The organism is Pseudomonas sp. A-RE-22 (assembly GCF_019956035.1).
GTDB lineage: Bacteria > Pseudomonadota > Gammaproteobacteria > Pseudomonadales > Pseudomonadaceae > Aquipseudomonas > Aquipseudomonas brassicacearum.
In genome coordinates this window covers 1-57671 of sequence record NZ_JAHBCZ010000028.1, presented here as the reverse complement: position 1 = coordinate 57671, position 57671 = coordinate 1, and the positions used below count along the sequence as shown (strand labels likewise).

Genomic DNA, 57671 nt, shown 5'->3' with positions numbered 1-57671 from the left:
TGATTCAACGCCTGGTCGAGCAACGTGTGCCAGGCGTGGTGATCGTCGCCGACGCTGGCCGAGGCACTGTGATCCAGGCACGCCCAACCCGGTTCGCCCTGGCTTTCAGCCTGGGCCAGGGCCTGGTCGCCGAGCTGCAGCACCGCTTGCGGCGAGTCGCCATGGACAAACGGCGCCAGCCCGATGGAGGCCACCGAAGCCACATCCGTCGCGCCGGTCGCATGCAGGCTCGCCAACGCAGCCTCAAGGTTCTGCGCCAGTTGCAGCGCTTCCTCGCGCACCAGCCCAGGTGCCAGAACCGCGAATTCCCCGCCGCGAATACGCGTGACCAGGTTGTGGGTTTCCGGATACCGCGCGCATTCACGCAGCAATTGCTCGCCCACGGCCTGGAGCAACTGGTCGGTGCGCTGCCCGCCCAACCGCTGGTTCAAACCGGCCAGGTCCTTGACCCGCAGCAACAGCAGATAACCGGAACTGGCTTGCTCCGGGTTGCTCACCCGGGCATTGAGCTGCATTTCGAAGTAGCGTCGGTTGGCCAGGCCCGTGAGGTTGTCCTGGTAGGATTCGACCCTCAGTTTCTCGCTGCGCTCGGCCTGCTCCTGGAACAGCGCCTTGAGCTTCTCGACCATCTGGTTCATCGCCTGCACCACGCGGCGCAGTTCAGGCGTGCGCGGCAGCTCCGGCAGGCTCAGGAACTCGCGACGAGCGATGGCATGGGACTGATGCACCATGTAGTCCAGCGGCTTGAGCTGGCGACGCAGCAGCAAGGCCCCCAGCACCGCGCTCACGGCGCCGCACAGCAAAAGCCAACCCAGGCTGCCCAACGCGCTCTGCCACAGCTTGGCGAGGGCGAACATCGGGTGGCTGACCACTTCGACCCGGGCCGCCTGTTCCCAGCCGCGGCTGACGATGGCATCGCCTCCAGCCGGTTCCAGGCCGATCAGCTTGACGAACCATTGCGGCACGCTGCCGGCGTCCGGCGTGCCGGTGCGCTCGACGAGGGTTTTGTCGGTGGCCACGTCGACCACGCGGATGCTGGCGTAGTAGCCGCTGTCGAAGATCGAGCTGACCATCAGCTCCACCATCGCCGGGTCGTCGATGTTCGGCGTCAGCGACAACGCCAGCGCCGTGGCCGCGTCCTGGGCGTGGGAGCGCAACTGATTGACGTACTGGGCCCGCGAACTCTCCAGGCTGACCATGAAGCTGCCGCTGAAGGCAACCACCAGGAACAGACAGATAGCGATCAACAGCTGTTTGAACAAGGACATCTGAGCGCGCGCTCCTAGTTAGTCGTCTCGACCGGAAAACCTTCGGCCTGCATTTTCTTCAACACATCCTGCCACCGGGACAGGCGCTTGGTGTCACCCACTTTCTTGTTGCCCTTGGCGCCCGGCAGCCACAGCCCTTCGGCATTGAAAGAGTAGACCGGGAGCAAGTCGGTTCGCTGGCTGGCCGGCAGGATGCCGTCGATCAGGCTGTCGAGTACCAGCGGCATCGCCTCGGGCGTGGCGTAATAGGTGAGCACCATGTGCGCACGGTTCTGCCGCAAGGCCTTGACGTAGGTGATGCGCAGCTTGTCACTGGACACCCCGAGATGGCGCAGGCTGAAATACTTGGCGATGGCGTAGTCTTCACAATCGCCGGCGCCCTTCCACAGGGCCTGGATCGGGGTCTCCCAGTAGTCGACCTCGCGCCACAGGTCGATGTCTTCCACGTAGCGCACCTGTTTGTTGAAAAACAGGTTCACCACCTTGAGCTGTTCCAGTTCCGGGATCTGTTTCTGGGTCGCCAACAGTTGCTGCCATGCGTCGATCCGTTGCTGACCTTCGCCCAAGGGACCATATAACGCTTGCGCCCGTCGGCTGATCTGCGCAAAGTCCCAGTCAGCCTGCAAGCCACCCAGCATCAGGCCGGCCAGCAACAATGCCGAACACAGCCAGCGCAAGGACCTGAGAACAGGGAAAGGTGCAGCCAAGGGAATACGTCCGAAAAGGGCCGTTGGAAATTCGTTGGATGGTGAAGCCTGGCCGGGTAAAAAACAATGGCAGGTTGCAATCACCGCAAGCAGACTAAACTTTAGTTCAGGAACTGGGGCCGCGAGATTTTGACGGCTTGGCAATCTGTAACTAACGTTGGCTTGGATCCAATTGTCGTTACTATCAGTCAGGTGTTGTCGTGACACAAAAGCCCAAACCACTCAGCACTATCCAGGTCAACGGACCCATCCCGGCTGACCAGGCTCGCTCGATCATCGAAGAGTCTCTGCGCGAGGCCATCCTCGATGGACGCCTGCCTTGCGGCACCGCCCTGCGCCAGCAGGAACTGGCCGACCTGTTCGGCGTGAGCCGCATGCCGGTGCGCGAAGCATTGCGCCAACTCGAAGCGCAGTCACTGCTCAATGTGGTTCAGCACAAGGGCGCCGTGGTGGCGCCGTTGATCACCAACAATGCGGTAGAAACCTACGCCCTGCGCTCGGTCCTGGAATCGTTCGCCTTGCGCCTGTCCATTCCGCTGCTCGATGACAACGACCTGGCACTGGCCGCCCAGTACATCGAACAGCTGGAAACGGAAACCGATCACGCCCAGATCGGCAAGCTCAACCGGCTGTTCCACATGTCGCTTTATCACAAGGCACCCAACAGCAAGCTGCTGGACCTGATCGAGCGCGAACTCAATGAAGAAGAGCGCTTCCTGCGCTTTCATCTGTCATCCATGGGGCTGGGCAAGTTGAGCCAGGACGATCATCGCGCGCTGCTCGACGCCGCTCGCGCCAAGGACATCGATAACGCCATCGTATTGCTGGAGCGACACCTGGAAAAAGCCTCTGTCACCATGCGCCGGTACCTGGAACAGTCGTCGAATCTTTGATCCCACCTCGACGGTCCAGCCGGCGTAAAAACTTCTTACATATCCTTCCGACTCACTTGTCGCCTGCGCGGCGCGGCCTGGCCGTGGCCGCGACTCGTCGTCCCATCAGTTCAATGGCACTGCCATCGATTTGGGCTCACTCTTGCGCTTGTCGATTCAAAACAGACCTGAAGAAGTCAACGCCTGGCTGAGGCCAGACGAATCGAAGCCAATACGCAAGGAGCGTCGTCCAACCGGCGGGATGATCGGATGTCCGACCGACGTCCTGCCCATAACATAAAACTTCTTAACTCCCCGATCCCTGAAGTGCTCCGAGTGAGGCATTCACTCGAACTATTCGATTCTGATATCCCTAAATCGGAAGGAGCTTCTTCGCCCAAATAAAACTTATATAAAAAGTTTTAACAGCCCTCTTCGCACCCAATAAAACACCAACTTTAAATAATTAAAAAAGTACTTGCCGCCTACTTGTTTCATGTATTAGTTTTTTATTCGTCGCGTTACTGCGCGGCCCTTTCGACTTGCGACAAGCCAAGCAAATACTGGCATCCAAAGCCGAAATTACGATTAAAAGAGAATAGTTAAGCCCCTTGGGCAATTCATGGATTCCGGTTCAGGCACCCGCTCGCCTTAATTAAATAACGAGCAACCTTCCGGACAAAATATCATTGATGAGGACGTTCCGATGCAGCCAACCAAAGAACAACTATCTCTAAAAAAACACGAACTTGGCCAACACCCGGTTTTTTCCGAGATTACATCAATCGATCTGTTACGCCGCTTTATGGAAAGCCATGTCTTTGCCGTCTGGGACTTCATGTCGCTGACCAAGCGGCTGCAACGCGAGCTCACCTGCGTCCACCTGCCCTGGCTGCCGCCGGCCGACCCGCACGCGGCACGCCTGATCAATGAAATCGTGCTGGGAGAAGAGTCGGATGACCGCCCCGGCGCAGGCTATTGCAGCCACTTCGAACTGTACCTGGACGCCATGCGGGAAATCGGTGCCGATACCCGCGCGATCGAGCAATTCATCACCCTGCAACAGGAAGGCGTCAGCCCCGAAACTGCGCTGGACAGCGTCGAGGTCGAACCGGCGGCGGCACGGTTTGTCCGCCAGACCTTGCACACCGCCCTGCACGCCCCGGCCCACAGCGTGGCAGCGGCCTTCGTGCATGGTCGCGAGAGTGTCATCCCGCAGATGTTCCAGCGCATGCTCGACGCTTGGGGCATTGGCCTGGATCAGGCGCCGACCTTTCGTTATTACCTGCAGCGGCACATCGAAGTCGATTCCGAAGACCATGGCCCGGCGGCAGAAAAGTTGTTGGCCCGGCTGATCGATGGCGACCCGCAACGCGAAACCGAGGTACTGGTCGCCGCGCTCGCCGCTGTCCACAGCCGCGCGGCCTTGTGGGATGGCTTGCGCCAGAGCATGGCCCAGCCGGTTGCACAGGTGACGCCATGAACGCTGTCGAATACCAATCTTTCGCCGACGCCTGGGAAAGCCGCGCGACGATCCGTACCCGGCCACGGCGCCGGGTCGAAGACGACGACAAACTGATCTTCCCCATGAGCCGCCAGCCGCTGGTGCACAGCCAGACCTTCCTCAGCCACTGTCCGCAATTACGCGACTTCGTGCTGGTGCAGAGCCTCTACAAGTTCATCAACGACGTGGTGATTTTCGAGACCGAACTGGTGGACCACACCGCCCGCCGCATCGCCAAGAACCGCTTCGGCATCGAATTCCCGTTCGCCTGCCGCTACGACGCGATGACCGTGGTGGTGGACGAGGATTACCACGCGCTGGTGGCGATGGACTTCATGCAGCAGACCATCGACATGACCGGCATCGCACCGATCCCGTTGCCGGGGCAGATCGAACTCAGCCGCGCGATACCGGCGACCCTGGCCCAGGCGCCGGAACATCTGCTCAGCGCCGTGGAACTGATCTGCATCGCCATCGCCGAGAACACCGTCACCAACGAAGTGGCGGCCTTCGCCCGGGACGACTCGGTCAAGGCCTCGATCAAGGGACTGATGGCCGATCACTTGCTCGACGAGGGCCGGCACTCCGGTTTCTGGACGCGACTGGTGCAGATTTACTGGCGCACCGCGCCCGAAGAGGACCGCGCGGCGATTGCGCGCTTGATGCCCGGTTTCATCGTCCAGTACCTGGCGAGCGACCTGCAGCAAGCGTTCGACTTCGAGCTGATCGCCCACCTGCCCGTCGACGAATCGGTACGCCAGTCGCTGCGTGAAGAGGCCAGTGCGCTGGCCTACCCCATCAATCGTTTTCACCCGTTGGTGGGCAACATCACGCGCTTTTTCCGCAGCAGCTCGATGCTCGCGTCCCCCTGCGTACGCGACGCCCTCGCTGATTATCTGACTCCATGAGGACCTTTCGATGAAACGCCTCGAAATTGCAGTGCCTGGCACCAGCCAGGCCATGGCCGAACTGGCCCGGGAACTGGAGCTGCACGGCCACGGCATCGTGGATCGGCAATCGCCGGCCAACCACGACGCGGTCGACCTGTTGATCGACGACGGTACGACACCGAGGATCATTGAGGCCCGCTCATGCCTCCAGGTCCGCGTGGCGCTGCGCACGCTACCCGGCGAGGTATTGCCGCAACCGGTGGTGATATTCCGCGACGGCGCGCAGCGGCTGTTATGCCAGGAAGTGATTGCGCCGCAACGCGATGGCAACGGTCAGTCCCTGCGGTTGCGTACCCTGGCGACAGTGGTCGAGACCGGCGCACGGCTGGTCAGCCAGTTATCCCGGGATGACACCTGCTTCGATCACTGGCCGACGGTGCACGCTGACGCTGTCGACCAACCTCTGCTCGGGCTCGATGCACTGGAGCCGCTGGCGTTCGAGCACGGCCTCAATCGGCCGCCAGTGCCCTGGCTGCTGGCCGCCGCCGATGTGCCGGTGATGCACAGCATCGAACAGCGCATGCTCGACGACGCGACGCAACCGGCCCTGTGGGTCGATGGACAACTCATCGACTACAAATCCTTGCGCCGCCTGGCGCTGAGGTTGCAAGAGCCGATGTTGCAGAGGCTAAGCGGCGCGGCCAAGTGCCCCTTGGTGATCGGTGTCTGCCTGCCCAAGTCCGCGCACCTGTATGCGGCGATCCTGGCAGTGCTGGGCTGTGGGGCGGTGTACCTGCCGCTGGACCCGCAGCACCCGGCGCAACGTCGGCGCTTCATCCTGGAAAATGCCCAGGCCGACCTGCTGCTGCACGACGGCGACAGCGATCTGGGCGACCTGTCGTTGCCAACGCTCAATGTCCAGCAACTGCCATCGCCCAAGCCCGGCATCCCGACCTCGTTGATCCGCCGCACAGTGGACAGCGACGAACCAGCCGTGGCGATCTACACCTCCGGCACCACCGGCCAGCCCAAGGGCGTGTTGCTCAGCCACCGCAACCTCAGTCACTTCTGTGCCTGGTACGGCGACTACGTCGCGTTGCAACGAGACAGCCGGGCGTTGCAGTTTTCCACCATCAACTTCGACGCGTCGCTGCTGGATATCCTCCCGACCTTCATCCACGGCGCCCTGCTGGTGGTGCCCAGCGAAGACCAGCGCCGCGATCCGCAGCAATTGGTCGCGTTGATTCACCAGCAGCACATCAGCCATGCCTTCCTGCCGCCTGCGCTGCTGAGCGTCATGCCCCTTGATACACCGTTGGGCCTGGCGCACCTGATCACCGGTGGCGATGTCTGCGAACCGTTCGTGATCGAACAGCTCGCGCCACAATGCCAGTTCCACAACATCTACGGCCCGACCGAAACCACGGTGCTGGCGACCACACGACAGTTCGGCGTCGGCGACAACAACCGCAACCTCGGCGTGCCCATCGCCAATGGCCGGGTGCTGATCCTGGACGAACAGTTGCAGCCGGTTCCCCAGGGTGTTCCCGGCGAGCTGTACATCGCCGGCCCGGGCGTCGGGCTGGGTTATCTGAACGACCCGACGCTGACCGCGACACGTTACCTCGAACTGACGCTGCCCACCGGGCAAACGCTACGGGTCTATCGCACGGGTGATATCGGCCAGTGGACCGACAACGGCATCGAACTGTGTGGTCGGCGCGATAACCAGGTGAAGATCCGCGGTTTTCGGGTCGAGCCCGAGGAAATCGAGCACTGCCTGCGCGATAGCCAGTTGTTTCGCCAAGTGGCGGTGGGGGTCGATGAACGGCGGCGGATCCTCGCGTTCCTGGTTCATCCCGAGCACTCCGGTGACGCCCTCCAGGCGTTACGCGAGCATGTGCAGAACAGCTTGCCCAGCTACATGCACCCGGCCGCCTACGTCGAATTGCCGAGCCTGCCGTACACCAGCAACGGCAAGGTCGATCGCCGGGCCTTGCTCGCCATGGCGGTGCAGGTGCAGGTCGACGGCCAACGCCGGCAGCCGCAGAACGCCCTCGAGACACAACTGCAGCAACTGTGGGCCGAACTGCTTGAACTGCCGGTCGAGGACATCGCCACCGACGAAAGTTTCTTCAACCTCGGTGGGCATTCGATCCTGCTGTCGCGACTGCTGTTGAGCATCCGCCAGACGTTCGGCCGCAGCCTGTCGATCAATCGCTTCATCGAAGCACCGACGCTGACGACCTTGGCCAAGTTGCTGGACGATCCTGATCAAAACAGTGCATCGATCCTCAGCCCCCAGGCCTTCATCGATGCCGAAGCCGAGCTCAACCTCGATCCATTGCCCATCAGCCAATGCGGCGATGTGCACAAGGTGGTGGTGACCGGCGCCAACAGCTTTCTCGGCGTGCACATCGTCGAGGCACTGCTGGCCTGGGGCGCCACCGAAGTCGCGTGCCTGGTGCGCGCGAGCGCTGAACAAAGCGCGGCCGAGCGCTTCTCCCAAGCCCTTCAGGACAATCACCTGGCCCACCTGGACCTGGACCGCGTCAGTGTGTACGCCGCCGACATTACTCAACCGCAACTGGGTTTGCCGGACGACGTCTACGCCCGCATCGACCGTACCTTCGGCGCGCTGGTGCACAACGCCGCCCACGTCAACCATGTGCTCGACTACGAGTCCCTGGCGCGGGACAACGTGGAGCCGATCTTCGAATGCCTGCGCCTGTGTGAAGGGCGCAGCAAGAAGATCTTCAACTTCGTCTCCACGCTTTCCGCCTCCAGTGCCCTGGACGCCGACGGCCAGGTGCTGGAACAGCCAGCCGCCAAGACGCCGCCGATCTACATCAAGAACGGCTACAACCTGTCCAAATGGGTCGGCGAACGGATCCTGCAACGGGCCCGGGATCGCGGGGTGTCGGTCAATCTGTTCCGCCCCGGCAACATCAGTTTCAACAGCCTGACCGGGGTCTGCCAGCCCCATAAAAATCGGTTGATGCTGATGCTCAAAGGCTCGATCCAGCTCGGCCAGGTGCCGGAGCTGTCCCTCAATTTCGACCTGATGCCGGTGGATTTCCTGGCCCGCTTCATCGCCTTCCACGCCAGCCGCTACCAGCCGACGCAAGCGGTGTTCAACCTGCACAACCCGCAGCCTTTGAGCTGGGACGCTTACGTCGCCTCGTTTCGCGACAGCGGCCGGGAATTTTCGTTGGTCAGCGTTGCCGAGTGGCAACGGCAATTGGCTCGGGTCGATGCCGACAACGCGTTGTTTGGCGTATTGGGTTTCTACCTCAACGGCTTCGAGGAAGACATCGGCGACATCTCGCTGATCAGCCACGACAACGCCCGCGCCGGCGTGCGGCAGATGGGCGCCAGCTACCCGGAAAAGTCCCCGGCCCTGCTGCGTCGCGGCGCCGATTACCTCAAGGCCATCGACTTCATCTGAAACACCCTCAACCCAAAGCAAGGAGCAAGACCATGAGTGCATTTCAACCCGACACCCTGATCAAAAACCCCCAAGCCTGCCAGGTCGAAACCTCGGTGGTGGTCGCGGCCGACGCGGCGCGCGTCTGGGACGTGGTGGGTGATTTTGGCGGATTCAACCATTTCATTCCGGCACTGGAGCACATCGAAATGACCGGCGAGGGTGTGAGGTCCCTGCGCAAGAAATTCTTCCGCGATGGGCAGAACCTGGTGGTGGAACAGCTCAACAGCCGCGACGACCAGGCCATGCACATGACCTGGACGCTGATCTACAACACCCTGGGTATCGACAACCTGTGGGCAGCCATGCGCGTCGAACCCCTGGCGGACAACCGCTGCCGTGCCACCTGGACCATCATCGCCGACCACACCGACGCCCACACGCCGGCGGGCTTCCGGGATTTCCTCCAGGGCTTCGCCGATGAGGCGATGGGGAATGTGCAGGGGATGTTCCCCGAGGCATAACCTGCTCCAGGGTGGCCTTGAGACTCAGGTCCACCACCAAACCTATGTGTGTGGGCTCGCTCCCACAGTTTTGGTTCCGGGGTTGAATGCAAAATACCGACCCACCGCCAGTCCCCTGTGGGAGCGAGCTTGCTCGCGATGGCGGTGGGTCGGCTTGCGACTGGGTCAGATCTTGAAGCTGTCCACCAGTTGCTTCAGTCGATTGGCCTGTTGCGACAAGGCATCGCAATCCTTCAGGGTTTCATTGAGGTTGGCCACGCTTTGCTGGTTCAGCAGGTTGATGTGGCTGACGTCCATGTTGAGGGTTTCAACCACAGCGGTCTGCTCTTCGGTCGCAGCAGCCACCGACTGGTTCATGCCGTCGATCTCACCGATACGCTGCGTCACGCTGACCAGTCGCAGGCCGGCCTGGTTGGCCACTTCCACGCTTTCTTCGCTGGACGTCTGGCTGGCGTTCATCGTAGTCACCGCTTCACGGGAGCCGATTTGAAGCGAGGTAATCATCTTGTGGATTTCTTCCGCCGACTCCTGGGTGCGATGCGCCAGGTTGCGCACTTCATCGGCCACCACCGCAAAACCACGCCCGGCTTCACCGGCACGGGCCGCTTCGATGGCCGCGTTCAGGGCCAGCAGGTTGGTTTGCTGGGAGATGCCCTTGATCACGTCCAGGATGTGGCCGATGTTGTCGGTGCTGGCGTTCAGGGTTTCGATCTGGGTGCACGAAAGGCTGATTTTCTGCGATAGCTCGGTCATGGCCTGGATGGTTTTTTCCACCACCTGGCGACCGTCATCGGCCTGCTCGCTGGCACCGCTGGCATGTTGCGAGGCATCGGCGGCATTGCGGGCGATTTCCTGGGTCGCGGCGCCCAACTCGTTGATGGCCGCAGCCACGCTGTTGGTGCGAGCGCTCTGCTCATCCGAGCCGACGAGCGAAGCGTTGGACGAGGTCATCACCCGCTGCGACAGGTCATGCACCTGGCGAGTGGCGGAAGACACTTCCGAGATCGACGCGTGAATCCGCTCCACGAACTGGTTGAACGAGCCACCCAGCACCGCGAACTCATCCTTGCCCTGCACCACCAGGCGCCGGGTCAGGTCGCCTTCGCCTTGGGCGATGTCCTGCATGGCACGGCCCATGGTGGTCAACGGACGCATCAGCACCTGGATCAACAGGCTCAGCAGCAACGCAATGGCCGCCACCGCGACAAACATCGCAATCAGCGCAGACGTACGGAACTGGCTCAACGGCGCGTAGGCCTTGGCCTTGTCGATCGACAGGCCGATGTACCACTCGGCGTTCGGCAGGCCGGTAACCGGGGTGAACGAAAGGATACGGTCCTGCCCGTTCAGCTCAACGTCCTGGATACCCTTGCCAATGCGCACCGGGGTACCGGGGTAGATGTCCTTGAGGTTCTTCATCACCTGGTCTTTATCCGGGCTGACGATCACCTGACCGTCGCCGCTGACCAGGAACGCATGGCCGATACCACCGAAGTCCACGGAGTTGATGATTTTCACCAGGGTTTCCAGGCTCAGGTCGCCGCCCACCACGCCGAGCAGTTCGCCGTTGTGCTTCACCGGCAGGGCAACGGTCACCACTAGGCCACCCACCGCCGCCAGGTAAGGCGGGGTCAGCATGGTTTTATCGGCGGTCACCGCCTGTTTGTACCAGGGGCGCTGACGCGGATCGTAGCCGTCAGGCATTTTGGCGTCCGGGCGCTGGGTGAAGACGCCGTTGGCCTGGCCCACATAAGTGAACTGGAAGTTCGAGGTCAGCGCCGGCTGATCGACCAGCCCCGGCAGATCGGCAGTAGCGCCCTGGTGCGCGATGTTTTGCGCCAGGTTTTCCAGTACCAGTATCCGGCCACTCATCCAGTTCTGGATGCTGCTGGCCGTCAGGTCGCCGGATTGCTCGATGGAAGACTCAAGGCTGCTGCCGATGGTGTTGCGCTGCAAATAATCGTTGTAGAGCGTGAACAGGGCAAAAGCCAGGACCACCACACCAGAGGCGGCAAGAAGGATTTTGTGGCTGAACTTTAGATTCATTGATGAGGCTTCTTATGCAAGGAGTGGGGGTGCATTCCAGGTTTGCAACGTTCGATGTAACAGTGCGAGCGGTTATCAATCCGCTCCACTTTGGTGCACACGTACAAGTCTGTCGGCAAACCTGTACAAATAATTAGGGATGCGAAGAAATAGCCGACGGGAGGACACGGCGAGCGAACGGTGGTTGCAAATTCGCCGACGGCTGATGACAATGCGACCTATTATCATTTGTAACATCCAGGCCGTTGCGTCCATGTCATCTCCCGAGTTTGCAGTACAGGCGCTCTACAGCCGTCATCACGGCTGGCTCAATACGTGGCTGCGCACCCGCCTGGGCAACGCCGCCGATGCGGCGGACCTGGCCCAAGACACCTTCATGCGCCTGTTGCAGCGTAGCGAACGTCTGGAACTTCGAGCCCCACGCGCCTTTTTGCGCACCATTGCCCAAGGCCTGGTGATAGACCATTGGCGTCGAGCGGAAATCGAGCGCGCCTACCTGGAAACCATAGCTCACCTGCCGGAAGCCGAAACCCCGGGTGCTGAAGCCCAGGCCCTGATTCTGGAACTGCTCGAAGCCATCGCAAGGATGCTCGAAGGCCTCAAGCCGAAAGTGCGCAGGGCCTTTCTGTTGGCCCAGTGCGAAGGCCTGACGTACAAGCAGATTGCCGAACAGATGGGCATTTCGTTGCGCTCGGTGGAACGCTACGTCGCCGATGCGCTGTACCACTGCTATGTGTTGCGCTATGAAAACTGAGCCGGCGGAGCACTTGCAGAGCCGACGCAACGGCCCGTCGCAACAGGTGGTCAGGCAGGCGATCAACTGGCTGCTGCGCCTGCGCAATCACACCTCTCACCCGACCCTGCGCCAACAGTGCGACACCTGGCGCGCCGCCCACCCGGAACACGAACTGGCCTGGCAACGGGTGCAATCGCTGCACAGTGAACTGACCTCCAACCTGCGGGCCGTGCCCGGTGCTCATGTCGCCCTGGATACCCTGGAAAACAGCGCCCAGCGCCTCAGTCGTCGCCAGGCCCTGAAGTTGTTGTCGGGCGTCGCACTTGTGGGCTGCGCGGCATGGCTGGGCAAGGACCTGGGCTGGCAGCCGTGGAATGCCGATTTCGCCACCGCCACCGGTGAGCGCCGAGGCTTCCAGCTGCCGGACGGCACGCGGCTAGAGCTCAATACCCACAGCGCCGCCAACCTGGATTTCAGCGCCCGGCAGCGCCTGATTACCCTGGCCCGCGGCGAAATCATGGTCACCTGTGGCCGCGACCCGGGGCGCCCGCTGCGGGTACAAAGCCGCCATGGCCTGTTCGAAGGCCTGGAAGGGCGCTTCGTCGTGCGCCAGGACAGCGACTGCACACGCTTGAGCGTCACCAGCGGCCGGGTGGTTATCCGTTCGCACCCAAACAGCGATGGCACACCCATTCAGGTCGAGGCCGGGCAAAGCTACCTGGTCACCACATCGACGGCGACCCTGGCGCCGCCGCTGGACATGGACGCAGGCGCCTGGGCCGACGGCTTGATCGTCACGCGCAACATGCGCCTGGCAGACTTTCTCAACGAAGTAGGACGCTACCGCCCAGGCTATTTGAACTGCGCGGCGTCGATTGCCGACCTGCGCTTGTCGGGGGTTTTTCGTTTGGAGGACACCGACAAATTGCTCGCCGTCCTGCCACGCACGCTCCCCGTGCAAGTCCGTTATCGAACCCGTTGGTGGATCACGGTGCAGCGCCTGGCTTGATTTTTTTTTGGCGGGTTTCAGGCCGGCGTCCGGCTAGGACAGTAAGCACCCCTTATCTGCCTTCAGCGACTCCAACGGAACCTACAATGACTGAGCGCTTGCTTCTCAAGAACCCCTTCGGCTTCTCTGCGCAACCGGGCCTGTTGCGCCAGGCGATCCATGCAGCGCTGTTCTCCACTGCGCTTGGGGTCAGCGTCGTGCCGATGCTCGCGCACGCCGCACAAAGCGGCGTGACCGCCAGCCGTCAGGGCTACAACATCGCCCCCGGCCCACTGAGCGACGTACTGAACCAGTTCGCCCGCCAGGCCGGGATCACCCTGGCAAGCACGCCGGCGCAAACCGGCGGCGTCCAGTCCCCGGGACTCAAGGGCGAGTACTCGCCCGACCAGGCCCTGAGCCAACTGCTCAGCGGCTCGGGGCTGGTTGCCGTCAGCCAGGATGGCAGCAGCTACGTGCTGCAAACCCAGACCGCTGGCAGCACGCTGGAACTGCCGACCACCGACATCAAGGGCTTCGCCCTGGGTAACGCCCTGGGCAGCATGGAAGGCTACAACGCCACCCACAGCCAGGTCGCCACCAAGACCAGTACCGCCCTGCGCGAAACCTCCCAGAGCGTGTCCGTGGTCACCCGCGAACAAATGGACGACCAGGGCGCGCAAACCGTGTCCCAGGCCATGCGCTACACCCCCGGCGTGCTGACCAACCCCTACGGTGCGACCCATCGCTACGACTACGTGGCGATGCGCGGCTTCAACGACGGCTCGGTGGATAACATCTACCTCGACGGCCTCAAGTCCATGGGCGACAGCGGCACCTACAGCTCGATGCAGGTCGATCCGTACTTCCTGGAGCGGGTCGACATTCTCAAGGGTCCGTCCTCGGTGCTCTACGGCCGCAGCTCGCCCGGCGGCCTGGTAGCGCTCACCAGCAAGAAGCCACAGTACGAGGCCTATCACCAGATCCAGGCCACGGTCGGTACCCAGGGCCAACGCGGCATGGGCTTCGACTTCACTGGCCCCGTGGATGACGACAAACGCATCACCTATCGCCTGATCGGCCTGGCGGACACCTCCGACACCCAGTTCGACCACAACAAGGAAAAACGCTTCGCCCTCGCGCCCACGGTGAACATCGACTTCAGCGAGAACACCTCGCTGACCCTGCAAGCCTACCTGCAGCATGACCCCGACGGCGGCTACCACGGTGGCATGCCAGCCGACGGCACCTTGCATCAGCGCAACGACCGGCGGATCTCCGAAAACTTCTTCGAAGGCGAGCCTGGCGTCGACGGTTACGAACGCGACCAGCAGTCGTTCGGCTACCAGTTCGAGCACCGTTTCAACGATGTCTTCACCGCCCGGCAGAACTTCCGCTACCTGGACTCCCAAGTCACCAACGATCAGGTCTACGCCTATGGCTGGACCACGCCCACCAGCAACGAGCTGAACCGCTACTACACCGGCGCCGAAGAAAAGCTCCACTCCTTCATCGTCGACAACATGCTGCAAGCCGAATTTTTTACCGGCGCGACCAAGCACACCGTGCTGATGGGGGCCGACTATCAGCGGCGCAAAACCGTGGTCGACTGGACCAGCGGCAGCCTCGCGCCGATCAATGCCTTCGACCCGACCTACGGCAACTCGACCATCACCTACTTCAGCCCCACCAGTTACCTGCGGCGCCTGGAGCAGACCGGCGTGTATCTGCAAGACCTGGTGGAAATGGACAAATGGCGCTTCTCCCTCGGCCTGCGCCAGGACTGGGTCCGAACCTCGGATGAAAACCGCATCGCCGAATCTGGCCGCCCGGAAGGCACCGAGATCAACGACAAACGCACCAAGCTCACGGGCCGCGCCGGGGCGCTGTACCTGTTCGACAACGGCCTGGCGCCGTACATCAGCTACTCCGAGTCGTTCAATCCGAACTCCTACGCCGACAGCGCCGGCAACCCACTGCCGCCGACCGATGGCAAGCAATGGGAACTGGGCCTGAAATACCAACCGCCGGGCACCGATGACCTGTACACCGCCTCGCTGTTTCGCATCGACCAGGAAAACCTGGCGACCAAACTGCCCCAGGAAAACTTCTACCGCGCCGTCGGGGCCGTGCGCTCCCAGGGCCTGGAACTGGAAGCGCACCTGCAGTTGACGGAACAATTCAAAGTGCTGGGCAGCTACACCTTCACCGACATCGAATACTCGAAATCGATGATCAGCACCTTGAGCACCACCACCGACATCATCGATAACAAGGGCAACTCACCGACCCAGGCCCCGCGCCACATGGCTTCGGTCTGGGCTGACTACAAGTTCGACAGCGGCGCCCTCGACGGCCTGCGCCTGGGTGGCGGCGTGCGCTATGTCGGCTACAGCTGGGCCGATGCGGAGAACACCATGAAGGTGCCGGCCTACACGCTGTTCGATGCGTCGGTGGGGTATGACCTGGGCAAGGTCGGCTTGAAGGGCGTGGATGTGCGCCTGAACGCGAACAACCTGACCAACGAAACCTACGTCGCTTCGTGCGCCAGCCTGAGCTATTGCTACATGGGTGAAGAGCGCAATGTGGCGGCGACGGTGAGTTATCAGTTCTAACCTGTTCCTCAGATCGATCGTTCCCACGCTCCCGCGTGGGAACGTCGCCAGGGACGCTCCGCGTTCCGCTTCTGGAGTGTGACGCGGAGCGTCACGGGATGCGTTCCCACGCAGAGCATGGGAACGATCAGACCCGAACCGTATCCCCTTCCTCCCGCACCACACCCTCTTCCCGCACAAACCGGTTCGCCCGTTCAAACGTGCCAAAATCATTGAACCGCACACCCATCTCGCGCATCACCTTATGCGCCACCGGCACCGTCAGTTGACGAATGTAGAACGGCTCCTTCACCACGAAATGATGAATGCCGTGACTGCTGCCGAAGTTGAAGCAGAACGCCTGCAACGGCCACAGCCACCAGGGGTTGAGCACCTGGGTCTGCTGGATGACATTGCCCGGCTCGATGTCGCCGTAGTAGTGCATGTTCGAGCTGACGAAATGCAGGCAAAAGGTGCGCAACACGTTCGGGCCGATGATCACCACCGCGGCGATGTCGATCACGTGCATAACCGCCAGCGTTGTGGACGACCAATCAATTGAAGTCCCCAGCAGACTGGCGATGCCGTTGGCCCCATGAAAACCGAGAAACACATACCAGGCGCCCCAGTGCAGCAACGCCAGCGGGAAATACACCTTCAGCGTACGCTTGAGAATGCTGCGCTTGTGCGCCCAGGTCTTGGCCCGCAGCAGGCGGATGAAGGCCGACATCACGTTGTCCCCGACCATCAGCAACCGCCCCAGTCCCCAGGGCTCGCCGTTGGTGATGGCCCGCTCTTCCATGTCGGCCTCGCTGCCGGACACCTTGTGATGGTTGAGGTGCAGGTGGCGACGGATCCACGGATTGATCGTGCTCGGCCGCGCCAGCCACACCAGGCCCATCATCAAGTTGTGGGGCAGGCGCTGCTTGCGAAAATACATGCTGTGGATCAGGTCGTGTTCCAGCTCGTGGGTCAGGGACGCGAAAAACGCGTTGAGCAACAGGCACGCCCACCCGGCCAGGTGACCGTTGATGTAGAGCAGCGCCGAACCGATCATCCCGGCCAGGGCGAACGCCAGGATGCCCGCGCCCAACGCATCCTGGTGGCGCAGGATCGGATAGCGCTGGCGCAATTCTTCGCCCCGGGCCAGGACCACCTGGCGAATATGGGCCGATCGTTGTTGTGCATTCAATCGCTCGGGGCTTGCGCAAGTGCCGTGCATGGCTTACATCCTCTGTTAGAGATGTGCTCATCCTGCCGGGCGTAGTCCCACGGGGTGGTAGCCGTAAACGCCAACCTGTTGACCGCAAGCGCCAATCGTCATGACTGAACCCACCTCCCTTGCCAGCTGGACCCGCGCCCTGCGCAAACAGCTCGATGCGTTGGGCCTGGACAGCCACGCCTTGTGCGTCGAGGCCGGCCTCGACCCGCAATGGATGGACGACCCGAACGCCCGTTACCCGCTCTCGGCCACTACCCGCCTGTGGGCATTGGCCGTGCAGGCCAGCGGCGACCCGGCCATCGGCCTGCGGGTGTCGCGCTTCGTCAGCCCCACCACGTTTCACGCACTGGGTTATGCCTTGGTGGCGAGCGGCAGCCTGCGGGAAGTGTTCGAACGGATCGTGCGCTACCACCCGGTGGTCAGCGATGCACTGACCCTCCAACTGATCCGCGCAGAGGACCGCTATCGCTTTAGCCTCGAGGTGCCGCCGGGCCGACCGGTGCCAGCCTTTGAAGCCATCGACGCGTTCACGGCGATTTACGTGCGCACCTGTCGCAACCGCCTCGGCCGTGATTACGCACCGCTGGCGGTGTACCTGCGGCGCCCGGAACCGGCGGACCCCAGCCCCTGGCACAAAGTGTTCCGCTCGCCGGTGCATTTCGGCGCCGCGCAGGATTGCCTGGAGTTCAACCTCGCTGATTTCGACAGCCATCTGGACGACGCCAACCCGGAACTGGCCGAACACAACGAAACCGTGCTCGAACGCACCCTCGCCCAGCTCAAGCCGCTGACCTGGGAGCGCAAGGTACGTTCGGCCATCGAGGCCCAATTGCCCGAAGGCGAGCCCAGCGCCGAACGCATCGCCCAGGCCATGCACCTGAGCCTGCGCAGCCTGCAACGGCACCTGGCCGACGAAGGCTGCCGTTTCGACGCCCTGCTCAACGAGTGCCGGGAGAATCTGGCGCTGCTGCACCTGCGGGATCCGAATTGTTCGCTGAGCGAAGTCAGCTACCTGTTGGGTTTTGCCGATGCCAGCAGCTTCAGCCGCGCATTCAAGCGCTGGACCGGGATGACGCCAGGGCAGTTTCGGGAAGGGTTGCGCTAGGGATTTGCAGTGCCTGGATTGCCCCCAATCGCGAGCAAGCTCGCTCCCACAAGGTTCAGATCGGGTTCAGGGCGTGGTCAGGGCCCGCAACCGCTCGATGTCGAGGATTTCGATCTCGCCGTAACCCAGGTGCAGGATGCCCTGGGCCTGCAGGTCCTTGAGGATCTGGTTGGTGGTCTGGCGTGACAGCGCGAGCATCAGCGCCAGTTGTTCCTGGGGCAGTTGCAGGACCCGGCGGGCCGGTTCGATTTCACCGTAGCCTTCGGCGATCAGCAGCAGGCGGTGGGCCACGCGGGCCGGGGCGGGCATCAGGCTCAGGTGTTCGAGGTTGATGAAGGTCAGGCGCAGTTTGTGGCTCATCAATAATGCAAGATGCCGCCAGTGGATCGGCTGCTCTTGCAGGAATGCCAGCAACGGCGCCTGGGGCACGTGCAGAAGCGTACATTGACCGACAACCACCGCATCATGAGTGCGCGGCTGGCCATCGAACAGGCAGATTTCACCGAACCAGTGGGGCGCCTCTACCACGCTCAGCAACGCCTCCTTGCCCTGTTCGTTCACCGCACCGACGCGCACCGCGCCCTCCAGCACGGCATACAGCCCGCACGGTGGGTCGCCACGCTGGAACAACCGATGCCCCGGCGGCAGGCGGCGCACCCGTGCCATGCCCAGCAGACTATTGTGTAACTCAACAGGCAGATGGCTGTACCAGTGGCCGGCCATCAGGTGTGAGTGCCAGGGATGCGAATTCATGGAAACTCCGGGACAAGTGTCGGCTAACTGACAGAACGCCTTGTGGTACCTGGGCATCATGCAGGCATCACCTCAGGAGGAACAACAATGAAAAGCCTCGTCGATCATCTCAGTCAATACGCCGCCTATCATCGCGACCCGCGCAACATCGCCAGCCATTTCATCGGTATCCCGCTGATCTTCGTCGCCGTCGCCGTGCTGCTGTCACGGCCCGGCTGGCCAGTGGGCGCAGTCCTCGTGTCGCCGGCGCTGCTGGTGGCCGTGGCCAGTGCCTGGTTCTACCTGCGCCTGGAGTTGCGCCTGGGGGTGTTGATGACGGTGCTGCTGGGCCTGGCGCTATGGCTGGGCCAGGTGCTCGCCGCGCAAAGCACCCTGGTGTGGCTGGGCAGTGGCCTGGGGATGTTCGTGGTGGGTTGGGTGATCCAGTTCGTCGGTCACTATTACGAAGGCCGCAAGCCGGCGTTCGTCGACGACCTCACCGGGCTGATTGTCGGGCCGCTGTTTGTGGTAGTGGAAGCGGGTTTTCTGCTGGGGCTTCGCGGCGAACTGAAGCAGGCCATCGAAGAGCGCGTCGGGCCGGTGGCGTTGCGCAACCAGCGCTCGGCCGCCTGAAAACACCGCAATACCCCGCCTCCCCCCTTGTGGGAACGAACCTGTGGGAGCAAGGCTTGCCCGCGATGCAAACACCTCGGTGTAACTGATAGACCGAGGCGATGCCATCGCGGGCAAGCCTTGCTCCCACAAGCTCGCTCCCACAGGAGTTGGACCGTTACCGCTCAAGCCTTACAGCGCACCAAACTCGACCCGAATCGTCAGCGCGCCGGTGTTATCTTTCAAGCCAGACCCGTGCTGCCCGGTCAGGTCATCGTTGATGCACAGTTGCAGTTCCCCTTGCTGGTCGCCCGGAACCTGCCCCAGGTCACCCACCAGGAACGGCTTGCCATCATTGCCCACGCGACCGATCAAGGCGCCTTCGGCGGCACCGGGCAAGGCATAGCTGCTGTAGTCGATGTGCCTCGAACCGCCATTTCCATCGACATTGCCACCCTGCGGACTGGCACACCATCGCCCACTGACATAGCGCACCAGTCGCGGTACCAACCCGTTGACCTGCACGCCAGTGCCCTGCCAGGCGACGTTGGATTGGACCTGCATCGTCACCGCCCGCAGGTCATTGGCCAGCGTATCCCCAGCCTGGAACGACAGCGCCGCAATCGTCAGGCTCGGGTTCGAGGTGCCGGTGCTGGGGAACACGCCATCGCCCACCAGGAACAGGTTCTTGTGGTCCCAACTGCGCTGGTACTTGTCCACCACAGACTTGGTGGGGTCATCGCCCATGCGATAAGTCCCCATCAGGTGGCCGGCGCCCTGGAAGCTGTAGGGCACCTTGTCGTACGTAAAACATCCAGGTCCGATGATGCCCGTCAACTCCTGGGCACCGAGCAGCTCCTCGATGATGCGTGTCGCCAGTACTTTCGCCTGCTGGAAACCCTTCATGGTGTACTCGGACAGGTTGTAGTGGATTTCCGGCCGAGGGATGCCGAGCCGGTCCGTGTATTGGGTCGAGGGCACGATGTAGCATTGCGCGTGGTCGGGATCGTCCTCGACCTGCTCGACCAGGAAACCGATCCGGAACTGGCGGGTGAAGACGTCGTTGAGCTTTTGTACCAACGCCGTTCCGGATAGCAATTTATTGCTCGGGTTGGCGCCGCCATTGTTCTTCCCATCGATAAAGTCAGCGACCGTGGTGTAGGGATCACCGGCCGGCCAGTTCCAACCTTCGTTGCCAATCTCGATACGCCACGCCGCACGATCGCTGCGAAAGGCACCGTCGCGCAGGCTTTCGATGCCGGCCGTCGATAGCGGTCCCCGGTAGGGGAAAATCGCCTTGCCCTCGGGCATCAACCCCCACGCCAGATAAATGGGATGGTCAGCCAGGCCGCGCCCCACTTGCCCGCTGCTGTTGGCCACGCCGGAGTGCAGTAGCAGTTTCGGTGTTTCGATCGCATGGGCGGCGATCACATAACGTTGTCCTATTGCCACGCCGGTTCCAGTGACGGGGCCATCTTCCAACTGATATTGCTTGAACTCGATGCCATTGATATTGCTGTCAGTGCCAACGGTTACTTTGCTGGCCACGGTTCGATAAAGCACGCGGACCTTGCCAGTATTCAACGCTTTGTTCATGGTCACAGTGGCGTCGTACTTGGCCTGGATCGGGCAGATCGGCGTGCAGTTGGTATTGCCGGCGCATACCCGGCGACCGGCATAAGGTTGGGAGTTGCGCCCAGCCGGCGTCGGGCTGACTACCAGCGGCAGGCTATCGAACGTCTGTCCCGTGACAGCCGTGACAAAGCTGCCATCGACCAGCGACAACGGAATGCTGCGCATCGGGAATGCATAACCCTCGGGAAAGGTCATGCCCAGATAACCTTGGTCGGCGACGTTGGCCGACACACCGATTTCCGCTTCCGCCCGGCAATAGGCGCTTTGCAGATCGTCATAACCTATCGGCCAATCCACCCCGACGCCATACTTGGACCGCAGGCGAAAATCGTTCGGCACCATGCGCAGGCAGGTTCCGACCCAATGCCATGTCGTGCCGCCACCCACCCGTTCGTAAGTGCTCGTAAAGGGCATCGGGCCTTTCTGGACCAAGTAGCTGACCGCCGGGTTGTTCCAGTTGCCATTGAGCAGATCGGCAATGGTCGCCCGTGGAGCGTTCAGTTCGGCCGGCCCCTTGAGATGTGGGTCCAGTGTCGTGCTTGGTGGGTAAGGGGACTCAGGGGTTTTCAGCGTCGCGGTATAGAAACGCTCCAGATACTGGGCACGATTGACCGGTATCTCCGGCCCCGATTCGAGTACCAGTACATCAATCCCGGCCATGCTCAACTGATAGGCAATGATGCTACCGGCCAGGCCTGCGCCAACGATCACCACTTCGGCTTGTTCGGTACTCATGACAACGCTCCTTGCTGTCCGTTAGCGGATACGCCGGTCAAATCTTCAAGGCTGGAGGGCGCGCTGTTCCAATACCCAAAAAACGATTCGCTGTAGCCCATCGGGTGAGCCTGAGCGATTTTCCAGGCCCAGCTGTGGATGTAGGCCTGATCGGACACCACCGCTGAATCATCTTTCTTGAAAGGCGCCATATCGAACGGTTGATACCAGACGCCCAACAACCACAGCTTCATGATCGAGCGCGCGGCGAGTACCGTGCGTGGAATCGTCGGTTGCATGTTGAACTTCAGTATCTGCTGGGCGATCTGGTCGGGCGGGAAGTGCTCAGCCACCAGGGTGGCGTATTGAGTCAAGAGCGCGTTGAGCACGTCGGAAGGAACTCGCGCAGTGACATAATCGAGAAAGATCGGCGGCAAACCGACCGGGTCGATCTGAGGTGCCAAACGATCCGTTGAGATGCCAATAAGGGCTGATGACAGGCCTACGAAATTATCCAGATTGCTGCTCATTGCTTGGCTCCTTGTCCACTGGTGGACTGTGCGCGTTCGAGCAAATAGGTGAAATCCGCGAAGCTGGTACGCGGCGACTCGGTGACATGGGTGGCCGCATTGCCATGGCAAGCCATGCAACTGGAAGACGCCTGGGGCACGGTGCCCTGGATGTAGGTCTCCAGCGTGGCGTTGGCCAGGAACGAGGGCGCAGGGCTGCCCAGCGGGTTGGCGGCCGATATCTGGCAGTTCTTGGGCGGGTCTGACGGCCACTGGGTACTGATCAGTTGATAGTTCGCCCAGACGCTCTTCGGGTTCACCGTACGCAACAGACCTTGATACGTAGCGTTCAGTTTTTTGGTGGCCTCGGTGAGCGGCACGTCGCGCACGATCTGCGAGGGCGTCGCCTTGACCGCCGGGTTCCATGGCCGTGGTGGCGGCTGGTTGATGTCGCTTGTGCTGGCTGCGTTGTAGAACAGATAAGGCCCCGTCCGCTGGGCAACGGGCGTGGTTTTTTCCGGCACGTTTTTCACATGCTCAAAGGTTGACCAGACCCATTGCGCCGCACTGGCGGTCTTATGGACCATGTGCAACCCCACCAAACCGACCGGCTCGGACACGCACGACTCCGCGACAATCGGTCCATGGCTCGGGTCGTTGTTGCCCGGGGTGTAGACCAGCGCATCGACGGTGTGAAAGTCCTGCCGGTTGTCGTTGGGGCCCAGTACTTTCCACGACGCCTTCACCATCACCGCGCCGACCTGCCTGGTCTCGGTGGAACCACAACTGAACGCCACGGCATTGGTCGGCTTCGCGGCGAAAAACGCCTGCTGTCCTTCAATGCTGTACAGGCCGTTGTCGACGATGCCGTTGAACATCGATTGGTTGACCACGATTTCGTTGCGCGTGTACGTACCGTTCTGGTCCACCAGCGGGCCGCTCTCGAAGGGCTGGATAAATTCATCCAGCACATCGGGCACCTTGCCCATTTGCTGCAACAGGCGACCGGGCTTGAGCGACTTGCACGCTTCGGGCAGGGTCGCCGGGGCATTCCAGGGCAGCGGGGCCTGGCCCTTGGCGCGGAAAATCTGGTAGCTCTCTTTCCAGCTTTCCCACACGGTGGCGCCATCCTGCTTGCCGATGGAGGTGCCGGTATTGGGGTCGCCGTTATCCAGCGCCGGCCAGCTCAGGGCGATGAAGGTCTGCCACGACAGCTCATCGAAATTGGCTTGCAGGCTGACCAGTGAAACGGGCTTGGTCACCGTGACATCGAAGGGTATCTGGGGGGACAACGAGGGGGCGGCGCTGGCGGCCGGGGCCAGCAAGACGCCTAACAATGCACAGCCAAGCGGGCCATGCCGACTGACTTCCACTCTCATACTCATCTCCTTGGCATCAGGCGCCAGGAGATAACACCGGTCCGTCATTGGACTCTCACTGCCTCCTGGCAAGTCAGAGTCTAGGTAGGGTTTGATTCAAGGACAGGTGCAGAAGTAGAACCGATTGAAGCAAACAGAAACGTCGTTATTCAGATTCAGATCGAGGTAATGTCGAGGACGCCATCGCGAGCAGGCTCGCTCCCACAATGGATCTGCGCCACACACAAATCCCCTGTGGGAGCGAGCTTGCTCCGGGCGGCGTTCCGACGATGCTTTTGCTTTTAGAGGTTGGCGACTTTCTGCCAGACCTTCGGCTTGAAGAACAGCATCTCGCCCTTCGCCAGGCCCACCAGGCTGTCGTGATCCTTCACCACTTCCGCCTCGATCAGCTCGCTCTGGCCTTCCACCTTCAGGGTCACCCGAGTGGTGGCGCCGAGCGGACGGATGTCGCGCACTTCGGCGGCGTGGTGGTCTTCCAGCTCCGAGCGCGACAGCGAAACTTCGTGAGGGCGGAACAGTACATGCCGGTCCTCACCCAAGTGCAGGCGGTTCGAGTCGCCGAGGAAGTGGTACACAAAGTCGCTGGCCGGGTTTTCGTAGACGTCGCCGGGCGAGCCGATCTGCTCGATCACGCCTTTGTTCATCACCACGATCCGATCGGCGACTTCCATGGCCTCTTCCTGGTCGTGGGTCACGAACACCGAGGTCAGGTTGATGTCCTCGTGCAGCCGCGCCAGCCAGCGGCGCAGTTCCTTGCGGACCTTGGCGTCGAGGGCGCCGAACGGTTCATCCAGCAGCAACACCTTGGGCTCCACCGCCAGGGCGCGGGCCAGGGCGATACGCTGGCGCTGGCCGCCGGACAACTGCTCGGGGTAGCGGTCGGCGAGCCAGTCCAGCTGCACCATGTTCAACAGCTCGTGGACCTTGGTCGCGATCTGGCTTTCGTTCGGGCGCTGGTTCTTCGGCTTCATGCGCAGGCCGAAGGCAACGTTGTCGAACACCGTCATGTGACGGAACAAGGCGTAATGCTGGAACACGAAACCGACGTTGCGATCACGCACGTCGTGGCCGGACACGTCCTCGCCGTGGAACACGATGCTGCCTTGGTCCGGGGTTTCGAGGCCGGCGATGATCCGCAGCAGAGTGGTCTTGCCGCAACCCGACGGGCCCAGCAGCGCCACCAGCTCGCCGCTCTGGATATCCAGGCTGATCTCGTCCAGGGCCCTGAACGCGTTGAAATTCTTGCTGACGTTACGGACTTCGATCGACATGACTTATTCCTCCGCGGCGCTGGCGCGCAGGCGGTTGATTCGGTTTTCGCTCCACTGCTTGAGCAGCAGGATGAAGAGCGCCAGGATCAGCAACAGGCTCGCCACAGCGAACGCGGCCACGTGGTTGTATTCGTTGTAGAGGATCTCGACGTGCAGCGGCAGGGTGTTGGTCACCCCGCGAATGTGCCCGGACACCACCGACACCGCGCCGAACTCGCCCATGGCCCGGGCCGTGCACAACACCACGCCATAGATCAGGCCCCACTTGATGTTCGGCACAGTGACATGCCAGAACATCTGCCAGCCATTGGCGCCGAGCAGGCGCGCGGCCTCTTCTTCCTGGGTGCCCTGCTCCTGCATCAACGGGATCAGTTCACGGGCCACGAACGGTACGGTGACGAAGATGGTCGCCAGGACGATGCCCGGCAGCGCGAACACGATCTGGATGTCGTGATCCGACAGCCACGGCCCGAACAAGCCCTGGGCGCCAAACATCAGCACGTAGACCAGGCCCGCGATCACTGGCGACACCGAGAACGGCAGGTCGATCAGCGTCACCAGCATGCTCTTGCCGCGGAATGAATACTTACTCACGCACCACGCGGCACTGACGCCGAACACCAGGTTCAGCGGCACCGAGATCAGCACCGCAACCACCGTGAGTTTCAACGCCGACAGTGCGTCGGGTTCGAAGATCGCCGTGAAGAACGCCCCCAGCCCGAGCTTCAGGCCCTGGGACACCACGATGAACAGCGGCAACAGCAGAAACAGCGCAAAAATCAGCCAGCCGAGGCCGATCAGCACGCGCCGCGACGTTGCACTGCCACGGCGAGCGGCATTGGTGGAGGCTGCGGAAATAGACGATTGGGACATGTTCGCGCCTCCTTATGGGGTTTCGATGCGCCGCTGCAGCAGGTTGATCAGCAGCAACAGGACGAAGGAAACCACCAGCATCAGCACGCCGATGGAGGTGGCGCCGGTGTAGTCGTATTGGTCGAGCTTGACCATGATCAGCAGCGGCAGGATCTCGGTTTTCATCGGCATGTTGCCGGCGATGAAAATCACCGAACCGTACTCGCCCACGCCACGGGCAAAGGCCAGGGCGAAGCCGGTCAACCAGGCCGGCAACAACGCCGGCACGAGGATGTGGCGGAACACCTGCCATGGCTTGGCGCCGAGGCAAGCGGCGGCTTCTTCGACTTCACGGGGAATATCGGCCAGCACCGGCTGCACCGTGCGCACCACGAACGGCAACGTCACGAAGGTCAGCGCCAGGGTGATGCCCAGCGGCGTATAGGCGATCTTGAAGCCCAGGTCAGTGGCGAACTGGCCGACCAGACCGGTCGGCGCATACAACGCCGTCAGGGCAATACCGGCCACGGCGGTGGGCAGGGCGAACGGCAGGTCGATCATCGCGTCGATGATCTTGCGACCGGGGAAGGTGTAGCGCACCAGTACCCAGGCCAGCAACGTACCGATCACGCCGTTGATGATGGCGGCGTACAGCGCGGTGCCGAAACTGAGTTTCAGGGCCGCCAGCACACGCGGCGCCGAAATGATCGCCCAGAACTGTTCCCAGGTGAGCTGGGCGGCATGCACGAACATCGCCGCCAGGGGTATGAGCACAATCAGACTGAGGTACACCAGGGTGTAGCCCAGCGTCAGCCCGAAGCCGGGTATGACGGGGGATATGCGACGCGACATAAAGGTCCTTGGTTAAAAACACTAAACATGGAAGCAAGACTGGGTGGGAGCAAGGCTTGCCCGTGATAGAGGCGACTCGGTTTCTGAAGGACCGCATCGCATCCATCGCGGGCAAGCCTTGCTCCCACAAAATCCCCTCGCCACAAATTCGGTGTCCGGATTTAGCTTTGTTTCAGCTTACTGCGCCTGATAGATCTGGTCGAACACGCCACCATCGTTGAAGAATTTCGGTTGGGCGCTTTTCCAGCCGCCGAAGTCCTTGTCGATGGTCACCAGGTCCAGTTTCGGGAACTGCCGGGCGTACTTGGCGGCCACATCCTTGTCCCGTGGACGATAGAAGTTTTTCGCGGCGATTTCCTGGCCGGCCGGGCTGTACAAGTGCTTGAGGTAGGCTTCGGCGATCTCCAGGTTGCCCTTTTTCTCGGCATTCTTGTCCACCACCGCCACGGGCGGTTCGGCGAGGATCGACAACGACGGCACGACAATGTCGAACTTGTCCGCACCACCGTCCTCTTTCAGCGCCAGGAAGGCTTCGTTTTCCCAGGCCAGCAACACATCGCCCTGACCGTTGTTGACAAAGGTAATCGTCGAGCCACGGGCACCGGTGTCGAGAATCGGCACGTGCTTGAACAGCGCCTGCACGTATTCCTTGGCCTTGGCTTCGTCACCCCCGTTGGCCTTCAGGCCATAGGCCCAGGCGGCAAGGAAGTTCCAGCGCGCACCGCCGGAAGTCTTCGGGTTCGGGGTGATGACCGACACGTCGTTCTTGATCAGGTCGCCCCAATCCTTGATGCCCTTGGGGTTGCCCTTGCGCACCAGGAACACGATGGTGGACGTGTAGGGCGTGCTGGCTTCCGGCAGGCGTGTTTGCCAGTCCGCCGGCAGGGACTTGCCCAGCTTGGCGATTTCATCGATGTCACCGGCCAGGGCCAAGGTCACCACGTCGGCCCGCAGACCATCGATCACCGCCCGGCCTTGCTTGCCCGAACCACCGTGGGACTGCTGGATCTTCACGCTGTCGTCCGGGTGCGCTTTCTTCCAGAAACTGGCGAATTCGGCGTTGTAATCCTGGTAAAGCTCACGCGTCGGGTCGTAGGACACGTTGAGCAACTCGTAATCCTTGGCGACGGCGGAACCGGCAAAAACAGCACTGGCCAGCGCGGCCAGGGCATAACGACGAATGGACGACATGGTGAAAGCTCCTGGAATTCTGGTTTTCTTATGGCTTCTGGAAATTCGTTTGGCTTGTAGAAAAAGATCGCAGCCTTCGGCAGCTCCTACACTCAGCCCCCCGTAGGCACCGCCGAAGGCTGCGATCTTTTGTCTTTCTTCAAGACGGCTTATGACTCGGTTGCTGCAGGCGGAATTTTTCCTTGCGTTCGATCTGGACCACCTGCGCGTTGTGCACGGTGATTTCCACTGCCCCAAAGCGTAGATCGCGCAACGCGCTCTGGATCTCGCGCAAGATGGTTGCTTCGTCCTGGCCGTCAACGCTACGTAGAGATGCGCTCATGCTGCTGCTCCTTTGAATGAATGCCTGGCAGTGGGCGGCACTGCTTGCGGCGTGGGAGCAATACTAGATAAGTGCGGATATTCTTAAAAAGACTATTTAAGAATTTTTATATAACCAAAGTTACAGAAAGTAGCCGACGTCCTACGGCAGGGGTGGTTAGGGGCTTTTTCCCTGCCAAACCCTCGGATATTTCCTTCAAAACGCCGGGCTGTTCATGAACTAGGCAGCGCTCTATGGCGCGGATAACCTCTGTTCGTCATCGCAAAAAACGGTGACACGGACGTGCAAGTCCGGCGGAGGACACAATTGTCGATGGCTATTCATCGGGCATTTTTTTATGCTCGCGAGTCGTTATGGCAGCTGTGTATGGGAGATCTTCGGGTCTGCCGGGTACTCCGACCGGTCTTGCACACCTATGCATAGCTGCCACCTCTCTCGACTGTGCAAGCGAAGCGGTGTTGGCTCCTGAAAACTTCGGAGTACAACTATGTTCAAGCCATCACCTAATCCGCCGCAAAACGGCCACAAATCCCGCGTCCAAGCGCAGGAAGAAAAAAAGCTCGATGACGCCGCCACCCGCGCCCTCGACTACTACCTCAACCCCAAGCCCGCCTCACCGCCCGAACCCGACAGCACCAAGCTGTTCATCGTCACCCCTCACATCGACACCGAAACCCTGCTCGCCAACGCCTCCGAAGACCTGCTCTCCATCAGCACCATCGCCGCCGACCTGGCTGACGACGTGGATGACTCACGCCGCTGCGTCGCCCTGGCGATCAGCCGCATGGCCGATGGGGTGCAGTTGTTGGTTGAGCGGGCGTTGGATCATTTGGAAACCAAGGAGATGGCGGCACACAGCGCCAAGGGATAGCGCCTACATAGAGGCAAGCTGAGCCGGCGCCATCGCGAGCAAGCTCGCTCCCACAGGGGAATTGGGTTGTCGCGGATACCACAGTCAACCCAAAACAACTGTGGGAGCGAGCTTGCTCGCGATAGCGGAGTGTCAGGCAACAATGATGCAAGCTGAACCGACGCCTTCGCGAGCAAGCTCGCTCCCACAGGGGAAACGCGGTCTCGCCCAGAGCCAGGTCGGCTACTAGGCCGCTTCTTGGCGTCCGTTGTCACGGGACAGGCCCATGGTTACTTTTTTGGCGTCTGAAAAAAGTGACCCGCCGTAAGGGCGGAACCGCCAGTAGCCGTTACCGCAGCAACGGATATGCACTCGACCAACATCAATACCCCTGACGATCAAGCAATAACCGGCACCCGATCCCAATCCAACAGCGCCGCCGCCACGGGCCGGCCAAACCAGTAACCCTGCCCCAGCTCACAAGCCTGGCCAAGCAAAAATGCCGCCTGCTCACGCTGCTCGATGCCTTCGGCGTGCACCTGCATACCCATGCTGTGGGCCAGGGCAATGATCACCCGGACGATCGCCGCGTCATCCTCATCCCACGGCAACCCCGCGACAAAACCCTGATCGATCTTCAGCTTCTGCACCGGCAAACGCTTGAGCCGCAGCAGCGACGAATACCCCGTGCCGAAATCGTCGATGGCCAGCCGCACGCCCAGCTCCCGCAGGCGATGCATCTGCTCCAGCGCCACCTCCGGGTCTTCCATCACCGCGCTTTCCGTTACTTCCAGTTCCAGGCAACCCGGATCCAGGCCCGTGTCATGCAACACCTGGGCGACCTGGTCATACAACTCACGACGGGCAAACAACCGACTCGATACGTTGACAGCGACAAACGACAGCGCCACGCCGGCCTGTTGCCACTGGCACATCTGCCGACAGGCCTGGTCCATGACCCAGGCATCGACCTGGGCAATCAGGCCGGTACGCTCAGCAATGGGAATGAACTCGGCCGGCGACACCAGCCCCCGCGTGGGATGCTCCCATCGCACCAGCGCCTCGACACCGATCAGACGACTGGTCGCCAGGTCGTGGACCGGCTGGTAGTGAACGCGCAACTCCTGTTGCTGCAGCGCGCGACGCAGTTCGAAGGCAATCTCGACCCGCTGCTGGGCGTGGGCCGTGAGTTCTTCGGTGTACAAGGCATAGCCGTCGCGGCCGGCGCTCTTGGCCTTGAACAACGCCGAATCGGCATTGCGCAGCAGTTGCCCGGCGCTCAGGGCATCGCCGGGAAACAGACTGATGCCGATGCTGGCATTGATGAACAATGCGTGGTCATCGAACCGCAGGGGCTCTTTCAAGGCATCGAGGATGCGCCGGGCCAGCGCCGCTGCCTGGCCTGGCTGCGAGCAGTTTTCCACCAGCACCGCAAATTCGTCGCCCCCGAGCCGGGCCAGGGTCACCCCTGGCGCAAAAAGCCCGCGAAACCGCTCGGCCACGCCTTTGAGCAACTCATCGCCCACGTTGTGACCCAGGCTGTCATTGATGTTCTTGAAGTGATCCAGATCCAGCAGCAACAGAGCGCAGCCACGCTTGTGCAATTGCGCTGACGCCAGGGCCTGCTCGGTGCGATCGGAAAACAGCAGGCGGTTGGGCAAGCCTGTCAGCGGGTCATGATGAGCCAGGTAGGCCAGCTCGTGCTCGGAATCCTTGATGGCGCTGATGTCAGAAAACACCGCGACATAATGGCTGACCTCGCCGCTGTCGTCGCGAATGACGCGGATCGTCTGCCATTGCGGGTAGATCTCACCGCTTTTACGCCGATTCCAGATCTCGCCGCTCCACTCCCCCAGGCTGTCCAGGGAGGTAAACATGTCGTGATAGAACTCCGGCCCGTGGCGACCGGACTTGAACAGGCTGGGGCGTTGGCCCAACACTTCGTCCCGCACATAACCGGTGATCGCCATGAAGGCCCGGTTCACGTGCACGATCAGGCCATTGCGGTCGGTTACCAACACCCCTTCGCGGGTGCAATCGAAGACGGCGGCAGCCTGGCGCAGACGCTCGCGATCGGCACCGTGCTCGCCCTTGGCGAAAAATTGCGAGATCCGCGCCCGCGCCAGGAAGATCAACCCGGCGCTGAGCAGGACCCAGGCATAGCCGTTGATCAGCAGCCAGCGTTGCCTGTCAGCGAATTGATCGAAGAAACTGCTCAATAAATAACCAATCAGCTGCAGCCAGACGACTGACAACACAAGGTAAAGCAGCGCTACGCGCATGGCACTGCGTTGATAGGCAGGCATTCGGCCATCCATGTCCCTACAGAGAGGTGGGGATTATAGAGGAAGAAACATTCAGCCACTCTTATCTGAAAGGCCGACTGGTTTTATCTGTCGGGCCGGTGATAATGCAACGGCTGTTTCTATCTTTATCGAGGGCCCTACAGCCTATGTGGTACGAAGGTTTTCTTGGCTTGTCGGCCTGGTCACTGGTGGCAGCTACCCTGCTGATGACCCACGTCACGATCATTGCCGTCACGGTCTACCTGCACCGTTATTCGGCGCACCGCTCCCTGGAGCTCAATGCCGGTCTGAAACATTTCTTCCGTTTCTGGCTGTGGCTGACCACGGCACAGAATACCCGCGAGTGGACCGCCATCCACCGCAAGCACCACGCCAAATGCGAAACCGTCGACGACCCCCACAGCCCGGTCATAAAAGGCTTGTCCACCGTGCTGCGCAAAGGCGCCGAGCTGTATCGCGCCGAGGCGGAAAATCCGGAAACCCTGCGCATCTACGGCAAGAACTGCCCCGACGACTGGATCGAGCGCAACCTCTACAGCCGCTTCCCGCTGCTGGGCGTGGCGATCATGGGCATTATCGACCTGCTGCTGTTCGGCACCATCGGCATCACCATCTGGGCCATCCAGATGATGTGGATTCCCGTGTGGGCTGCCGGCGTGGTCAATGGCCTGGGCCATGCCGTGGGCTACCGCAACTTCGAATGCCGCGACGCGGCGACCAACCTGGTGCCCTGGGGCATCCTGATCGGCGGTGAAGAGCTGCACAACAACCACCACACCTACCCCAACTCGGCCAAGCTGTCGGTACGCAAATGGGAGTTCGACCTGGGCTGGGCCTGGATCCGGGTGTTCAGTTTCCTGCGCCTGGCCAAGGTCCAGCGGGTTGCGCCGATCGCCCACCGGGTCGAAGGCAAGGGCCACCTGGACATGGACACGGCCATGGCGATCCTCAACAACCGTTTCCAGATCATGGCGCAGTACCGCCGGCTGGTCATAGCGCCACTGGTCAAGCAGGAACTGGAAAAGGTCGATCACTCGGTGCGTCACCAGTTCCACCGGGCCAAGCGCCTGCTGTCGCGGGAAACCAGCCTGCTGGACGACCGTCACCACGTGCGCATCCAGAACATGCTCGAACACAGCCAGGCGCTGAAGGTGATCTACGAGAAACGCCTGGCCTTGCAGCAGATCTGGGTCAAGACCAGCAGCAACGGCCACGACATGCTCGCCGCCATCAAGGAATGGGTCCACGAGGCCGAGGCCAGCGGCATCCAGTCCCTGCGGGACTTCGCCGACCAGCTCAAGACCTACTCGCTACGGCCTGCCACGGCCCTGTAGGAGCTGCCGAAGGCTGCGATCTTTTGATCTTTCGCTTGAGATTCAAGCGTCAGGGGAAAGATCGCAGCCTCGCTCCGCTCGACAGCTCCTACAGGCCCAGTGGGGGCAATCTCTGGCCACAAGTTCAGCCCCCATAATTCAACTCGCTAAATCCCCCGCCCTTCGTCGCCTGAAAAGGAACTTCGCCCCAAATCCCCTATCTCAAAGAGCACTTCGCCATCCAGGCGGGTTTTGGAGAAAGCGCGTGCGAACCAACAGCAGTGCATGCTCTTTGAGATTTGTGCCGATGGTCGACAAGAACCTACAGGATTACTCCCTACCTCATTGGCCCGAGGCAGCCCAGACACTCATGGCGCTGATGCATGCCCAGGGTGAAGTGGCGCGCCTGAGCGAGCGTGAGCAGCTGTTCAGCTCGTTGCTGGTCAGCGTCAATGCCGTGCTGTGGGCGTTCAACTGGGAAACCCGCCAAGTGCTGTATGTCAGCCCCGCCTACGAGCGGATCTTCGGCCGCCCAGCCGGCCTGGTCCTGGCTGACTTCAACGAATGGCGCGACGCAATCTACCCCGACGACCTGGAATACGCCGAACGCAGCCTGGCCGAAGTATTGGTCAAAGGCGCCGTCGAAGACCGTGAATACCGCATCATCGCCGGCAACGGCCAGATCCGCTGGCTGAGCGACAAATGCTTCATCAACCGCAAGGCCGAGCCAGGGCAACCGGTGATTGTGGTGGGCATTGCCGAAGACATCACCGAAAAGAAGCTGCTGGAAAGCGAACTGCAGCGCCTGGCGACCACCGACGTGCTGACCCAAAGCAGCAATCGCCGGCATTTCTTCGAATGCGCCCACCGTGAATTCGAGCAGGCACGGCTACAAGGCATGCCCATGGCGTTCCTGTTGCTCGACATCGATGACTTCAAGGTGATCAACGACACCTACGGCCACCAGGAAGGCGATACCGTGTTGCAGAGAATCGCCGAAAGCGGGCGGTCCGTGCTCCGGCGCGGTGACCTGTTCGGGCGAATCGGCGGCGAAGAGTTCGCCGCGGTGTTCCCCGGCTGCGCCCCGGACATGGCGCTGCAAGTGGCCGAGCGGTTGCAACGGGAGATCCAGCGCCTGGCCTTCCGCAGCGGGGAACGGGGCTTCGGTATTACCGTCAGCCAGGGCCTGACCGGCATCACGGCCGACGACCAGAGCCTCGACAGCCTGTTCGCCCGCGCCGACGCGGCCATGTACGAAGCCAAGCGCCAGGGCAAGAACCGCATCATCGCGGCTTGAGTGAGTTGTCCCGCCACTGAACCCCTGTGGGAGCAAGGCTTGCCCGCGATAGCAGCGCCTCGGTGTCCACTTGAACCCGAGTTGCCTGCATCGCGAGCAAGCTTTGCTCCCACAAAGCTCGCTCCCACAGGGGGGTTAGGTGGTGGTGCTACTTGCGGCGCAACCGCATCAACTCCGGCAAGCCGATCTTCAGCAACCGTGCCGTGCGCCCCCGGGCCAGCTCTTCAAGTCCTTCATGCTCGGTCAGGTGGGCCATCTGCGCCGCCATGTTCATCACCAGTGCCTCGCGGGAATAAACCCCACCACCCAGGCTATAGGCTGCCGCGATCAACTCACGCAGCTCCAGCGGCAGGCGCCAGCGAGTGCGCAGCGCCGAGCCGAAACCGGCGCCGTATTGATCTAGGCAACTCCCTACTTCCTCCAACTCATCCAACTCGCCACCCGCCTGGGTCCACTCCTCCAGGCAACGCAACAGCGCCAGGTCTCCCAGGCGGTGTAACAGCCCCGCGCAGTAACAACGCTCCGGTTCCAGATCCAGTAGCCGCGCCAGGATCCGGGCGTACTCGGCGGTGTGCAGCGACAATTCCCAGTAGCGCTTGGCATAGTCCGCCAGACAGGGAACGGTGAGCCGGGCGCAGCGCTTGAGGGTCAGGCCGAGGATCAGGTTCATGCTTTGCCCGGTGCCGAGCTGGTGCAGCGCCTGGGCCACGGTCTGCACCGGGCCGCCGCCCTGATGCTGGGCAGCGCTGTTGGCCGCCGCAATCAGCACCCCAGTGATTTGCGGGTCGGTACGAATCTCTTCTTCCAGCAGCTTCAGATCCAGGCCAGCGGGGTTGAGGCAGCGCTTGACTGCCACCTGCACATCGGTCATCAGCGGCGCGCCTTCGGACAGATCACGCCGACGCTCCAGAAAAGCTATCAGGGTCAACCCCGGCCCCGGAACCGGCGCATCGTTGGAGGTTTCTTCACCGCCCACCAACAACCCCTGCAAACGCTGGGTCAGGTTCTCCCGGTTCAAGGGTTTGGTCAGATACGCGGTCGGCGCCAGCGGCAAGACCTCGCGCACGCTGGCGCTGTCGTTGCGTCGGCTCATCAGGATGAACGGCAACGGCGGGGTGCGATGCTGCTGGCGAAGGCCACGCAGAATCGCCAGGCCATCAACCCCCGGCAGCTCCCAATCGGCGATCACCAGATCGTAGGGATGCTTCGCCAGCAAATCCAAAGCCTCTTTGCCGTCGCCACAAGTGTCCACCCGAGCATCGCAGCGCACACCCGACAACACCTGCTCAAGCAGCTCACGGGACGCCGGATCGGCCTCGGCGATCAACACACGCGGTACAGCGGGTAAATCCACAGCAGTCATGCAGCATGCTCCCTTGCCATACTTGCACCTTAGACCTTGGTGGCCGTTCCAGACAGCTCAAAATCCACCGGGCAGGTTCGCACACATGAAAAAACCCGCCAGAAGGCGGGTTTTTGTGGATCAGCGCACAACCGTCACTCAGAGTTCGGAGAAGCACTCTTCGAGGATCGCCAGGCCTTTGTCCAGTTGCTCGTCCGGCGCGGTCAGCGGCACCAGCACCCGCAGTACGTTGCCGTAGGTGCCGCAGGACAGCAGGATCAGGCCCTTGTCGCGCGCCTTGGCCACGATTTGGGCTACCGCTGCCGCGTTCGGCTTGTGGGAGTCACCGTTTTCGAACAGCTCCACGGCGATCATCGCGCCCAGGGCACGCACGTCACCGATGACCGGGTACTTCTTCTGGATCGCCTTGAGGCCGGTCACCAGACGCTCGCCCACCGCCTTGCAGCGGTCCAGCAGGTGTTCTTCTTCGAACACTTCCATTACCGCCAACGCCGCCGCACAGGCGATCGGGCTACCGGCGTAGGTGCCACCCAGGCCACCCGGCGCGATGGCATCCATGTACTCGGCCTTGCCGCACACACCGGCCAACGGGAAGCCGCCAGCGATGGATTTGGCGAAGGTGGTCAGGTCGGCGGCAACGCCCATCTGCTCCATGGCGAAGAAGGTGCCGGTACGGCCGGCACCGGTCTGCACTTCGTCAGCGATCAGCAGGATGCCGTGCTGGTCGCACAAAGCGCGCAGGCGCTTCATGAATTCCTTGGGTGCTACGTAGAAACCACCTTCGCCCTGTACCGGCTCGATGATGATTGCCGCGATGTCACGCGGCTCGGCGTCGTTCTTGAAGATACGCTCGATGCTGGCGATGGAGTCGTCGATGCTCACGCCGTGCAGTTCGTTCGGGTAAAGCGCGCGGAAGATGCCGCCGGGCATCAGGCCCATGCCGGCCGAGTACGGCACGACTTTACCGGTCAGGCCCAAGGTCATCATGGTGCGACCGTGGTAAGCACCGGTGAAGGCGATCACACCGGCACGGCCCGTGGCGGCGCGGGCGATTTTCACGGCGTTTTCCACCGCTTCCGAACCGGTGGTCACCAGCAGGGTTTTCTTGGCGAAATCACCCGGCACCTTGGCGTTGATTTTTTCGCACAGTTCCACGTAGGGCTCGTAGGCCAGGACCTGGAAGCAGGTGTGGGTCAGCTTGTTCAGCTGCTCGGTCACGGCGGCGATGATTTTCGGGTGTACGTGGCCGGTGTTCAGCACGGCGATGCCGCCGGCGAAGTCGATGAATTCACGACCTTCAACGTCGGTTACCGTGGCGTTCTTCGCCGATTCGGCAAAGATCGGGTGAATCTGGCCAACACCGCGTGGAACAGCGGCGGTACGGCGGGCCATCAAGTCAGCGTTAGTCTTGCTCATTACAGTCCTCATTCGCCGCTCATCGGTCGGCGTGGCTCAAGGAATACATGGCGGGGAGGCAACTGCGACAGCATGCGATGATCGACTGCCGCAGCGTTCCGGCCACAAGAAACAGAACGGGTAAAACGCGCAAAGGGACAGCGCTCTCGTGCCCTTTGCGCTTGAAGCAGATCAGATACCCAGGCAGAGGTATTTGATTTCCAGGTAATCCTCGATGCCGTACTTGGAGCCTTCACGGCCCAGGCCCGAAGCCTTGATGCCGCCGAATGGCGCGACTTCGTTGGAAATCAACCCGGTGTTGACGCCGACCATGCCGTATTCCAGGGCTTCGGCCACACGGAACACACGGCCCAGGTCGCGAGCATAGAAGTACGAGGCCAGGCCGAACTCGGTGTCGTTGGACATCGCGATCACTTCGGCTTCGTCTTTGAAACGGAACAGCGGTGCCAGCGGGCCGAAGGTTTCTTCTTTCGCCACTGCAGCGTTCTTCGGCACGTTGGTCAGGATGGTCGGCTCGAAGAAGTTGCCTTCCATTGCCTTGCCGCCCGACAGCACGGTCGCGCCTTTGCTGACGGCATCAGCGATGTGTTCCTGCACCTTGGCGACCGCTTTGCCGTCGATCAAGGGACCGGTGGTGGTGCCATCGTCCAGGCCGTTGCCGATCTTGAGCTTGGCCACCGCCACTTTCAGTTTTTCGGCAAACGCGTCGTACACCGAATCCTGGATGTACAGGCGGTTGGCGCAGACGCAGGTCTGGCCGTTGTTGCGGTATTTGGAAATGATCGCGCCTTCGACGGCCTTATCCAGGTCCGCGTCGTCGAACACGATGAACGGCGCGTTGCCGCCCAGTTCCAGGGAGACTTTCTTGATGTCCTTGGCACATTCGGCCATCAACTGGCGACCGATCTCGGTCGAGCCGGTGAACGACAGCTTGCGCACGATCGGGTTGCTGGTCAGCTCGCCACCGATGTCGCCGGCGCTACCGGTGACCACGCTCAGCACGCCTTGCGGGATCCCGGCACGGTGCGCCAGTTCCACGAGGGCCAGGGCCGAGAACGGGGTTTGCGAAGCTGGCTTGATGACCATGGTGCAACCGGCAGCCAGGGCCGGGCCGGCCTTGCGGGTGATCATCGCGGCCGGGAAGTTCCACGGGGTAATGGCTGCGGTCACGCCGATCGGCTGCTTGATCACGATCAGGCGTTTGTCGGGTTGGTGGCCGGGAATCACGTCACCGTAGATGCGCTTGGCTTCTTCGGCAAACCATTCGATGAACGAGGCGGCGTAGACGATTTCGCCCTTGGCTTCGGCCAGTGGCTTGCCTTGTTCCAGGGTCATCAGGCGACCGAGGTCGTCCTGGTTTTCGATCAGCAATTCGTACCAGCGGCGCAGCTTGTTGGCGCGCTCCTTGGCGGTCAGTGCACGCCAGGCCGGCAGTGCCTTGTCGGCGGCTTCAATCGCCCGGCGGGTTTCGGCGGCGCCCATTTTCGGCACAGTGCCCAGCACTTCGCCCGTTGCCGGGTTGGTGACCTTGATCGTCTGACCATTGTCCGCATCGACCCAAGCGCCATCGATAAAGGCTTGTTGGCGGAACAACTGGGTGTCTTTAAGCTGCATGTCGGCTTTCCTTAACAGCACCGCGCACGCGCGGAGCGAATTAGATTTGTAGAAAGGCGCCTCGGGGGCTGCCGTCAGGGAAATCATTCACCGGGCTGAAGCACAGAAATAACGCACAAAAGCACAGACGTGCGGTTCAGCACCCAGACAAGAGCGTTTGAAATCTCAAACGAATCCTAGGGCCGATAGGGGTGAAGGACAATAGGCTGTTCGAAAAAAAGAACGAAAAAAACGAATTTGCCCGTTTTTTCTGATCAGCGTAGCCGATGCCCGCCCAGCCTTATGAAAACACCGGCAAATCAGCAGCATGGACGCCCGCGATGCATATGAGTATCATGGCGCCCGCGTCGCACCAGTAGCTCAGCTGGATAGAGTACTGCCCTCCGAAGGCAGGGGTCGTGGGTTCGAATCCCGCCTGGTGCACCATCTTCAGAATCAAAAGCCCCAGGTCGCAAGGCCTGGGGCTTTTTTGTGGGCGCTGATCTTACTCAACGCTTGCGCAACGCCTCCAACCGCGCCGGCAAGTCCTCCTCGGGAAAGCGCTGATGCAGCGCCAGCAGCTTTTCATCAGCAGCCTTGCTCTCACCCGCCTCACGCAAACGCAGGATTTCCAGCAAGCCTTGCTCCAACGATGGCAGTGCAGCGGGCGCGGGTTTGCTCATTTTCGCCGCCGACTTTTCCGCAAGGGCCTGGTCAGGGCTTGCCGGGGCTCGGGCCAGTTCGCCCTGGGGCGCCATGCGGATGATCGGTGCGGGAGCGGGCATCGCCGGCGGCGGTGCAGCGGCAACGGCGGGCGCTTGCCGATCGGCGGAAAACTCCATCGAGGCGGGTGCGGACAGTTCGTCGTGGGTCACGGGCGAACGCAGTACCAGGCCGATCATCAGCGCCACGCCGGCGACCGTGGCGAATGCCATTTGCCAGCGCGGCCGTTGGCAGGCCTGTAGCCAGCGCTGCCACAGGCTTGGCGCGGGCGTCGGGGCTTCACGGCGGGCAGCGGCCAGGATGAAGGCGTCCAGGGAGGCCGGCGGCTCGGCGCTGGCGTGTTGGCGGAAGTGCTCGATCAGCACTTCATCGTCGGGGGCCGGGGTGTTTTTGGGGTCGATCATGCGGGTACCTCCTCGGCCAGCAGGCGATGCAATTTCTGCTGGGCGTAACGCAAGCGGCTCTTGACCGTTTCCAGCGGGGCGCCGGTCAAGGCGGCAATCTGTGGCAGCTCCAGGTCGCCGTGCAGGCGCAGCAGGAAGACTTCCCGCTGATCTTCGGGCAAAGCCTGCAATGCAGCGTCGAGACGCGCCTGGTCTCGACTCAGGGTCAACTGTCGCTCAGGGCTGCTGGTGTCGTCGGGTTGGACGTGAAGCTGCTCGTCGTAGCTGTCGTGCAACGGGTTGTGGACACCATGCTTGCGCCAGTGGTCGATCAAGCGGTTGCGGGCAATCTGGAACAGCCAGGTGCGAAAACTCGCCCGGCCTTGTGGCTGGGTGGTGCTGCGAATCAGGCTGAGCCAAGTGTCTTGGAACACTTCTTCGGCCAGTTCGGCCTTGTTGCTCAAGGACACCAGGAAACGGTAGAGCCCTTGCCGATGGCGGGCGTAGAGGACTTCGAAAGAAGCCCCGTCGCCATTGCGGTAGCGGGCCAGCAGCGATTCGTCGCTGGGATAATCAAGCGCAGCGGGCATGTGAGTGACGAACTCCTTTGCGGTCAACACAGTTCTGGCAGGCGACAAGAGAATACTGTGGGAGCGAGCCTGCTCCGGGCGGCGATCCGACGATGACGTCGGATCAGTCAATGATGATGCTGATCGATCCACCGCCATCGCGAGCAAGCTCGCTCCCACATTTTGGTCCTCGTTGTGCTCGGGATCAGCGCTTGGCCGCGGGCTCGAGACTCTGGGCCAGTTCCACCAACTGCACGAACTCGGCACGCAGCCCGAACGGGTCATCACCACGGGCCGAGCGCGCCAATTGCGCAGTGTCCTTCAAGCTCATCGTCCCAGTGTAACGCCCATCACCCTTGAGCTGCTGGGCGAAGGCCGCCACGGCAGCCGAGAAACGCAGGTCATCGCTGGCCTTGTGTTCGTCCTGCACGCCCGCAATCGGATGCTCGATCAATCGACTGCTACCGCCCTCAGCGGGTTTGTAGCGTACGCGCAACATCGCCAATTCGCCTGATTTACCCTCCGATTGGGGCTTGCTGGCATAGCGCAGCGGCTCCAACCAGCCCGGTTGGCCTTTCGGGACAATTTCATACAAGGCCGTCACCGTATGCCCGGCGCCGATCTCGCCCGCATCGACCTTGTCGTTGTTGAAATCCTCACGCTTCAACGCGCGGTTCTCATAACCGAGCAGGCGATATTCGCTGACCTGGGCAGGGTTGAACTCCACCTGCAATTTCACGTCCCGCGCCACCACCGCCAGGGTGGAGCTGAGTTGGTCGACCAGGACTTTGCGCGCTTCGAGCAGGTTGTCGATGTAGGCGTAGTTGCCGTCACCAGCATCGGCCAATTGCTCCATCAGGTGTTCATTGTAGTTATCCACACCGAAGCCCAGCGTCGTCAGGGAAACGCCGCTTTTACGCTGGTCTACCGCCATCTGCTTGAGGCTGTCGAAATCGCTGATGCCTACGTTGAAATCGCCATCGGTGGCCAGCAGGATGCGGTTGATGCCTTTGTCGATAAAGCTCTCCCGAGCCATCTGGTAGGCCAGTTCGATACCCGAGGCGCCCGCGGTGGAACCACCGGCGTCGAGTTGGTCGATGGCGTTGCGGATTGTCACCTTGTCGCGCCCCGAAGTGGGCTTGAGCACCACCCGGGATTCGCCGGCATAGACCACCAGGGATACCCGGTCCTGATCGCGCAATTGGTCCACCAGCAATTTCAGCGTGCTCTTGACCAGCGGCAGGCCTTCGCGACGGTCCATGGAACCGGAAACATCCACCAGGAACACCAGGTTGGCCGGAGCCAGATCCGCCACAGCACGGTCGCTGGCCTTGATGCCGATGCGCAACAAGCGGGTGTGAGGGTTCCACGGCGATGGTGCCACCTCGGTGGTCACACCAAAGGGTGAACCGTCGGTGGGCAGGGCATAGCTATACGGAAAATAATTGACCATTTCCTCCAGTCGCACGGCACCTTCGGGCGGCAGGCTGCCTTGATTGAGCAAACGTCGCACATTGGCATAGCTGCCGGTGTCGACATCCACGCTGAAGGTCGAGACCGGCGTTTCGGCGACGCTATGGATGGGGTTGTCCGGCAGTTTTTCGTACTGCTCGCGCGGCTCAGTGCGGTAACTCCCGGCGATGGCATCGTTCGCCACGCTAGGTGCGGGCATCGATGCCGGCTTCATGAGCATGCGCTTGACCGTCGACTGGCGCACTTCGGCGATCTCGCCTTGCGGTACGACGCTAGGCGCCACGGCTACCGGCTCGGACGGCTTGGCAGCCTCCCGAGACGAAGACAACCCACAACCGGCCAACGCCACCAGCAAAGTCACGGCGAAGCCTTGGGCAGCAGGACGCATAAAGGGAAGTGGACGGGACATGGGCTGAACCTCGTGAATGAATGATCCGTTCACAGAGTCAGACGCAGGGCGCATGGGGTTCGGGTTAACGACCAAAAGATTTTTTTGATGTGCTGAAAAGACTGCGCCGGCCACCCCAGAGTGGCCAGGCCGTTACCGCGATTGGAGCAATCGCCAGCACGTTGCAGCAGGCATTGTTAGCGGGACGGAATGCCCCGCAGATCATCGGCGATGAAGCCGCTCAAATGACTGGTGTAATAGTCTTCGACATCGGAGTTGCCTCTGTTCGTCAGCGCCCCCGTCATGCCTTTCAGGACCTCAAGTTGCCCGATCGCCCCACCCGGCATCAGCCCCTGGCGGGCCTGGGCAAAGTGCAGCACTTCGACACCGGCCTTCTTCACCTTGACCTGATAATTGAAATCGACACTGGCCAGGTACGTACCGTCGGCGACGATCTTGTTCATGAAACCACCTTGGGTGTCTTGAATACGGCGCGCATAGACGGCGTTGACGTCCAGCAGATAGTCAGCGGTTTCCTTGCTGGAGGCATAACGATTGCCGTCGAGCAGGCGGACGATCAGGTCGGTGTGTAACTGGTCACGGACTTTTTCGTCGGGCAGGAAGCGTTCGTTTTTGCCGACGACTTCAACGTTGAACGTGTCGATCCAATAGGTGGCGGTCTCGGGGATCGCCACTGGCGCAGGGGAAATGTAGTAATCAGGCTTGGAAGCACAACCTGCCATAAGGCAGAGGGCCAGCAACAGGGTAAAAACTCGCATGTTTGAATTCGTCCTTGAGAGGTAGCGGCATAATGGCGGCTGCATTCTACGGCGTTTGAACACGCGCTCAAGTTGTTTGGCCCTGACGAAGTGCGGTCCCGTCTCACTCGATCCCAATGTCCACTACCGTTTTCCCCGCCCCACGCCCCTCGGCGACCTGGGCAAAGGCCTCATTGACTTGCTCCAGGCCAAACCGACGCTGATCCAGCTTGATCCGCAGCTGCCCTGACTCAACCAGAGCGGCGGCCTCCCGCAAGATCTGACCATGATGCTCGCGCCCCTTGCCCGTCAGCAGCGGCATCAACGTAAACACCCCGGAATAGCTCGCCCCTCGGAACGACAACGGCGCAAGGCTGTGCTGGCCCCAGCCGAGGCAACTGAGCACATGGCCGGTGTAGGTCTTGACCGCGTTGAAAGACGCATCCAGGGTCGGGCCGCCCACGGTGTCGTAGACGATGTCGAAGCCTTCGCCATCGGTGTACAGGCCCACGTAGCTGTCGGTGTCCTGGGTCCGGTAGTCGATGGCTGACGCGCCCAGTTCGCGGATGAAATCCAGGCTGTTGGCTGAGCCAGTGGCGTAGACCTCGGCGCCCCGGGCCTTGGCGATTTGCACGGCCATTTGACCGACACCACCCGCCCCACCATGTATCAACACCTGTTGCCCGGCCCGGACGTTGGCGCGATCGACCAAGCCTTCCCAGGCCGTGATGAAGGCCAGAGGCAAGGCGGCCGCTTCGCGCATGCTCAGTGAGCCGGGCTTGAGCGTTATCAGGCGGGCATCGACCGCGATGTATTCGGCCAGCGCGCCTTGGGCACCGCCGATCCCGCCGGCCATGCCGAACACCTCGTCACCAGGTGCAAAGTCATTCACGCCCTCTCCCCGTTCAACCACCGTCCCGGCCAGGTCAATCCCCAATACGGCGGGCAGCGGCTGGCGTGCGTGGGCCCCGCCTCCCGCCGCGATCTTGGTGTCCAGCGGGTTGATTCCGGCGGCATGCACCTTGATCAATACCTGGCCTTTGCCGGGAATGGGCCGGGAGATGGAACGGACAATCAGCGCAGCCTGAGCGGTTTCGGCAACGGCGGCGGACATGGTGTTGTTCATGACGGTAAACCTCCAATGAGTGGGCAGGTTCATAGTGCGAGGGAAGACGCATTCCGATAAGTGAGCAACAATGGATAGGATTTATTCCAGGCAGAGGCTAAATCCTGATGGATCTGTTCGACGCAATGCAGGTGTTCGTGCGGGTGGTGGAGCGCGGCTCGTTCTCGGCCGTCGCCAGGGAACTGAACCTGGGCCAACCGGCGGTGAGCAAACAGATCCGCGCGTTGGAGCAACACCTGGGCGGGGCGCTGTTTGCCCGCAGCACCCGCCATCTCGCGCTGACCGATCAGGGGCAGCGCTTCTACGCCGAAAGCAAGGACATACTCGCCAGCCTGGACGCGGCACGGCTCAGTTTCGCCAGTGGCCAGGAACAGATCGCCGGCCTTCTGCGCGTGGCGGCGCCCGTCAGTTTCGGCCGCTTGTGCATTGCGCCGTTGGTGGGCGAGTTCCTCGCGCGTCACCCACAGCTTCGGATCGACTTGAGGCTAAGCGATCAGAACGAGGATGTGTTGAAGGAGAACATCGACCTGGCCATTCGCATCGGCGTGGTAAAAAGCGAAGGGCTGGTAGCGATTTCCCTCGGCGACAGCCCGCGCCGGGTGTACGCCTCCCCCGCCTATCTGCAACAGCATGGCACGCCCCTCGCACCGGCTGACCTGGTCGGCCATAACTGTCTGGCGTTCACGCTGCTGGAGCACTACGACGTCTGGCGGTTCGACCAGGATGGCCGACAGCACAGCGTCTCGATCAAGGGCAACGTTACCTGCAACAGCAGCGAGGCAATCCGGGAAATGGTGCTGTCGGGGCTGGGCGTTTCGCTGTCACCGCAGTGGTTGTTCGCTGCCGATATTCGCCAGGGAACCGTCTGCACCGTGCTTGCCGATTACCAGCCGCTGGCGCTTCCCGTCAGCGCCGTGTTCAGTCACGATCGACGCCGCTCGGCACGCACCCGGGCCTTTGTGGATTTTTTGCGCGAGCGTCTTTGAACAGCCGGATCAGGATCCACAGGCCAATGACGGTTGCGCAGCTTTCCCATGGCGCCCTGGAAAATACGCCGCCGCAGCCACGCCCACCGCCCCCATCACCCCGCAATAGGCCACGCACACCCATGGGCTCCACGGCACCAGTGCTATCAGCATCAGCGGTGTCATGCTGGCCCACAGGGCATAGGCGATGTTGTAGGTGAGCGAGATACCGGACACGCGGATCTTCGGTGGGAACAGGCTGACCATCACCGAAGGCACCGCACCGACCACGCCGCAACCCAGCCCGGCCACGGCGTAGGCCAGGCCCAGCCAGGCGCTGCCGCTGATCAGGCTGGCGTAGAGCACGGCAATGCCCACAGGCAGCAGCAGGCTGTAGAGCATGACGGTGCGCCAGGCGCCGATGCGGTCGACGATGAGGCCGGCCAGGACGCAGCCGATGTTCAGGAACACGATGCCCAGGCTGCTCAGGGCGAAGGTGTGGCTGGCGGTCATGCCGAAGCTTTTCTGCATCACGGTCGGGGTGATGACCACGAACACCACCACGGCAGAAGTCAGCACGCAGGTCAGGATGGCGGCGGGCAGCAACGCCTGGCGGTGGTCGCGCAGGACCGTGCGCAGCGGCAGTTCCGCAGCACCTTCGCGATTGGCTTGCAGGGCCATGAAGATCGGCGTTTCGCTCAGCCAACGACGCAGCCAGACGCCGATCACGCCAAAAACGCCCCCGAGCAGGAACGGCAGGCGCCAGGCGTAATCGAGAATCTCTGCCGGTGTGTAGATCCGCGCCAGCGCTGTTGCGGTCAAGGCGCCCAGCAAGTAGCCGAAGGTCAGGCCGGCCTGGAGGAAACCCAGGGCATAGCCGCGATGATGCAGCGGCGCATGTTCAGCCACGAACACCCAGGCGCTGGGCACCTCGCCGCCCACCGCCGCACCCTGGAGGATACGCAGCGCCAGCAACAGCAACGGTGCGAAATAACCGATTTGCGCGTAGGTCGGCATCACGCCGATGAGCAGGCACGGCAAGGCCATCATCAGGATGCTCAGGCTGAACACGCGCTTGCGCCCCAGGCGATCGGCGAAGTGCGCCATGAGAATGCCGCCCAGGGGCCGGGCCAGGTAGCCGGTGGCGAAAATCCCGAAGCTTTGCAGCAAGCGCAGCCAATCGGGCATTTCCGGCGGAAAGAACAACTGGCTGAGGGTCAGGGCGAAGAAGACGAAGATGATGAAATCGTAGATCTCCAGCGCGCCTCCCAAGGCGGCCAGGCCCAGGGTCTTGTAATCGGATCGGCTGAATCGGTCACCGGGTAGAACAGGGGTGGCAGTCATAGGCAGATTTGAACGATAAGTTTGAGAGAGGGCGACGGCTCAGTCGTCGCGATCATTAATCACCGGTTCAACCGGTGGCTGGCCTGGCTCGGCGTCTTCGGCCTCGTCGACAGGCAGGAAATCCTTGCGGCTCTGGGCGATGGCCCGGCGCATCTCGTCGCCCTTGGTGGGGCAGTTCAGGAGGCGGGCGATGCCGTCGGGTTTCTGCGTCATCGCCATCCTCCGGCATGAGTGAACAGGGACTCGATAGTGCTCGCTTTTGGCGCGTGATGCCAATGTTGTGTCGGAGCGTCAGCGCCATTGTGGGGGGCTGCGTCGCAGCCCAGTGGGAGCAAGCTCCCTCGCCACAGGGGGTTTGTGCTGTTCGGGTCAGCGGTGGTAGCGGCGCACTACGCTGCTGTTGCGCAGGACGTGACCTTTGATTTTTTCCATCAGTTGGGCGCGTGTGAGGTCGGCGGGCAGGGCTTCCGGCGGCATGTCCAGGGCGAAAAGCTGGATCAGGTAGTGGTGAGCGCTGTCGCCGACAGGCGGGCAAGGGCCGATGTAGCCGTGGGTGTTCTTGCTGTTGATACCGCTCATGCCTTCCAGCGAGGACTTGGTGCCGGCGCCCGCCGGAATCTGCCGCGTGGTGGCCTTGATGCCGTAGTGGATCCAGTGGTCGACACCCTGGCCCCTTTGGCCGTCCGGGTCCAACATGACGATGGCGTAGCTGAGGGTGCCGGGCGGGCCGGCGTTCCAGCTCAAGGCCGGAGAAATGTTCTTGCCACCACAGGTGTTGGCATCACTGGCTGCTGCCGCCGTGAAGAGGCGGTCGTCCGACACGCCGGGGATGCTGAGGGTAAAACGCTCCTCGGCCTGGACAGCCCCTTGTGCGCACAGCACCAGGGCGACGGCCGCCAGCCAAGGGGAGAGAGAGTTCAATCGGGTCATACCGGGGCACCTTGTGCGTGTCTGGCCATGGACGGCCTGCGAACTATAGCCGCAGCTTCGCCAAGGTTGCAGTGACAATTATGCTGAAACTCGTTCCGGCCCTGCGACTCCAAAGGGAAACGCCTGCCGGAGAATGACCATGTCTCTGCATCAAGTCGCCCGTTTCGCCGACGTTCGTGAAGACCGCGGCCTCGAAGTCAAAATCGACGACACACCCATCCTGCTGTTGCGCTCCGGCGATCAGGTGCGCGCCTTCCAGGGCAAATGCCCGCATGCCGGCGCACCACTGGCCAAGGGCGCGGTGTGCCACGGAAGGCTGATTTGCCCGTGGCACAAGGCCGCGTTCCGGGCTGAGGACGGCGCCCTGTGCGAACCGCCGGCCCTCGACAGCCTGGCGCGCTATCACGTCGAGGTGCGGGAGGGTGACGTCTGGGTCGACGATCAACCACTGCCAACCGATAAAGTCCCGCCGGCCGATGACGCGCGCACGTTTGTCATCATCGGCGCCGGTGCTGCCGGCACGGCTTGCGCGGCGGCGTTGCGCGAGAAAGGTTTTGGCGGGCGAATCCTGATGATCGACCGCGAAGCCGAAGCCGGCTACGACCGTACGGTGCTGAGCAAGTATGTGTTGGCCGGCGACATGGCGGTCAACGAGACGTCGCCGCTGCGCGATGAAACTTATTTCACCCAGCAACGCATCGAAAGGCTTCACGGCGAGGTCACCCATTTGGACCCCGACGCTCGGCACATCCAACTCGCCGATGGCCGAAGCCTGGACTACGACGCCGCGCTCATCGCCACTGGCGGCGTACCCAAGATGCCAGCGTTGCCCGGCATCGATTTGCCGCAAGTCTTCGTGCTGCGTTCGATCGCCCACGCCCGGCAGATTCTCGACACCGTCCGGCCAGGGCAACAGGCGGTGATCATCGGCGACAGTTTCATCGCCATGGAGGTCGCCTCGTCCCTGCGCAAGCGCGAGCTGAACGTTACGGTCCTGGCCCGGCATCCGGTGCCGTTCGCCGCACAATTGAGCGAGAGCGTCGGCCAGGCCATCCTGGCCCGACACCGGGCCAATGGTGTGGTGTACCGCTCCGACAGCGAAACGGCGCAGATCGAGGGGGCGGGCAAGGTCGAAGCCGTGGTGCTGGACAACGGCCAGCGCGTTGCCGCGGACCTGGTGATCATCGGCGTCGGCGTGCGCCCGGCCACCGAGCCCTTCGCCGCATTGCCAAGGGAACAGGACCAGTCACTGTCCGTTGACGCGGGCATGCGAGTGACTGATGGCTTATGGGCCGTCGGCGATATCGCGACCTTCCCTCTGAACGGCCAGCCCCAGCGCATCGAGCATTGGCGCCTGGCCCAGCAACAGGCGCGCATTGCCGCTGCGAACATGCTCGGCGGCGACGAGCACTATCTGGACGAGCCGTTTTTCTGGACCTATCACTTCGGCAAACGCTACGACTATCTTGGCCACGCCGAGCACTGGGACGAAGTGGAATTCAAGGGCACGCCCGAGCATCCGCCCTTTATTGCCCTGCTGGGCAAGGACGGCCTCGTTGCCGCCGCAGTGGCCTGTGATGAAGGCCGGTCCATGGCGGCGTTGGCCCAGCGCATGAAACAACCATTGCCGGTGGACGAGGCATGGCGGCTGATCCGGGATTTTTCGTCCTAGCCTCAAATCCCCTGTGGGAGCGAGCTTGCTCGCGATAGCGCCGGCGCGGCTTGCATCAATGCACGGACTGATCAGCCGGCAAATGGATAACCCGTGGCCGCTCCATTGGCGCCAGGGGCGGTGGCTGCAAGTCGGGGCTGAGCAAGTGGAAGTGCGGTACGACGTGGCTGATGTCGCCGTCCTGGTTGTTGTGAATAGTCTTCGAGCCTGGCTGGCGCAGCGTGTCCAGGCGTTCGTCGGTCAACTTGAAACTGGCGCTCAAGCCCTGGTCATTCACGACCGGGGCCGGCGACCGGCGCTGAGCGAAGCCGCGACTTTTGCGCTGTTGGTAACGCGCCCAGGTAATCAACAGCACCGCGTTGACCAAGGCGATCCAGCCATAGACCTGCAAGGTCCCCAGGGTATCGAATACAGACCCTCCCGGGCGCGGACCGGCCTGGCTCGCGAACAGCGGCCACAGCCCATTGACCAGCAGGTACAACAGCCCCACCCACGCCAGCACGGTGAAAAACGCATCGATGACCACCAGAAAAGGCCGTTGCCGGGTCCTGATAATTTTCATCGGATCACTTCCTCTTCCTGATCATCGAACGGTTTGATACCGCGATCCGGACTGATCCAGCGCGCACGCTTCTGATGCTGCCCGAACAGCACTTTTGGAAAACTCACCAGGGTGGTGAAGAGGCTGATCAGCCAGAACACCAACGGGTACCAGACCACCCAGAACATGATGTGCCACAGGCCTTTTTCGTACCGCCGATCAATCAGGATGCTCACCGCGAATTGCAGCAGGCACACCACCGCCAGCAACAACCCGGTGAAGGCTGGCGGCATGAGGTGATCGACCGCGATGGCCGCCGGCATTTCGACGAATTTGCCGACACCCCAGAAAATCACCGACAGCAGGAACGTGAACGCCCAGCCGGTGGACAGGCAATATTCGAACAACAGCGGCCACAGGTAGCGGTGGCGGTATTGCCAGATGCCACGGATGTTCTTGAACAACACCTCGGCGCCACCCTGGGCCCAGCGCAGCCGTTGCCGCCACAGGCCGCGCAGGGTTTCGGGCATGAGGATCCAGCACAACGCGCGCGGCTCGTAGAAGATGCTCCAGTGATCCAGTTGCAGCTTCCAACTGATGTCGATGTCTTCGGTGATCATGTCCGGGCTCCAGTAGCCAACCCGGTGCAGGGCGGTGCGCCGGAACGCGACGATCACGCCGGACACGGTGAAGATCCGCCCGAACACCCGTTGGGTGCGCTTGATCAGGCCGATGATCGAGGAGAACTCGCCAACCTGGACCCGGCCTATCAGAGTCGAGCGGGTACGGATTCGCGGGTTGCCGGTCACCGCGCCGAGGCGGGCGTTGTCCAGCATAGGCGCCACCAGGTAGGCACAGGTGTTCGGCGCCAGCAGCGCGTCACCGTCGATGCACACCAGGTATTCGCTGCGCGCCGCGATGGCGCCCATGCGCAGGGCCACGGCCTTGCCCTGGTTCTCTGCCAGGTGCAGCACGCGCAGGCGCGGGTCTTCAGCCGCCAGCTGATCGAGCATCTGGGCTGTGTTGTCCTTCGATCCGTCGTTGATGGCGATGACTTCGATGTTCGGGTAATGCTGGCCCAGCGCCGCGTGAATGGTGTCGGCGACGTTATCGCCTTCGTTGAAGCACGGGATCAGGATGCTGATCAGCGGCTCGCCGGCCAAGGGCGGTGGCAAGGTGTCGTCCTTCCACGGCCAGTGGCGCTCCCAGTGCAGCCAGAAATACAGGCCGCCGGCGATCCACAGCCCGGACATGAACAGCGGGTAAAAGAACACGAAGTCCATCAGGAATTGCCCGGTGACCAGGAAGATCAGGCCCAGGGGCACCCCAAGGACGATCGCCAGCACCAGCAGAGCGAGCAGTCTGTCGAGCATGTCAAGGATTCCACTTGTTGGAGAGCGCCGGCCGCACGGTTTTCACAGCGGGCTGGTCTTCGATGAAGTTGTCCGGGTAGTAGCCGAAACTGGTCACGCCTTTGCGCTTGAGGCGCCCCATCCAGTCGGCCAGTTGTTCGCCGCCGATGTCGCTGACCGGCTTGCTGTGCCAGTCCCGGGCCTGCAATTCGAACACCGTGCGCTTGAGCGCGCCGGGGCGAGCCTTGACGGTGTCCACCAGGCGCTCGAGCCAGGGGCCGGATTGCTGGAGGGTCTGCTTTTCCATCAGCGGCATGGCCATCGGTGCCGTCCAGTCATAGGCGCCGAGGAAGTCGTCGAGGTTCTGGGCGAACCAGGCTTCGCTTTCCGGATTGAGCATCGGTTCGGCAAAGATATTGCGCGCGGTGCGCACCTGCGGGCCACGAATCGCCCGGACCTTGGCGGTCAGCTCATGGGTGAAGTCGATCAGGTAGCGGCTCTTGAAGCGGGTCCAGCGTTGCATCGCTGCAGGATCGGCCCGCAGGGCGGCGATGGACGTCGGCAGGCCGTGGGCGGCATAGACCTTCAGGGCTGCGGGGCTGGCATCCTCGAAGTCGGAGAACACCGCGTCGTCATGGTACAAAACGCCGTCCACCGAGCTCATCCGCGCCAGGTCTTGGTAGATCTCGCCGATGACCTTGCGCACGTTCGGGTCGAACGGCGACAAACGCACGTACTGGTCCGGGGCAACGCCAGTCTTGCCGGTTTCCGGATCCCAGCGCTGTACCCGCGAAAGCTTCGCGTCCAGGGCAAAACTGAGCACCGGCATCCAGGCATAGACCTTGGCGTTGGCCCGGGTACGCAACTGCCATGCAACCCGGTCGAACAGGTCGGCGCGTACCGGCAGGTGACGGTTGGGGAAGTACAACGAATGCACGAGGCCGTCGCCTTTCGGGTCGGCGAAGGCTTGCAGGAATACCGTATTGGCGCCCAGGTCGGAAATGCGCTGGACCAGTTGGCCGACATTGGCTTCCTGCTGCACCGGATCCGGGTCGTAGACGTAATCCAGGTCGACATGCACTACGCGCATCGGGTCAATCGTCTGCACGGACACGATGCTTTCGGCGAAATGGGCGCCATCCGGATCGGACGCCACCAGGAAGCGTGGGCCGCTCATCAGGTTGTCCAGGCTGTCGAGACCGTCTTCCAGGGTCAGGGCCAGTTGATAGCCCTCGCTGCCAATCACCTGCAACGCCGTGCCATCAGCTTCACCGTAAGGCCAGACCCAGACGCGCGGGCTGTAGCCGGTGACCTTGCGAATTTTCTCGGAAATGGCCGCCACGTCCTTGCGCAGGCGAGCCTGGAAATCGGCCTCGGTCTCATAACGACCGGTGACGGGGTCGTAGCGCCGGGTGGTCGCGGCAGGTTGCTGGTTGCCTTGCGGGTTGGCGAGCACGCCTTTGTGGTTGGCGTCGGTGTGGGCAGCGATTTCCACCAGGCCCGATTTGGAAACCTCGCGAATCTGCTCCCAGGTCAGGAACTCGGAACGCTTGCGCGGCACCCCGGCGAAATCCACCGTTTGATTCAGCGGCGTATCCACCCAACTGCCGACCGGGGCGAGGATCGCCGGCCAGTTATAGGCACGCAGGATGGGCATGACGCGGGTGTAGAAGCTTGCGTAGCCGTCGTCGAAACTCAGCAGCACTGCGCGCGGCGGCAGCTCCGGCCCGCCGTTGCGGGCGGTGATGATCTGGTCCACCGTGACCGGCTGGTAGTTGTTTTCCCGCAGCCACGCCAATTGTTCGATCAGGCGTTCGGTGCGCACGGCCACCAGCGCCTGGTCCGGGTCACGGTCATCGACATCGTGGTAGGCGATGCCGAGCACATGGTTTTTCGGCCACGGGGCGTCATTGGCCGCCAGCGGGCGCTGTGAGGGCGGCGTGAACGCCGGGGCTTGCTGGGCACAAGCGCTGATCAGCAAGACCCCCAGCAGAAGGATGAATCGCGAAATGACAGGCATCTTCAAACTCTTCTAGAAGCGATAAGTGAGGTCGACAAGCAGGCGCAGATCGCTTTCGCGATCGCCGTCGTAGGGGCGGTTGAGCCAGCTCAGCGCGGCGCCGGCCTCCAGCACGTCGTTCCAGATGAAACGCTGGCCGTAGCTGAGCAATCCCACGGCGGCAGTGCTGTAATCGCGCTGGCTGTAGGTACCGGCACCGACCTGGAACTGCTGGCTCCACGTGGTCTCGTAGCGGCGGTGCAACACGTGATTGACGCTCACGGTCGGCATGACGCTGAAGTCCGATTTCGGATTGAAATAAGGCACTTCGTTGGAACCGCTGTTGCGGCTGGCCCCCACTTCCAGCCCCAGCTCCACTTGCACGCGCGGCGTGCTGTAGATGCCTTCGCGACCGGTCAGCTGGGTTTCGAGGCGGTTGTTGCCATCGCTGAAATGGGACGGGCTGACAGCCAGTCGCCACTCGCGGCTTTCATTGGCCCGCCAGCGTACGAAACCACTACCGCCGTTAGAGCGAATGCCGCTGTTGAGCGCCCGCAACGGGGTATTGGCCGAGAGATAATCCAGGCTCCCGCCGTACTGCCAGTGATCGTCGATGTCCCGGGCCACGGCCAGGCGCGCACCCTGCTTGTCGCCGGAGCCATAGGAATGATTGGAGACCTCGGCCTCCAAGGTCATGTCCCGGGTGCGACGTTCCACGCCCAGGCGCTGCCAGCGGTGGTGGCCGGTGCCTTCCTCGAAATCACCGGTGGCGTAGCCGGCACCGCCGAACAGTCGCCAGTCTTCATCGATGGGCGGACTGTAGAGCAGCGTCTCGATACCAAAATCCCGGCTGCCAGTGACGGCACCGGCGTCACCGTTGCCACCGCCATAGCTCTTGCCGGTATAGGCCTCGATGCGCAGTTCGGCCATGTCGTGTACGTCGCGCTGGCGTTGCAGGCGTTTGACATGGGCGTTTTCCGGATAGCGGGCGACCACGTCGTCGGTCAGTGCATCCATCTGCCGCCATTCCTGCAAATCCATGGCTGCGCGGGCCTGGGCGATTTCCAGGTCACGGTTGCGCGGGATCGTGGCCTCGACTTCCTTGAGCAGGTTTTCCGAACGACGCGGCCAGTCACGGGCCTGGTACAGATCGGCCTGGGCCAGACGCATGCCGGTGTTGCCGGGGCCTTGGTTGACCAGGGTGTCCAGGCGCGCTTCGGCAGAAGGCAGGTCGGCGCCATAAGTGCCAGCCTGGGCGGCGAGTTGCTGGGCATCCATCCATTCATCGTTGGGGTTGCCGATCGGCAGGCCCTTGAGTTCGATGCGCGGGCGCTGGGCTTTCGCCATGTCTTCGGCCAGTGCGCGGGCCTCTTCGGATTTTTCACTTTCCAGCAACGCGTAGTAGAGCGCGGTGCTGTCCTCAAAGCGCTCCGCAGGATCGGCATCCGGCGCCGCGAGTACCTGGCGGTACAGCTCGACGGCGATTTCCGGCTCACGCTGCTCCAGATAGGAAGAAGCCACCCAACGCAGGGCATACGTGGGAATGCTCACACCCTCGGCGATCAGCTTCTGGTATTCGGCAATCACTTCCGCCCGACGGGCGCGGGCATTGAGAGCGCCCATGCGATCGATGCGCCAACGGAGTACGTCGTCATGGGCCTCGGCCACCGGGGTCCAGGTGGCGAGCAACTTGTCGTAGTCGGCCAGGGCACGGTCGGCAATGACGAAGCGCTCTTGTTCACTGCGGCTGGTCATGTCCGCCAGGCGCACCCGCTCGGCGGCCACGTCACCCTCCAGGCGGCGCTGCACGCCACGGTCGATCAACCCCGGCTGCAGACGCGCCAGACGCAGCGCCGGCTCGGGCAGCCGAGCGCGTTGCAGGGCGTAGATGTATTCGCGTGCAATCTCTGGGCTGTTGCCCGCGCGGGTGAAGGCCTGGTCGTATTCGAACAGCGCTTCGTGGGGGCTGTTGGCGCGGGTCAGGGCATACCCCAGTGCCAGTCGACGCATCGGATCTGTCGGTTTGGCGGCGACCATGGCCTTGGCGCGGGTGACGGCTTCGTCGGGCTGACCGCCGTCGGCCTGGGTCAAGGCCAGGCCTAGTTGCAGGTCGGGGTTCTGGGGATCGATCACCAAGGCCTGGCGGTACAGCTCGGCTGCCGGATCCCAACGCTTGAGGTTTCGATAGGCGCGAGCTGTAGCGGTCAGCGCCTGGACAGGCAGCGCTCGATGGCGGCCCTGGGTCTCATAGATCGTCACCACCTCGGCATCGAGGCCAGCCCAACTGGCGATCTGCAGGTGGTCGCTGATCTGCGCAGTGCTGGCCTGGCCAGCCGGCACCTGGCGCAACGCAGCCAGCGCAGGCGTGTAATGGCCTGCACGGGCATCGAGCACCATCTGGTCATAGGCGGTATCGGCAAACGCCAGCATCGGCCAGCACAGTTGGCTGCACAGCGCTACGCGAAACAACGGGCGCAAACCACGTTGAATAAAAGGACCCACAGTACGCGGCATTCGTCAGCATCCTTACATGGCCAGCCGGGTCGCAGTGCCCCCTTGCCCATCAAACAGGAAGCCGGATCAAAGGAATCCAGCCAAGCTCTAATGGGCCTAGTCTTGCACTCTCGGGCGGGTCATCTTCAGGAACGCCACAATTCTTCAGAATCGCTACAGATTTCGGCGCAGGGCTGATCGATAGGCGTAAAAAAACCCGGCCCATGCGTCATGCACGGGCCGGGTTTGGGGTGTTGCCGAACGCGTTACTGGACGGCGACGCCACCACCCAGCTTGCTCATCACGAATGCCGTGAATTGCTCAACGGTCATCTTCTGGCCGTTGAAATCGACCTGATTGTTGGCGTAGTGCAGCTTGGTGACAACATCGTTGCCTTCAAGCGTTGCCAGTTCCGAACCGACCGCCATGGCGCTGAACATATCGCTGGTGGCAGTGGCCTGATCGGCGATCAACTTGGCATCGGTCTGGCCTTCCATCTGTGCCTGCACGGTCATCAGGTCAACCAGCATCGGCTTGGAAACCTTGATGTTGAAATCCAGCAGGGCGAGCAACTGACGGCCCAACTCATCCGGTGGCAGGTCCATGGACTGCGGCTTGGCCAGATCAACGATCAGGCTGGCACGGCTTTCACCGTTGGCAGTGTTGAAGGACAGGTTTTCCAACGCCACTTGCGGGGCGCCGGCCAGGAGTTTCTCCAAGTCGGCCTTAACCTGTGCTTCTTCAGCTTCGGTCAGGCTCAGCTCTGGCGCCGGCTCACCGGCTGCAGCGGCCTCGGCGGCAGCTTTTTCGTAAGGTTGCAGCTTGGTCTGGTAAATCTGCATCAGCGACATGGTGGCCGGGATGTCCAGATTCTTCAGGCTGACAGCCATCTGCGCCGAACCAATGGTCTTGTCGTTGAACGACAACTCACCGATCTTGTAATCGGCGCGCCCCGAAGCGCTGGTGCCGCTCTCGGTGCTGCTGTTCTTCATCTCGAAATTTTTCAAGCCCAGCACCGACTTCGGCTCACCAAAAGTGGCCTTGGTGCTGCTCATCAGCAGGGTGTTGTCACCCATGTAGTAACCGTAGGAGCTTTTGCTCAGGTTACTGGCCAATGTCAGGCCGTTCAGCTCAACCTGCACCGGAGTCTGGTCTTCGGCAACGGTGGTCAGCTTGAAGCTGTCCATGTAGCCGTCGGCCTTGACCTTCTGTCCCTGGGCGCTGGCGGCCAGGTCGATTTTAAGACCGGAGAAGGTGAGCTGGGATTGCTCATCCAGCTTGGTATCCACGGGCAGCAGTTCATAGGTGCCATTGATGGATTGGTCGTAACCCAGGTTGACCACACCTTTGAGCGGCGATTGGTCCTTGGTGGCGGCGAACCACTTGTCAGTCAGCGGATTGCGCTCAAGGGCAGTGTGACTGGTGGCCATGACTGGCAGCCATTTGAGCGTTATCAGGCGCGAAAATGGCAGTGGGCCGTGTTCGATCTGGTCGACGAAGAGCAGCTCAACCGGCTCGCCGCCGAAGATCTCGCCCTCGCCCTTGAGGCGGTAGTGGGCGGTGCTGCTGAACGTTCCACGGTCCATGGAAACCAGCTCCAGGGTGGCCGTGCTGTTAGACCCGGCCAAGGCTGTCTGCATCTGCTTGTTGCTATCGGCGATAGCGTTCGTCAACACGCCTTCGAGTTTGGTCCCGGTGTACCAGGCGCCGCCCGCACTGACAGCACCGACAGCCACAACGATTCCCAGAAGTATGCTTGCTGATTTATTCATGAGTGACCCGATCGATATCCATGGTTGAACAAAGCCGTCGTCTTCCCTGACCCGCAAAGGGTGTGGCTCGACGCCGTAAAAGAGGAGGGGAGATTACCATCAGGCACCCCTGCGGGCCCAATGTTTAAAGGGGTAAAAACGTTTTCTTGCGAGGTAGTCTACGAATATTGGACTTCGATCTCGTCGAGCTGATGGTCGAAAGTCTTGAGGCGGGCCGTCCAGGTGTACACCAGCACTTCGAAATCGCGATTGATCACTGCCGCGCCCGATGATGAGTCTGCGCGTGAATCGCAGAAGTCCAGTTGATAGCGCTCACGGGCCATGGCATTAGCCACGTCACACAACTCTCGGGCGTTATTGAGCCAATGCCAGCCGTCCTGGGTGACTTGCTTATCCAAGGCAGCGCATTGGGTTTTCAGGGCTTCCAGGCTCTTTTCCAGCGGGGTACCAGTGAGTTCCCCCATGACTTCCTGGAACGTGCGGCCAGGCTGCCAATAACTGCCCCAGAAATAACGGTCAAACACCGTTTCGACACGTCGCAGCGCAACCTTGGTGTCCCAAATCAACACCAGTGTCTTGCCTTGTTGGAGGTGTTTTTTCTTGATGCGCTGACCCTGAAGCGATGCCCAGGCCACGATTGCAATGGATATCACGCCGATCAACGCCGCGGCGCTATCGAGGAATAACAGCGCTTTGTCGATCTGGTGAGTGAGCATGACGCCATAGAAATAAGTGGCCGAAAGCAGTATCAAAGCCGCAATGGCGCACCAGAAGCCGGGAGCATAAGGGTTTTTCATTATTGGAATCCCCATGACCAGTGACGTCGCGGGCCCTTGGTCGCCAAAGCCCGACTATCACAGCATAGCAACGGCATTGGGGGTTTGCCGGGGCATCAGGGGCTTGATCCGATTACCGGCCCAAAACGACAAAACCCCTGGCTGCTGATGCAGACAGGGGTTCTGGGAATTCAATCTTGACGATGACCTACTCTCACATGGGGAAACCCCACACTACCATCGGCGATGCATCGTTTCACTGCTGAGTTCGGGATGGGATCAGGTGGTTCCAATGCTCTATGGTCGTCAAGAAATTCGGG

46 protein-coding genes, 1 tRNA gene and 1 rRNA gene (1 of these 48 running past the window's edge) are annotated in these 57671 nt (G+C 61.8%); 16 read left to right on the top strand and 32 right to left on the bottom strand.

Annotated elements, in window-relative coordinates; translation table 11 throughout:
* Together lapD and lapG are read right to left on the bottom strand one after the other, a co-directional pair.
* Positions 1–1268 carry the 5' portion of a cyclic di-GMP receptor LapD gene (gene lapD, locus KGA89_RS15340; protein ID WP_223471977.1) on the bottom strand. Its footprint begins 679 nt before the window's first position, so 1268 of the gene's 1947 nt are visible here — the first part of the coding sequence; the start codon lies at positions 1266–1268; its stop codon lies off the left edge, out of view.
* Between the two features lie 14 nt (positions 1269–1282).
* Positions 1283–1906 carry a cysteine protease LapG gene (lapG, locus tag KGA89_RS15335; protein ID WP_371856198.1) on the bottom strand — a complete coding sequence of 208 codons (624 nt, stop codon included), beginning with the start codon at positions 1904–1906 and terminating at the stop codon, positions 1283–1285.
* 269 nt (positions 1907–2175) lie between these two features.
* Here lapG and KGA89_RS15330 point away from each other — a divergent pair, with 269 nt between their 5' ends.
* From KGA89_RS15330 to KGA89_RS15310, 5 genes are all read left to right on the top strand, one after another.
* Entirely contained in the window at positions 2176–2868 is a 693-nt protein-coding gene (locus KGA89_RS15330; protein WP_223471976.1) for a GntR family transcriptional regulator, read from the top strand.
* Between the two features lie 685 nt (positions 2869–3553).
* Positions 3554–4330, top strand: coding sequence for a DUF3050 domain-containing protein (locus KGA89_RS15325; protein WP_003196534.1), 777 nt, complete (start codon positions 3554–3556; stop codon positions 4328–4330).
* Entirely contained in the window at positions 4327–5259 is a 933-nt protein-coding gene (locus KGA89_RS15320; RefSeq protein ID WP_223471975.1) for a diiron oxygenase, read from the top strand. The genes KGA89_RS15325 and KGA89_RS15320 overlap by 4 nt, the downstream gene beginning before the upstream one ends.
* A gap of 10 nt (positions 5260–5269) precedes the next feature.
* The gene (locus KGA89_RS15315; protein WP_223471974.1) at positions 5270–8689 is read left to right on the top strand and encodes a non-ribosomal peptide synthetase; all 3420 of its coding nucleotides are present in this window, start codon (positions 5270–5272) and stop codon (positions 8687–8689) included.
* A 32-nt stretch (positions 8690–8721) separates the two neighbouring features.
* A complete protein-coding gene (locus tag KGA89_RS15310) occupies positions 8722–9192 on the top strand; it encodes an SRPBCC family protein (protein ID WP_223471973.1) in 471 nt (156 codons plus the stop codon).
* Positions 9193–9357: 165 nt separating this feature from the next.
* Here KGA89_RS15310 and KGA89_RS15305 read toward each other — a convergent pair whose 3' ends face one another.
* Positions 9358–11238 (bottom strand): methyl-accepting chemotaxis protein, encoded by a 1881-nt coding sequence (locus KGA89_RS15305; RefSeq protein ID WP_223471972.1) that lies wholly within the window; start codon positions 11236–11238, stop codon positions 9358–9360.
* Between the two features lie 253 nt (positions 11239–11491).
* Here KGA89_RS15305 and KGA89_RS15300 point away from each other — a divergent pair, with 253 nt between their 5' ends.
* The 3 genes from KGA89_RS15300 to KGA89_RS15290 all read left to right on the top strand — a co-directional run bounded on the left by KGA89_RS15300 (position 11492) and on the right by KGA89_RS15290 (position 15574).
* Positions 11492–11992, top strand: coding sequence for a sigma-70 family RNA polymerase sigma factor (locus KGA89_RS15300; RefSeq protein WP_223471971.1), 501 nt, complete (start codon positions 11492–11494; stop codon positions 11990–11992).
* Entirely contained in the window at positions 11982–12983 is a 1002-nt protein-coding gene (locus KGA89_RS15295; protein ID WP_223471970.1) for a FecR domain-containing protein, read from the top strand. The genes KGA89_RS15300 and KGA89_RS15295 overlap by 11 nt, the downstream gene beginning before the upstream one ends.
* An 86-nt stretch (positions 12984–13069) precedes the next feature.
* On the top strand, positions 13070–15574 hold the full coding sequence (locus KGA89_RS15290) for a TonB-dependent siderophore receptor (protein ID WP_223471969.1): 2505 nt from the start codon (positions 13070–13072) through the stop codon (positions 15572–15574).
* 127 nt (positions 15575–15701) lie between these two features.
* Here KGA89_RS15290 and KGA89_RS15285 read toward each other — a convergent pair whose 3' ends face one another.
* Positions 15702–16775, bottom strand: coding sequence for a fatty acid desaturase (locus KGA89_RS15285; RefSeq protein WP_223471968.1), 1074 nt, complete (start codon positions 16773–16775; stop codon positions 15702–15704).
* Positions 16776–16875: 100 nt separating this feature from the next.
* Between KGA89_RS15285 and KGA89_RS15280 the strand changes: the two genes are divergently transcribed.
* Complete coding sequence (locus tag KGA89_RS15280; RefSeq protein ID WP_003196518.1) at positions 16876–17880, top strand: AraC family transcriptional regulator; 1005 nt, start codon at positions 16876–16878, stop codon at positions 17878–17880.
* A 66-nt stretch (positions 17881–17946) separates the two neighbouring features.
* On the opposite strand, the gene KGA89_RS15275 is transcribed toward KGA89_RS15280, so the two are convergent.
* Entirely contained in the window at positions 17947–18633 is a 687-nt protein-coding gene (locus tag KGA89_RS15275; protein WP_003196516.1) for a Crp/Fnr family transcriptional regulator, read from the bottom strand.
* An 87-nt stretch (positions 18634–18720) separates the two neighbouring features.
* On the opposite strand from KGA89_RS15275, the gene KGA89_RS15270 reads away from it, so the two are divergent.
* Positions 18721–19245 (top strand): DUF962 domain-containing protein, encoded by a 525-nt coding sequence (locus KGA89_RS15270; RefSeq protein WP_003196514.1) that lies wholly within the window; start codon positions 18721–18723, stop codon positions 19243–19245.
* A gap of 171 nt (positions 19246–19416) precedes the next feature.
* On the opposite strand, the gene KGA89_RS15265 is transcribed toward KGA89_RS15270, so the two are convergent.
* From KGA89_RS15265 to oscA, 8 genes are all read right to left on the bottom strand, one after another.
* Positions 19417–21594: a GMC family oxidoreductase gene (locus KGA89_RS15265; RefSeq protein ID WP_003196512.1), complete on the bottom strand. Its 2178-nt coding sequence runs from the start codon at positions 21592–21594 to the stop codon at positions 19417–19419.
* Positions 21591–22103: a hypothetical protein gene (locus KGA89_RS15260; protein WP_003196510.1), complete on the bottom strand. Its 513-nt coding sequence runs from the start codon at positions 22101–22103 to the stop codon at positions 21591–21593. Before KGA89_RS15260 ends, KGA89_RS15265 begins: the two co-directional genes overlap by 4 nt.
* The gene (locus tag KGA89_RS15255) at positions 22100–23461 is read right to left on the bottom strand and encodes a cytochrome C (protein ID WP_223471967.1); all 1362 of its coding nucleotides are present in this window, start codon (positions 23459–23461) and stop codon (positions 22100–22102) included. The genes KGA89_RS15260 and KGA89_RS15255 overlap by 4 nt, the downstream gene beginning before the upstream one ends.
* Positions 23462–23742: 281 nt before the next feature.
* Entirely contained in the window at positions 23743–24732 is a 990-nt protein-coding gene (locus KGA89_RS15250) for a sulfate/molybdate ABC transporter ATP-binding protein (RefSeq protein WP_223471966.1), read from the bottom strand.
* 3 nt (positions 24733–24735) lie between these two features.
* Positions 24736–25605, bottom strand: coding sequence for a sulfate ABC transporter permease subunit CysW (gene cysW / locus KGA89_RS15245; RefSeq protein ID WP_003196505.1), 870 nt, complete (start codon positions 25603–25605; stop codon positions 24736–24738).
* Positions 25606–25617: 12 nt separating this feature from the next.
* A complete protein-coding gene (gene cysT, locus KGA89_RS15240; protein ID WP_013692011.1) occupies positions 25618–26436 on the bottom strand; it encodes a sulfate ABC transporter permease subunit CysT in 819 nt (272 codons plus the stop codon).
* Between the two features lie 177 nt (positions 26437–26613).
* Positions 26614–27627: a sulfate ABC transporter substrate-binding protein gene (locus KGA89_RS15235; protein ID WP_003196501.1), complete on the bottom strand. Its 1014-nt coding sequence runs from the start codon at positions 27625–27627 to the stop codon at positions 26614–26616.
* A gap of 139 nt (positions 27628–27766) precedes the next feature.
* Positions 27767–27949, bottom strand: a complete 183-nt coding sequence (oscA, locus tag KGA89_RS15230; RefSeq protein WP_003186967.1) for a sulfur starvation response protein OscA — start codon at positions 27947–27949, stop codon at positions 27767–27769.
* A gap of 487 nt (positions 27950–28436) precedes the next feature.
* On the opposite strand from oscA, the gene KGA89_RS15225 reads away from it, so the two are divergent.
* Entirely contained in the window at positions 28437–28820 is a 384-nt protein-coding gene (locus KGA89_RS15225) for a DUF6124 family protein (RefSeq protein ID WP_223471965.1), read from the top strand.
* A 377-nt stretch (positions 28821–29197) separates the two neighbouring features.
* Here KGA89_RS15225 and dibA read toward each other — a convergent pair whose 3' ends face one another.
* Positions 29198–31105 carry a phosphodiesterase DibA gene (gene dibA, locus KGA89_RS15220; protein ID WP_223471964.1) on the bottom strand — a complete coding sequence of 636 codons (1908 nt, stop codon included), beginning with the start codon at positions 31103–31105 and terminating at the stop codon, positions 29198–29200.
* A gap of 146 nt (positions 31106–31251) precedes the next feature.
* Between dibA and desA the strand changes: the two genes are divergently transcribed.
* A complete protein-coding gene (desA, locus tag KGA89_RS15215; RefSeq protein WP_223471963.1) occupies positions 31252–32439 on the top strand; it encodes a delta-9 fatty acid desaturase DesA in 1188 nt (395 codons plus the stop codon).
* Between the two features lie 286 nt (positions 32440–32725).
* Complete coding sequence (locus tag KGA89_RS15210; protein ID WP_027912073.1) at positions 32726–33715, top strand: GGDEF domain-containing protein; 990 nt, start codon at positions 32726–32728, stop codon at positions 33713–33715.
* A 148-nt stretch (positions 33716–33863) separates the two neighbouring features.
* On the opposite strand, the gene KGA89_RS15205 is transcribed toward KGA89_RS15210, so the two are convergent.
* The 3 genes from KGA89_RS15205 to gabD all read right to left on the bottom strand — a co-directional run bounded on the left by KGA89_RS15205 (position 33864) and on the right by gabD (position 38108).
* A complete protein-coding gene (locus KGA89_RS15205; RefSeq protein ID WP_003196488.1) occupies positions 33864–35078 on the bottom strand; it encodes a response regulator in 1215 nt (404 codons plus the stop codon).
* Between the two features lie 138 nt (positions 35079–35216).
* Positions 35217–36494, bottom strand: coding sequence for a 4-aminobutyrate--2-oxoglutarate transaminase (gabT, locus tag KGA89_RS15200; protein ID WP_057450589.1), 1278 nt, complete (start codon positions 36492–36494; stop codon positions 35217–35219).
* A gap of 171 nt (positions 36495–36665) precedes the next feature.
* Positions 36666–38108: an NADP-dependent succinate-semialdehyde dehydrogenase gene (gene gabD, locus KGA89_RS15195; RefSeq protein WP_003196484.1), complete on the bottom strand. Its 1443-nt coding sequence runs from the start codon at positions 38106–38108 to the stop codon at positions 36666–36668.
* 349 nt (positions 38109–38457) lie between these two features.
* On the opposite strand from gabD, the gene KGA89_RS15190 reads away from it, so the two are divergent.
* Positions 38458–38534: transfer RNA gene (locus tag KGA89_RS15190), tRNA-Arg, on the top strand.
* Between the two features lie 62 nt (positions 38535–38596).
* Here KGA89_RS15190 and KGA89_RS15185 read toward each other — a convergent pair.
* From KGA89_RS15185 to KGA89_RS15165, 5 genes are all read right to left on the bottom strand, one after another.
* Entirely contained in the window at positions 38597–39214 is a 618-nt protein-coding gene (locus KGA89_RS15185) for a hypothetical protein (protein WP_223471962.1), read from the bottom strand.
* Complete coding sequence (locus KGA89_RS15180; protein ID WP_223471961.1) at positions 39211–39783, bottom strand: RNA polymerase sigma factor; 573 nt, start codon at positions 39781–39783, stop codon at positions 39211–39213. Before KGA89_RS15180 ends, KGA89_RS15185 begins: the two co-directional genes overlap by 4 nt.
* A 184-nt stretch (positions 39784–39967) precedes the next feature.
* Positions 39968–41644 (bottom strand): vWA domain-containing protein, encoded by a 1677-nt coding sequence (locus KGA89_RS15175; RefSeq protein WP_223471960.1) that lies wholly within the window; start codon positions 41642–41644, stop codon positions 39968–39970.
* A 176-nt stretch (positions 41645–41820) separates the two neighbouring features.
* Positions 41821–42402, bottom strand: a complete 582-nt coding sequence (locus KGA89_RS15170; protein ID WP_223471959.1) for a hypothetical protein — start codon at positions 42400–42402, stop codon at positions 41821–41823.
* Between the two features lie 103 nt (positions 42403–42505).
* The gene (locus KGA89_RS15165; RefSeq protein ID WP_223471958.1) at positions 42506–43507 is read right to left on the bottom strand and encodes a zinc-dependent alcohol dehydrogenase family protein; all 1002 of its coding nucleotides are present in this window, start codon (positions 43505–43507) and stop codon (positions 42506–42508) included.
* Between the two features lie 107 nt (positions 43508–43614).
* Here KGA89_RS15165 and KGA89_RS15160 point away from each other — a divergent pair, with 107 nt between their 5' ends.
* The gene (locus KGA89_RS15160; protein WP_223471957.1) at positions 43615–44493 is read left to right on the top strand and encodes a LysR family transcriptional regulator; all 879 of its coding nucleotides are present in this window, start codon (positions 43615–43617) and stop codon (positions 44491–44493) included.
* Positions 44494–44502: 9 nt separating this feature from the next.
* Here the strand turns inward: KGA89_RS15160 and KGA89_RS15155 are convergent, their stop codons facing one another.
* The 3 genes from KGA89_RS15155 to KGA89_RS15145 form a co-directional block, all read right to left on the bottom strand.
* Positions 44503–45816 (bottom strand): MFS transporter, encoded by a 1314-nt coding sequence (locus tag KGA89_RS15155; protein WP_003196471.1) that lies wholly within the window; start codon positions 45814–45816, stop codon positions 44503–44505.
* A 39-nt stretch (positions 45817–45855) separates the two neighbouring features.
* On the bottom strand, positions 45856–46029 hold the full coding sequence (locus KGA89_RS15150) for a hypothetical protein (protein ID WP_164488486.1): 174 nt from the start codon (positions 46027–46029) through the stop codon (positions 45856–45858).
* Between the two features lie 156 nt (positions 46030–46185).
* Entirely contained in the window at positions 46186–46746 is a 561-nt protein-coding gene (locus tag KGA89_RS15145; protein ID WP_223471956.1) for a YbhB/YbcL family Raf kinase inhibitor-like protein, read from the bottom strand.
* 139 nt (positions 46747–46885) lie between these two features.
* On the opposite strand from KGA89_RS15145, the gene KGA89_RS15140 reads away from it, so the two are divergent.
* Positions 46886–48418 carry an FAD-dependent oxidoreductase gene (locus KGA89_RS15140; protein ID WP_223471955.1) on the top strand — a complete coding sequence of 511 codons (1533 nt, stop codon included), beginning with the start codon at positions 46886–46888 and terminating at the stop codon, positions 48416–48418.
* 55 nt (positions 48419–48473) lie between these two features.
* Here KGA89_RS15140 and pgaD read toward each other — a convergent pair whose 3' ends face one another.
* From pgaD to rrf, 7 genes are all read right to left on the bottom strand, one after another.
* Positions 48474–48980, bottom strand: a complete 507-nt coding sequence (gene pgaD / locus KGA89_RS15135; protein ID WP_223471954.1) for a poly-beta-1,6-N-acetyl-D-glucosamine biosynthesis protein PgaD — start codon at positions 48978–48980, stop codon at positions 48474–48476.
* Positions 48977–50332, bottom strand: coding sequence for a poly-beta-1,6-N-acetyl-D-glucosamine synthase (gene pgaC / locus KGA89_RS15130; RefSeq protein WP_013692003.1), 1356 nt, complete (start codon positions 50330–50332; stop codon positions 48977–48979). Before pgaC ends, pgaD begins: the two co-directional genes overlap by 4 nt.
* Position 50333: 1 nt before the next feature.
* Positions 50334–52331, bottom strand: coding sequence for a poly-beta-1,6-N-acetyl-D-glucosamine N-deacetylase PgaB (pgaB, locus tag KGA89_RS15125; protein ID WP_223471953.1), 1998 nt, complete (start codon positions 52329–52331; stop codon positions 50334–50336).
* Between the two features lie 12 nt (positions 52332–52343).
* Complete coding sequence (gene pgaA, locus KGA89_RS15120; RefSeq protein WP_223471952.1) at positions 52344–54824, bottom strand: poly-beta-1,6 N-acetyl-D-glucosamine export porin PgaA; 2481 nt, start codon at positions 54822–54824, stop codon at positions 52344–52346.
* 245 nt (positions 54825–55069) lie between these two features.
* Entirely contained in the window at positions 55070–56575 is a 1506-nt protein-coding gene (locus KGA89_RS15115; protein WP_028237210.1) for a YdgA family protein, read from the bottom strand.
* Between the two features lie 158 nt (positions 56576–56733).
* Positions 56734–57372, bottom strand: coding sequence for an NADH:ubiquinone oxidoreductase subunit N (locus tag KGA89_RS15110; protein ID WP_223471951.1), 639 nt, complete (start codon positions 57370–57372; stop codon positions 56734–56736).
* Positions 57373–57546: 174 nt separating this feature from the next.
* Positions 57547–57662: ribosomal RNA gene (gene rrf, locus KGA89_RS15105) — 5S ribosomal RNA — on the bottom strand.
* Positions 57663–57671: the final 9 nt, after the last annotated feature.

Bases quoted from the DNA above. Each gene is read 5' to 3' on its own strand.
- lapG (WP_371856198.1), bottom strand. From the start codon at position 1,906: ATGCTGGGTGGCTTGCAGGCTGACTGGGACTTTGCGCAGATCAGCCGA.
- KGA89_RS15325 (WP_003196534.1), top strand. From the start codon at position 3,554: ATGCAGCCAACCAAAGAACAACTATCTCTAAAAAAACACGAACTTGGC.
- KGA89_RS15320 (WP_223471975.1), top strand. From the start codon at position 4,327: ATGAACGCTGTCGAATACCAATCTTTCGCCGACGCCTGGGAAAGCCGC.
- KGA89_RS15315 (WP_223471974.1), top strand. From the start codon at position 5,270: ATGAAACGCCTCGAAATTGCAGTGCCTGGCACCAGCCAGGCCATGGCC.
- KGA89_RS15310 (WP_223471973.1), top strand. From the start codon at position 8,722: ATGAGTGCATTTCAACCCGACACCCTGATCAAAAACCCCCAAGCCTGC.
- KGA89_RS15305 (WP_223471972.1), bottom strand. From the start codon at position 11,238: ATGAATCTAAAGTTCAGCCACAAAATCCTTCTTGCCGCCTCTGGTGTG.
- KGA89_RS15300 (WP_223471971.1), top strand. From the start codon at position 11,492: ATGTCATCTCCCGAGTTTGCAGTACAGGCGCTCTACAGCCGTCATCAC.
- KGA89_RS15295 (WP_223471970.1), top strand. From the start codon at position 11,982: ATGAAAACTGAGCCGGCGGAGCACTTGCAGAGCCGACGCAACGGCCCG.
- KGA89_RS15290 (WP_223471969.1), top strand. From the start codon at position 13,070: ATGACTGAGCGCTTGCTTCTCAAGAACCCCTTCGGCTTCTCTGCGCAA.
- KGA89_RS15285 (WP_223471968.1), bottom strand. From the start codon at position 16,775: ATGCACGGCACTTGCGCAAGCCCCGAGCGATTGAATGCACAACAACGA.
- KGA89_RS15280 (WP_003196518.1), top strand. From the start codon at position 16,876: ATGACTGAACCCACCTCCCTTGCCAGCTGGACCCGCGCCCTGCGCAAA.
- KGA89_RS15275 (WP_003196516.1), bottom strand. From the start codon at position 18,633: ATGAATTCGCATCCCTGGCACTCACACCTGATGGCCGGCCACTGGTAC.
- KGA89_RS15270 (WP_003196514.1), top strand. From the start codon at position 18,721: ATGAAAAGCCTCGTCGATCATCTCAGTCAATACGCCGCCTATCATCGC.
- KGA89_RS15265 (WP_003196512.1), bottom strand. From the start codon at position 21,594: ATGAGTACCGAACAAGCCGAAGTGGTGATCGTTGGCGCAGGCCTGGCC.
- KGA89_RS15260 (WP_003196510.1), bottom strand. From the start codon at position 22,103: ATGAGCAGCAATCTGGATAATTTCGTAGGCCTGTCATCAGCCCTTATT.
- KGA89_RS15255 (WP_223471967.1), bottom strand. From the start codon at position 23,461: ATGAGAGTGGAAGTCAGTCGGCATGGCCCGCTTGGCTGTGCATTGTTA.
- KGA89_RS15250 (WP_223471966.1), bottom strand. From the start codon at position 24,732: ATGTCGATCGAAGTCCGTAACGTCAGCAAGAATTTCAACGCGTTCAGG.
- cysW (WP_003196505.1), bottom strand. From the start codon at position 25,605: ATGTCCCAATCGTCTATTTCCGCAGCCTCCACCAATGCCGCTCGCCGT.
- cysT (WP_013692011.1), bottom strand. From the start codon at position 26,436: ATGTCGCGTCGCATATCCCCCGTCATACCCGGCTTCGGGCTGACGCTG.
- KGA89_RS15235 (WP_003196501.1), bottom strand. From the start codon at position 27,627: ATGTCGTCCATTCGTCGTTATGCCCTGGCCGCGCTGGCCAGTGCTGTT.
- oscA (WP_003186967.1), bottom strand. From the start codon at position 27,949: ATGAGCGCATCTCTACGTAGCGTTGACGGCCAGGACGAAGCAACCATC.
- KGA89_RS15225 (WP_223471965.1), top strand. From the start codon at position 28,437: ATGTTCAAGCCATCACCTAATCCGCCGCAAAACGGCCACAAATCCCGC.
- dibA (WP_223471964.1), bottom strand. From the start codon at position 31,105: ATGCCTGCCTATCAACGCAGTGCCATGCGCGTAGCGCTGCTTTACCTT.
- desA (WP_223471963.1), top strand. From the start codon at position 31,252: ATGTGGTACGAAGGTTTTCTTGGCTTGTCGGCCTGGTCACTGGTGGCA.
- KGA89_RS15210 (WP_027912073.1), top strand. From the start codon at position 32,726: ATGGTCGACAAGAACCTACAGGATTACTCCCTACCTCATTGGCCCGAG.
- KGA89_RS15205 (WP_003196488.1), bottom strand. From the start codon at position 35,078: ATGACTGCTGTGGATTTACCCGCTGTACCGCGTGTGTTGATCGCCGAG.
- gabT (WP_057450589.1), bottom strand. From the start codon at position 36,494: ATGAGCAAGACTAACGCTGACTTGATGGCCCGCCGTACCGCCGCTGTT.
- gabD (WP_003196484.1), bottom strand. From the start codon at position 38,108: ATGCAGCTTAAAGACACCCAGTTGTTCCGCCAACAAGCCTTTATCGAT.
- KGA89_RS15185 (WP_223471962.1), bottom strand. From the start codon at position 39,214: ATGATCGACCCCAAAAACACCCCGGCCCCCGACGATGAAGTGCTGATC.
- KGA89_RS15180 (WP_223471961.1), bottom strand. From the start codon at position 39,783: ATGCCCGCTGCGCTTGATTATCCCAGCGACGAATCGCTGCTGGCCCGC.
- KGA89_RS15175 (WP_223471960.1), bottom strand. From the start codon at position 41,644: ATGTCCCGTCCACTTCCCTTTATGCGTCCTGCTGCCCAAGGCTTCGCC.
- KGA89_RS15170 (WP_223471959.1), bottom strand. From the start codon at position 42,402: ATGCGAGTTTTTACCCTGTTGCTGGCCCTCTGCCTTATGGCAGGTTGT.
- KGA89_RS15165 (WP_223471958.1), bottom strand. From the start codon at position 43,507: ATGAACAACACCATGTCCGCCGCCGTTGCCGAAACCGCTCAGGCTGCG.
- KGA89_RS15160 (WP_223471957.1), top strand. From the start codon at position 43,615: ATGGATCTGTTCGACGCAATGCAGGTGTTCGTGCGGGTGGTGGAGCGC.
- KGA89_RS15155 (WP_003196471.1), bottom strand. From the start codon at position 45,816: ATGACTGCCACCCCTGTTCTACCCGGTGACCGATTCAGCCGATCCGAT.
- KGA89_RS15150 (WP_164488486.1), bottom strand. From the start codon at position 46,029: ATGACGCAGAAACCCGACGGCATCGCCCGCCTCCTGAACTGCCCCACC.
- KGA89_RS15145 (WP_223471956.1), bottom strand. From the start codon at position 46,746: ATGACCCGATTGAACTCTCTCTCCCCTTGGCTGGCGGCCGTCGCCCTG.
- KGA89_RS15140 (WP_223471955.1), top strand. From the start codon at position 46,886: ATGTCTCTGCATCAAGTCGCCCGTTTCGCCGACGTTCGTGAAGACCGC.
- pgaD (WP_223471954.1), bottom strand. From the start codon at position 48,980: ATGAAAATTATCAGGACCCGGCAACGGCCTTTTCTGGTGGTCATCGAT.
- pgaC (WP_013692003.1), bottom strand. From the start codon at position 50,332: ATGCTCGACAGACTGCTCGCTCTGCTGGTGCTGGCGATCGTCCTTGGG.
- pgaB (WP_223471953.1), bottom strand. From the start codon at position 52,331: ATGCCTGTCATTTCGCGATTCATCCTTCTGCTGGGGGTCTTGCTGATC.
- pgaA (WP_223471952.1), bottom strand. From the start codon at position 54,824: ATGCCGCGTACTGTGGGTCCTTTTATTCAACGTGGTTTGCGCCCGTTG.
- KGA89_RS15115 (WP_028237210.1), bottom strand. From the start codon at position 56,575: ATGAATAAATCAGCAAGCATACTTCTGGGAATCGTTGTGGCTGTCGGT.
- KGA89_RS15110 (WP_223471951.1), bottom strand. From the start codon at position 57,372: ATGAAAAACCCTTATGCTCCCGGCTTCTGGTGCGCCATTGCGGCTTTG.